The following is a 57,035-nucleotide window of genomic DNA, read 5'->3' as shown; positions in this document are numbered from 1 at the left end:
CAACGACCATACCAGAAATTGTTTTCGGCACGCCGAATTGATCGGCAATGAGGAATAACCAATGATGCAATTGAAATTCACCAAGATGCACGGCGCAGGCAACGACTTCGTCGTGATCGACGGCGTGCGCCAGAAGGTCGCGCTGTCGCCGGAACAACTGCGCTTCCTCGCCGACCGCCATTTCGGCGTGGGCTGCGACCAGATCCTGCTGGTGGAAAAATCGCAGCATGCCGATGCGGACTTCCGCTACCGCATCTTCAACGCCGACGGCGGCGAGGTCGAGCAGTGCGGCAACGGCGCGCGCTGCTTCGTGCGCTTCGTGCACGACCACAAGCTCACGCCGAAGCGCGAGATCGTGGTGGAGACCAAGAGCGGGCTGATCAAGCCGCGCCTCGAAGACGACGGTCGCGTGACGGTGAACATGGGCGCGCCGATGTTCGCCCCCGAGTACATCCCGTTCGTGGGTCAGGGCGCGGTGAGCGAGCCGCTGGAAGTGGCGGGCGAGACGCTGGAGATCAGTGCGGTGTCGATGGGCAACCCGCACGCGGTGCAGATCGTCGCCGATGTCGAGCATGCGCCGGTGGAAAAGCTGGGGCCGCTGATCGAGCACCACCCGCGCTTCCCCAATCGCGTCAACGCCGGCTTCATGCAGGTGAAGGACCGCAGCCACATCCGCCTGCGCGTGTACGAGCGCGGCGCCGGCGAGACGCTGTCATGCGGCACCGGCGCCTGCGCGGCGGTGGTCGCCGGCATCCGCCGCGGCCTGCTGGACAGCCCGGTGAACGTCGTCACGCGCGGCGGCCAGTTGACCATCGCCTGGAACGGCGAAGGTGAGCCGGTGCTGATGACCGGCCCGGCGATCTCCGTTTTCGAGGGTGAGATAAGTTTATAGGGAGCAATGATGAGAGCAGAAGACGTCGCACAATACCTGCAGGACAATCCGCAATTCTTCGAAGGCCACACCGACCTGCTGACGCAGATCATGCTGCCGCACCCGCACGGCGGACGCACCATCTCGCTCTCCGAGCGGCAGATGGTCGCGCTGCGCGAGAAGAACCAGGGGCTGGAGAAGAAGCTGCAGGAACTGATCACATTCGCGCACGAGAACGACGCGCTGCAGCACAAGGTGCACGAATTCGTGGTCGCCCTGTTCGCCGCGCGCGACCTCGCCACGCTGCAGGAGATGGTCCCTCACCTGCTGCGCGAGATATTCTCCGTGCCGCATGCCACTCTGCGGGTATGGAAGACCAACCCGCCGAGCGCCGAGGTGATTGCCTTCACCGATGAGCAGCAACATCCGGTGTGCTTGCACCAGGCAGCGCACGACACCGCCGACTGGTTCGGCGAGATCGGCAAGCAGCTGCACTCCTTCGCCTACCTGCCGCTGCACGCGGGCAGCGAAAGCATCGGCCTGCTGGTGATGGCCAGCGAGGACAAGCAGCGCTTCTATCCGGGCATGGGCACGATGTTCCTGCAGCGTATCGCCGACGCGGTGAGCGCGGCCATGCACCCGCACGTCACGCAATGACCGATGCCGCCACGCCAAATCAACGCTACCTCGATGGCTACCTGGCGTGGCTGCGCAATGAGAAGCGCTACTCCGAACTGACCGCCGAGAACTACGCGCGCGACCTGCGCCACCTGTTCGAACTGTCCGCGGGCACGCCGCTCGCCAACCTCAAGATCCACCACATCCGCCGCTTCATCGCGCAGCTGCACGGCAAGGGACTGGGCGGCCGCTCGCTGGCGCGCATGCTCTCGGCGTGGCGCGGCTTCTTCACCTACCTGATGCGCGATCACAGTTTCGCCGACAATCCCTGCGCGGGCCTGCGCGCGCCCAAGTCGCCCAAGACCCTGCCTCAGGCGCTGTCTCCCGATGAGGCTGCGCGGCTGGTCGACCTGCCCGCCGACACGCCGGAAGCGATACGCGACAAGGCGATGTTCGAACTGTTCTACTCGTCCGGCCTGCGTCTGGCCGAACTGGTAAGCCTCGATCCGGAACAGCTCGACATGAGCGACGGCGAAGTGCGTGTCACCGGCAAGGGCAGCAAGACGCGCATCGTGCCGCTGGGCAGCCATGCCATCGCCGCGCTGAAGTCCTGGCTTGCGGTACGCGACCAGCTCGCAAAAGCGGACGAGACCGCCCTGTTCGTCGGCACACGCGGCAGCCGCATCACGCCGCGCATGGTGCAGTTGCGCATGAAGCAGTGGGGCATCAAACAGGGGCTCAACAGCAACGTGCATCCGCACCTGCTGCGCCATTCGTTCGCCACCCATGTGCTGCAATCCTCCGGCGACCTGCGCGCAGTGCAGGAGATGCTAGGCCACGCCAGCATCTCCACCACGCAGGTCTATACCCATCTCGATTTCCAGTACCTCAGCAAGATCTACGACGCGGCCCATCCGCGCGCCAGGAAGAAAACATGACCAGCAAGAAACCCGACTCCAGCCGTTCGCGCCGCCCCGCGGGCGGAAACCGCGACTTCCGCAACAAATCCAGACACGGCAAAAACCCGGCCGAACGGCGCAACGCGCCCACTCAAAATGCAGTGCCGCGCACCCGACCGGCCCGCGGACAGCCCGCCATCATCCTCAGGGAAGGCCGCGAGAAGTCGCTGCTGCGCCGCCACCCCTGGGTGTTCTCCGGCGCGGTCGAGTTCGTCGAGGGCACACCCGCGAACGGCGACACCGTCGCGATATGCGACGTACAGGGCGGCTTCCTCGCCTGGGGAGCCTACAGCGCCGGTTCGCAGATCACCGCGCGCGTCTGGTCGTGGGACAAGGATGAGGCCATCGATGCAGCATTCTTCCGCCGCAAGATCGCTGGCGCGCTGAACGCGCGCGAATCTCTCGGCTTGCGCCGCGACAGCAGCGGCCTGCGCCTGATCCACGCCGAATCCGACGGCTTGCCGGGCCTGATCGTGGACCAGTACGGCGACGTGGTGGTGATGCAACTCGGCAGCGCAGGCCCCGAACGCTGGCGCGACGCCATCGCCGACGCCCTGCAGGAGCTATGCAATCCTGTATGCATCTACGAACGTTCGGATTCCGACGGGCGCGAACTGGAAGGGTTGGAGAAACGTACCGGCGTGCTGCGCGGCACGCTGCCGGAGCACGTCGAAGTCGTCGAACACGGCCTGCGTTTCGCGGTCGATGTCGCCGAAGGACAGAAGACCGGCTTCTTCCTCGACCAGCGCGACAACCGCGCGCTGACCGAGACGCTCGCAAAAGACCGCGACGTGCTGAACTGCTTCTGCTACACCGGCGGCTTCTCGCTGTATGCCCTCAGGGGCGGCGCGAAATCGGTGCTGTCCATCGACGTCTCCGGCGACGCGCTGCGCATTGCCGACGAGAACCTAAAGAACAACGGCCTCGATGCGGCCAAGGCGAAGTGGCAGGAAGCCGACGTGTTCGCCGCGCTACGCAAACTGCGCGATCAGGGCAAACAGTTCGACTTCATCATCCTCGACCCGCCCAAATTCGCCCCCACCGCCGCCTTCGCCGAAAAAGCCGCGCGCGGCTACAAGGACATCAACCTGCTCGGCTTCAAGTTGCTCAGACCGGGCGGCCTGCTCGCCACCTACTCCTGCTCGGGCGGCATCAGCGAAGACCTGTTCCAGAAGATCATCGCCGGTGCGGCACTGGATGCGGGCGTGGATGCGCAGATCGTGCATCGATTGCACGCCAGCGCGGATCACCCGACGCTGCTGAGTTTCCCGGAGGGGGCATATTTGAAGGGATTGGTGTTGAGGGTGGCCGGATAACCCGCCAATTGTCCAGTTACGTGCTGCGGCCCTAACTCGATTTACGCACTGAAAGCGTAGCGAGGATGGTCAGATGCAAGGCGCACGGAGCGCAGGAACCGGAATGTACATTCAGTTTGCCGCTACGCGGCCCCGGATTCCGACAACAAAGTTGCGGTGAAGGCTAATGCGCGAAGCGCGTTATGCCGAAACCAACACCGCGCAACGCCGCAGGTGACCACCGCATAACCAGCGACTTGGCCGTTGTTTTTGGACGGCCTAGTCGAATGGCTAGTGGTTTCATCAGTAGCTTTACTACCACTCCCTGAACGACACCCCCATCCCGAACGTCGTCTGCCGGTGGTTGTAATCGATCAGGCTCTCGCCAAAACCGGATGTCACCTGGGTGTAAAACTTCGCCGACTTGCCGACGAACAGCGGCGTGGTCCAGTCGAATTGCATGAAGCCGCGGTTCTTTCCAAAGTTCAGGTTGTTGCGCAGCAGCAGCGAGACCGACTGGGTCTTGTCCGGCTCCCAGCGGATCACGGCATCGGCGCGCCCCACATAGCTCTGGATGTCGGGGTTGTCGTCGTTCGCGGCATTCTCCGGAATGCGCCACCAGCCGCGCGCCAGTACGCTCAGGCCGTTGTCCCATTCCCATCCGCCTTGCAGGTAGGCGCGGTTCCAGCTGCGCGAATCGGTGGCGCTTTTGCCGTTCGACTGATGCACCAGGCCGACGTTGAGCATCCTGAATCCGCTCTGGTTGCCCGTGCCGAAGGTGGCGATCAGCTCCGGCTCGTAATTGGTCTCGCGGAAAGGCGCGGAGTTGCGCGCATTGAATGCCTGCCAGTTGGATTGCTGGGTGTAGGCGCCCCAGAGCCGGAAGTCGTCGAAGCCCAGCAGGCTGATATGCCGGTAGTTCATGATCTCAGCCTTGAAGCTGAACTGGAACTTCGCTTCCATTGAGTCGAGGTCGAGCGGCACCGGGGTCGCATGACCCGGAGCGGGAGATGAGGGTTGTGTGTTCACCCGGGTCGACTTGCGCGCGATGAGGTAACTCGTCCGGTAGGGCCTGAGCGGTGTCAGCTGCGTACCGCCTTCCCTGGCCCTGCCGTCCAGGTTCCATGCACGGGTGAGGTAGGTGCGTTCCTGGTGGTTACTCTCAGTTTCAGCGGGGGCTGAAGGGATTTCAGTCGATTGCGCCGTGGCCGGATTCACGTGTGCCTGTGCAGCCTCGGAAACTGCGGCCGGCGGCACGCTTGCCGGGCGACGTGCGGATGCGGCGAGCGCGTCATAGCACTTCAGCCGTGCGGCGTCGTCGGCCTTGGCCGCACATTGCAGCAAGTCGGCTTCCGCAGCGAGAGCATTGTGGGAAAAGGCCGCACAAAAGGCGGCCGGTATCAGGAACGAGCGCAGATTCATTGTCGTCAGCAGCGCCTCCTCGCGCCTCGCTGGTATAAAGGAACTGGCTCAGAGCGTAAAAATCAGTGCAAGTTCACCATCGGCTTGAAACCCAGCTTGCCCTGCAATCCCTCCGCGCTGCTGCGCGCTTCGTTCGGGCTGGCATAGGGACCGAGATGCACGCGGGTCAGGCCGTCCTTGACGAACAGGGTGATCTGTTTGCCGGCCTCGCCCAGTTCGGCGCGCATCTTCGCTACGAAGCTCTCGGCGGCTTCTTGCGACTTGAAAGCGCCCAGCTGCAGGTAGACATTGCCGGCAGCCACCGGCGCGGACGAAGCGGACTTGGCCGGCTCGGCCTTCTCCAGCGGCCTGCTCTGCACGGGTTCGACCTTGGCGACGCTGTTGACGACCGCGTTGGGGGAGAGGCTTTCGATCTCGACTTCCGCGCTGCCGTTGCCGATGATGCCGATCTTGTGCGCGGCGGTGTAGGACAGATCCATCACGCGATCATGCAGGAACGGTCCGCGGTCGTTGACGCGCACCACTACCGACTTGCCGCTCGCCACGCTGGTGACGCGCGCGTAGCTGGGGATCGGCAGGGTGGGATGGGCGGCACTCATGCCGTACATGTCGTACACCTCGCCACTGGAGGTGCGCTGGCCGTGGAATTTCTTGCCGTACCAGGAGGCGATGCCGCGTTCCTTGAAATTGCCGGAGACGGTCAGCGGCGTGTAGGTCTTGCCCAGCGCGACATAGGGACGGTTGGCGTAGCGGTGCAGCGGTTCGCTGCGCGGCACGGCATCGGGGATCACATCGAGGTTGGCCGGCACGTCCGCGCCGGGACCGTCGCCGGCGAGGTAGCCGCCGCTGCCGGGGACGGGTGCGGCGCCCGGCGTGCCGACCACGCGGCTCTCGACGGGCGCAGGAGTGCTGCGCGTTTCCACCTGGCGTTGCGGCGTGCTGCCGCAGGCGGCGAGTGTCATGGCCAGTGCCAGAATTGCGATTTGCCTGCTCATGCGGTTCCTCCTAGGATTTGACCAGCTTTTTATGCGTCTCGATGCTCATCAGCATACCAAAACCCAGCAGCAGGGTCAGCATCGAGGTACCGCCATAACTCACCAGCGGTAGCGGTACGCCGACCACCGGCAGGATGCCGCTGACCATGCCCATGTTGACGAACGCGTAGGTGGCGAAGGTCAGCGTGATGGAGCCCGCCATCAGGCGCGTGAAATAGGTCGAGGCGTTCGCGGTGATGATGAAGCCGCGCCCGATGACGAACAGGAAGATGGCCAGCAGGATCAGGTTGCCGAGCAGGCCGAACTCTTCCGAATACACCGCGAAGATGAAGTCGGTGGTGCGCTCCGGCAGGAAGTCGAGGTGGGTTTGCGTGCCTTCCAGATAGCCCTTGCCGAGGATGCCGCCCGAACCGACCGCGATCATGCCCTGGATGGTGTGGTAGCCCTTGCCCAGCGCGTCCTGCGAAGGGTCGAGCAGCATCAGGATGCGGTGGCGCTGGTAGTCGTGCAGCATCGACCACAGCACCGGCGCGCTGGCCAGCGCAGTAACGAACATGCCGCCGATCACCTTCCAGGAAAGACCTGCGAGGAACAGCACGTAAAAGCCGCTCGCGGAGATCAGGATCGCCGTGCCGAGGTCGGGCTGGCGCGCGATCAGCGCCACGGGCACCAGCAGCAGCAGCGCCGCAACGACGTAGTTCTTCATCGTCAGCGTGGCCTCGTTCTTCTCGAAGTACCACGCCATCATCAGCGGCACGCCGATCTTCATCAGCTCGGAAGGCTGGATGGTGGCGACGCCGAGGTTCAGCCAGCGCCGGGCGCCGTGGCTGATCTCGCCGAACAGCGCCACGCCGATCAGCAACACCATGCCCAGCACGTAGATCGGCACGGCGGTGCGCATCAGGTAATGCAGCGGCAGGTTCGCGATCAGCCACATGCAGGTGAAGGCCACCACGATGTTGAGCACCTGGCTCATCGGACGCCCCCAGCCGGCGTTGTCCGCGCTGTGGAGCACCAGCAGGCTGACCAGCATCAGCAGGCCGATGCCGATCAGCAGCGGCACGTCGAGATGCTCGATGAAACGCTGCCACAGTTGCCGCTTAGTCATTTCCGTCCCCCTCCTTCGCCGCATCGTCCGGCAGCGGCTGCGGCACCTTGCCGAGCAGGTAATAATCCAGCACCTTGCGCGCGATCGGAGCAGCAGTCGCCGCGCCGAAGCCGCCGTTCTCCACGAGCACCGCCAGCGCGATCTTCGGCTGGTCCGCGGGAGCGAACGCGATGAACAGCGCATGGTCGCGCAGTTCCTGTTTGACGTGTCCTTCGCTGTATTTCTCGCCCTTCAGCGAGTACACCTGCGCGGTACCGGTCTTGCCTGCCGAGACGTATCCCGCGCCGGCGAAGGCGGCGGCGCCGGTGCCTTCCTTGTTGACGCCGATCATGGCCCGCTTGATCACGTCGATGTCCTCCTGCCTGAGCGGGATGGTGCGCAGCGACTTCGGCTCGATCAGCGTCTTCTCGCCGGTGCGCGTGTCGGTGATGTGCCTCACCAGGTGCGGCCGGTACATCACGCCGTTGTTGGCCAGCGTCGCCACCGCCTGGGCGAGCTGGATCGGCGTATAGGCGTTGTAGCCCTGGCCGATGCCGATGGAGATGGTTTCGCCCGCATACCATTTCTGCAGCTCGGGTTTCTTGAAACGCTTGCGCTTCCATTCCTGCGACGGCAGCACGCCTTCCGACTCGCCCTCGATATCGATGCCCGTACGCTGGCCGAAACCGAACTGGCGCATGAAATTGGAGATATTGTCGATGCCCATGTCGTTGGCGAGCGTGTAGTAGTAGGTGTCGCATGACTCGACGATGGACTTGTACATGTCGACTGAGCCGTGGCCGCCCTTTTTGTCGTCGCGGAAGGTATGGTTGCCGAAAGTGAAATAGCCGGGATCGAAGATGGTCTGCTCGGGACGCCGCTTGCCGAGCGTCAGCGCACCCAGCGCCATGTAGGGCTTGAACGTCGAACCCGGGGGATAAGCGCCGTTTACGGCGCGGTTGACCATCGGCTTGTCGGGCGAATTGTTCAACTCGTCCCAGGTCTGCAAGTCGATGCCGTCGATGAACAGGCTGGGGTCGTAGCCGGGCTTGCTGACGAAGGCCAGTACCTCCCCGTTGCTGGGGTCGATCGCAATCAGCGCACCGCGGTAGTTGCCGAACGCCTGGAAGGCGATCTCCTGCAGCTTCGCATCGACGCTCAGCACCAGCGTATTGCCGGACACCGGCGAGGAACGCGACAGCATGCGCACCGCCCGGCCGCCCGAATCCACCTCGACCTGCTCCACCCCGGTGGTGCCGTGCAGCTCGTCCTCGTAGCTCTGCTCCAGGCCGGTCTTGCCGATGTAATCCGAACCGCGGTAATTGGCCGCCTGTTCGTTCTCTTCGAGCTGCTCGACATCGGTCTGGTTGATGCGCCCGATGTAGCCGATGAGGTGGGCGGTCTTGTCGCCGTAGGGATAGTCGCGGAACAGGCGCGCCTTGATCTCGACGCCGGGAAAGCGGTATTGCTGCGCAGCAAAGCGCGCGACTTCCTCGTCGGTGAGCTTGTTGCGGATCATCAGTGTCTCGAAGTTGCGTCTTTCCGCGAGCAGCTTCTTGAATCGCTTGCGGTCCCTCGGGGTGATCTCCACCAGCGTGGACAGCTCGTCGATCGTGGCCTCCAGGCCCTTGGTCTTGTTCGGGGTGACCTCCAGCGTATAGCCGGAGTAGTTGTGCGCCATCACAACGCCGTTGCGGTCGAGGATCAGGCCGCGGTTGGGAACGATGGGCACAACGGAGATGCGGTTGCTCTCGGCCAGCGTCTGGTAGTAGTCGTGACGCACCACCTGCAGGTAGATGAAACGCACCAGCAGGATGCCGAACAGCGTCAGCACGAAACCGATACTGATGGCCAGCCGCAACCGGAAATAGAAGATCTCGCGCTGGTGGTTTTTTAGCTCGACATGCTTGCTCATGGATGCTCACGGTCCACGCGCAACTGCCGCATCGCCTGGAACATGATGCTGAGTGGCGCCCACAACAAGGTCGACGTCAGGCAACCGAGGAAATACGGCCACACCACATAGCCGTTCACCTGCCAGTGCACCAGCGCATACACCGCATAGGTCAGAACGAGGATGATGAACACCTGCGTGGTCTGCTGGCGCAGATCGAACATCTGCAGGCGGCGGTGCAACACCACACCGCCGAAGGCCAGCAACGTATAGGCCAGCGCATGCTGGCCGAACAGGCTGGCATCGGCCACGTCGGCGAGTATGCCCACCGCCCACGACAGGCCTACACCGAGGCGCAACGGGTTATGCGTGCACCAGTACAGCAGCACCACGGCGACGAAATCCGGACGCATCATCAGCCATATCCCCTCCAACGGCAGCCCGTTCAGGAACAGCGCGACCAGCACGGTCAGCAGGATGAAGAGATTGCTGACGGGACGCTGGATCTCCGGATTGGATGGATGAAGGTAGGTCACTGTTTTTTCTCCACCGCGGTTTCCTTGCCGCCTTCCGCAGACTGCTCCGCCGGACGCTCCGGCAATCCGGGTACGCCGGACAGGATAAGCAGATGCCGTTGTCGGTCCACCCCACCCACCGGCAGGCATGACACCCGCGCGAACGGATAGGCAGCATCGCGTTCTATCTTGATCACCTTGGCCACCGGTATGCCCGGCGGGTAAACGCCGTCGATCCCGGAGGTGACCAGCAGGTCACCGTTCTGGATATCGGAACTGACCGGCATGTAGCGCAAAGACAGCTGGCTGGTGTCGCCCGCGCCGAACACGATGGTGCGCAGGCCGTTGCGCAAGATCTGCACCGGCACGGCGTAGTCCTTCTCGGTGATCAGCGTCACCTCGGACAACCACGGATAGACGCGCGTGACCTGCCCCACGATGCCCAGGTCGTCCATCACCACCTGTCCTGCCTGGATCTTGGCGTTTTCGCCCTTGTTGATGAGCACCTTGCGCTTGAACACATCGCGCTCGGCGTACAGGATCTCGGCGGCCATCGCGGAGAATTCGCTGCGCTGCGGCAGTTCGAGCAGATTGCGCAATTGCCGGTTCTCCTGCTGCATGGACTGCAGCTGCGACAGCTGCGCGGCATCGCGTTCGTGCTGCTGCTGCAATGCCTGGTTCTGATCCACCAGGCTGCGTTGCGTCACGAAGAACTCTCCGGCCTGCCTCCACAGCTCGGCGGGCATGGTCGCCAGGCGCTGCACCGGCGAGACCAGCACCGACAGGGCGCTGCGCGTGGATTCCAGGTAGCGGTAGCGCGCGTCGACGAACAGCAGCAGCAGCGACAATACGGAGAAGAACACCAGCCGCACCGCGGGGCTGGGCCCGCGATTGAAGAACTGGAGGGATTGCGAGTTATCCATGCAATCGCGGCTTTTAGTGGCGGGTATGCGTGAGGATTATTCAGTAGTGAAGATGTTGGTGGACTTGTCCATGCTTTCCAGCGCACGGCCGGAACCGCGCACCACGCAGGTCAGCGGATCGTCGGCGATCAGCACCGGCAGGCCGGTCTCTTCCATCAGCAGGCGGTCGAGGTCGCGCAGCAGCGCGCCGCCGCCGGTCAGCACCATGCCCTTGTTGGCGATGTCGGCGCCGAGTTCCGGCGGGGTCTGTTCCAGTGCGGTCTTCACCGCGCTGACGATGCTGTTGAGCGGGTCGGTCAGCGCTTCGAGGATCTCGTTGCTGGAGATGGTGAAGCTGCGTGGCACGCCCTCGGCGAGGTTGCGGCCCTTCACTTCCATCTCGCGCACTTCGGAGCCCGGGAATGCGGAACCGATGGTCTTCTTGATCTCTTCGGCGGTGGTCTCGCCAATCAGCATGCCGTAGTTGCGGCGGATGTAATTGATGATCGCCTCGTCGAACTTGTCGCCGCCGACGCGCACGGAACCGGAATACACCGCGCCGCCCAGCGAGATCACGCCCACTTCGGTAGTGCCGCCGCCGATATCCACCACCATCGAACCGGTCGCCTCTTCCACCGGCAGGCCTGCGCCGATCGCGGCCGCCATCGGCTCTTCGATCAGCTCGACGCGGCGCGCGCCGGCGCCCACTGCGGATTCGCGGATCGCGCGGCGCTCGACCTGTGTCGAACCGCAAGGCACGCAGATCACGATGCGCGGGCTCGGGCTGAAGATGCTGGCCTTGTAGACCTTGCGGATGAACTGCTTGAGCATCTGCTCGGTGACGGTGAAGTCGGCGATCACGCCGTCCTTCATCGGGCGGATCGCGGTGATGTTGCCCGGGGTGCGGCCCAGCATCTGCTTGGCGGCGAGACCGACCTGCTGGATCACCTTCTTGCCGTTCGGACCGCCTTCCTGGCGGATCGCGACGACCGAGGGCTCGTTCAGCACGATGCCCTGCCCGCGCACCCAGATCAGCGTGTTCGCGGTACCGAGGTCGATCGCGAGGTCATTGGAAAAGTAGCCGTTCAAAAATCCAAACATGTTGTGTCCCGAAAGTCAAAGAGGTGTGCCGTAGAAGCCGCGTATGATACCCTATAAGCCTTATTTCAATAAAATTTTTGCTATGTCTTTAAGCACCCAGGATGTTGAAAAAGTCGCCCGTCTGGCCCGCTTGGCGATGACCGGACCGGAAATCGAAACCGCCCGCGCTCAACTCTCCGGCATCTTCGACCTGATCGCCGAAATGCAGGCCGTCGACACCACCGGCATCGAACCGATGTCCCACGCCCAGGATCTGTCGCAGCGCCTGCGCGAGGACAAGGTCACGGAAACCAACCAGCGCGAGGCTTTCCAGGCCATCGCCCCGCAGGTCGAGGCGGGTCTGTACCTCGTTCCCAAAGTCATCGAATAACGCACCATGTTTGAATCCAGCCTGAAGCAACTCGGCGACGCACTGCGCGCCAAAAAGATCTCCAGCGTCGAACTGACGCAGCTCTATCTCGACCGCATCGCCAGGCTCAATCCCGAGCTCAACGCCTACGTCACGCTGAACCCCGAAGCCTCGCTGGCGCAGGCGCGTGCCGCCGACCAGTGCATTACGAAGAACGAGGCCCCCCCCCTGACAGGCATTCCAATAGCCCAGAAGGACATCTTCTGCGCCAAGGGTTGGCGCACCACCTGCGGCTCGAAGATGCTCGAGAATTTCGTCGCGCCCTATGACGCGCACGTCATCGAGCAATTCAACCGCGCGGGCGCAGTGAACCTCGGCAAGACCAACATGGACGAGTTCGCCATGGGCTCGTCGAACGAGACCTCGTACTTCGGTACGGTTAAGAATCCGTGGGGTACGGCGCGCGTGCCCGGCGGCTCGTCCGGCGGCACAGCCGCAGCCGTCGCCGCGCGCCTGTGCGCGGCCGCGACCGGCACCGACACCGGCGGCTCGATCCGCCAGCCGGCTGCGCTGTGCGGCATCTCCGGCCTGAAGCCCACCTACGGGGTGTGCTCGCGCTACGGCATGATCGCATTCGCCTCCAGCCTGGACCAGGCCGGCCCGATGGGACGCAGCGCGGAAGACCTGGCGCTGATGATGAACGCGATGGCAGGATTCGACGAACGCGATTCGACATCGCTGCAACGCGAGAAAGAGGATTACGCCCGTGATTTGAACAAGCCGCTGAGCGGCCTGCGCATCGGACTGCCGAAGGAATTCTTCGCCGAAGGACTGGGCAGCGATGTGGCGCAAGCCGTCGAGGCTGCCATCGCCGAATACAGGAAGCTCGGCGCGACCGTCGTCGACATCAGCCTGCCGAACACCAGGCTGTCCATCCCGGTGTACTACGTGCTGGCGCCCGCCGAAGCATCGAGCAACCTGTCGCGCTTCGACGGCGTGCGCTACGGCTATCGCGCGCCGGACTACACCGACCTCACCGACATGTACGAGAAGACCCGGGCACAGGGCTTCGGCACCGAAGTGAAGCGCCGCATCATGATCGGCACCTACGTGCTCTCCCACGGCTACTACGACGCCTACTACATCCAGGCGCAGAGGATCCGCCGCCTGATCGCGCAGGACTTCACCGAGGCATTCAAGCAGTGCGACGTCATCATGGGACCGACCTCGCCGTCCACCGCGTTCAAGCTGGGCGAGAAGGGCGACGACCCGGTTCAGATGTACCTGTCCGACATCTACACCATCGCCGTGAACCTGGCGGGCCTGCCCGGCATGTCGATCCCCTGCGGCTTCGGCAGCAACGATATGCCGGTGGGTCTGCAGATCATCGGCAACTATTTCGACGAGGCGCGCATGCTCAACGCGGCGCATCAATATCAACTGGCGACCGACTGGCACAGCCGCGCGCCGCAAGGGCTGTAAGGAAACATCATGACTTGGGAAATCGTCATCGGGCTGGAAGTACACGCGCAGCTCTCGACCAACAGCAAGATATTCTGCGGCGCATCGACCGCCTTCGGCGCTGAGCCGAACACACAGGCGGACGCGGTGAGCCTCGCGCTGCCCGGCGTGCTGCCGGTATTGAATCGCGGCGCGGTGGAACGCGCCATCAGGTTCGGCCTCGCCACCGGCGCCCACATCGCACCGCGCTCGGTGTTCGCGCGCAAGAATTACTTCTATCCCGATCTGCCCAAGGGCTACCAGATCAGCCAGTTCGATCTGCCGGTGGTGGGACAGGGCGCGCTGACCATCCAGGTCGAGCCGCTTTCAGGCAACGCGAAACCCTATGAGAAAGTGGTGCGCATCACCCGCGCCCATCTGGAAGAGGATGCCGGCAAGTCGCTGCACGAAGACTTCCACGGAATGACCGGCATCGACCTCAATCGCGCCGGTACGCCGTTGCTGGAGATCGTGTCCGAGCCGGACATGCGTTCCGCCGCCGAGGCCGTGGCCTATGCCAAGACGCTGCACGCGCTGGTGCAATGGATCGGCATCTGCGACGGCAACATGCAGGAAGGCTCGTTCCGCTGCGACGTCAACGTATCGGTACGCCGAGCCGGCGAGCCGCTCGGCACGCGCCGCGAGATCAAGAACCTCAACTCGTTCAAGTTCATGCAGCAGGCCATCGACTACGAAGTGCAATGGCAGATCGACACCATCGAGAACGGCGGCAAGGTGCATCAAGCCACGGTACTGTTCAATCCGGACACCGGCGAGACGCGCTCCATGCGAAGCAAGGAAGAAGCGCACGACTACCGCTACTTCCCCGATCCCGACCTGCTGCCGCTGGACATCAGCAATGATTGGATCGAGCAGGTGCGCGCCACGCTGCCGGAGCTCCCGCACGTCAAGCAGGTGCGCTACGTGAACGATCTCGGCCTCTCTGCGTACGACGCAAACATCCTTACCGCCTCGCGCGAGATGGCGGACTTCTTCGAAACCGTGCTGGCTGCCGTGCCCAAGGATGCGAAGCTCGTCGCCAACTGGATCATGGGCGAAGTAAGCGCCCAGCTGAACCGCGATGGCCTGGACATGAAGCAATGCCCGATCAGCGCACAACAACTCGGCGGCATGCTGCAGCGCATCACCGACAACACCATCTCCAACTCCGGTGCGAAGGAAGTGTTCCGCACCATGTGGGCGGAAGGCGGCGACGCGGATGCGATCATCGATGCGAAGGGCTTGAAGCAGGTCTCCGACAGCGGCGCGATCGAAGCGCTGGTGGACGAGATCATCGCCGCCAATGCCGACAAGGTCGCGGAGTACCGCAGCGGCAAGGACAAGCTGTTCGGCTTCTTCGTCGGCCTGGCCATGAAGGCCAGCAAGGGCAAGGCCAACCCGGCTCAGCTCAACGACATCCTGAAGCAGAAGCTGGCTGGTTAAAGCAGGTCGAAGCGCATCACGCGATAGAACCGGGCAAAGCAATGCTCGACCTGCGGCTCGCCCGCCAGGGCCTTGCCCCGCTTCTGTAATGCCTCACTCAATTTCGCATTGACGTCTTCCTGCCAGAATCCCGGCAGGAACGGCTCCAGCCGACCGAGCAACCAACGGAACGGCGCAAACCGATACAGCCAGTGGCGATGCGGCGTGCTGCCGTATTCGGTAACCAGCACTGAGCCGCCCCGCTTCACCACGCGCGCGATTTCGTCATAGACATGCTGCCTCGCCTGCGTAGGCAGTTCGTGAAAGAGGAAGAACACGATCGCCTGATCGAATGCATCGTCCGCATAGCCCAGTGTCTCGGCATTCATGCGCGCCAGGTGGCATTGACCGGACGCTTCCAGCGTCTTGCTGCGCGCCAGATTCAACTGCCCCACCGCCACGTCACACAGATGCACTTCGTTGCCGGTATGTTTCAGTAGCGAGGGCGTGAGCTTGCCGTACACACAGGTCAGTTGCAGCAGCTGCGCCCCCGGCCTGGCTTCGACCTGTGCCAGGGTCTTCTTGAGCAGCGTATCGTATTGACCGAACAGAATGGCGTTGATGATGGGCTGATGATCGAAGAACCAGATGCTCTTCTCCCACAGATAGGCCCACCAGTAATACCGCGCCAGATATTCCGGCACGCCACCCTTGAGGAATCTCTCATACAGGCGCATCGGCCGACCTATAACGAACCGCGCGGCTTGTGCGGGGCGTTGGCGAACAGCCGGTCATACAGCCAGTTCGGCAACAGCTTCAACGCGCGCCCGACCAAACCCATCTGCCACGGCACCACGGCGAACGAACTGCCGCAATCGATCACGCGCGCGATGCGCCGCGCGGCCTCGTCGGCTTCCAGCATGAACGGCATGGGATAGGGATTGATATCGGTCATCGGCGTGCGGATGTAGCCGGGGCAGATAGTCACCACGCGCACGCCGCTGCCGTGCAGATCCACCCGCAGCGATTCCAGATACGAGATGGCGGCAGCCTTGGAAGCGGAGTAGGCACCCGCCCCCGGCAGTCCGCGAAAACCGGCGACGCTGGCGATACCCACCAGCGAGCCGCACTTCGCCTCGCGCATCGCTTCGACGAACGGCTGGAAGGTCTGCACCATGCCCATCACGTTGATATCCATCACATGCCTGAACACATCGTTATCCTCGGCATAGCGGGTCAGCGTGCCGATGCTTACGCCTGCATTGGCGATGACGATGTCCGGCACGCCGGCGTGCGACATGAAATCGGCGGCGGCATTGCGAATGGCCGCCGCATCGCGCACGTCCAGCGTGTAGCAAAAGACTTTGCCGGGAAATTCCGTGGATAGGGCTTGCAGCAACTCGCCGCGGCGGGCGAAGGCGGCGACGGTCGCGCCGCGCTCAAGATAATGGCGCGCGAGGGCCAGACCCAGGCCGCTCGACGCGCCACTTATGACCAGAGACTTGGCCGGCGTATTTTGACGGCCTAGTCGATTGGCCATGCAGAGCCGACAACTTTCACTATTTCTTCTTGGAATGCTCTTTGCGCGCCAGCGCGATCACTTCATCCAGCACGCGGATGGCGTCCGCCGGCAGCAGGCCGGTGATCACGTACTTGCCGTCCACCACCAGGGTGGGCGTGCCGCTGATGCCGTAGCTGCGGATCATCTGTTTGGCGCGCACCACCTTGCTCTGCATGGCGAACGAGTTGTAGGCCGCCGTGAATTTGGCGCGGTCCACCCCCTGCTTCGCAACGAAAGAGGCGATCGAATCGAGGTCATACAGTTCCGCGTTCTGAACATGGATCCCCTGGTAGATCGCATCGTCCAGCTGCTTGATCTTGCCCATGCTCTCCAGCGCGTAATAGGTGAGCGCCAGCGGCGTGGTCGAGTCGCGGAAGATGGTCGGCACGTAGGTGATCTCGACGTCCTTCGGCATGGTCTTTTCCCATGCTGCCAGCAGCGGATGCAGGTGATAGCAGTGAGAGCACTCGTAGAAGAAGAACTCCAAGACCTCGATCTTCTTGGTGCTGGTCGGCTGCGCCGGGTTCAGCAGCTTGTAATCCTTGCCGACTTCCGCGGAACATGCCGCGTTTCCGAACAACAATGCTGTGATGACAATCAGGGTCTTGATCAGGTTTCTCACTTATCGCTCCTTTTTGGATGGTGACTACGCTTATTGCGCGCGGATTGGAGTGGCGTCGATGCCGTTTTGTTTCAGCGTCGCGAGCACCTTGTTCATCTCATCCGCGCTCTTGTATGGTCCCAGGCGCACCCGGTGCCACACGCCCTTGTCGGGAATGGTCGCGGTCTGGATGCTGGCTTCGACGCCCATCATCGCAAGCCTGGCCTTCACCTTCTCGGCATCGGCGACATTGGAGAATGATCCGGCCTGCAGGAACTGCGGCCCGCTGACAGCGACCGGCTTGCTCTCCGGCTGCGGCTTGCCGGCGGGTTTCGCGGCAGGTGCTGCGGGCGCGACGGTCGTTTCCTGCTTGTCGGTCAGCACCTTGTAGAACTCGAAGCGGGGCTTGTCGCCGTTCACCCCGGAAGCGGGCGCCGCCGCGGGCTGCGCGCCGGGCGTGGCACCGGGCACGACGACGGTAGGCTGTGCTTGCGGTTTTGCCGCGGCAGCCGGCTTCGCCGTCACCTGCTCGTTCTGCACGAACGGGCTGGGCGACTTCATGATGAACCAAGCCAGCCCCGCCGCCATCGCCACGCCGATCACCATGCCGACGAGGATGCCGGTCAGCAACGGACTGCCGCTGCCGCCCTTGCGTGCCCCGCCCGATTTGTTGCCTGTGTTTCTGCTCATGCCATCGTCCCTTACATTTGTTCCGGCGCGCTCACCCCGAGCAGCGCCAGGCCGTTCTTCAGCACCTGTGCCAGCGCCATGATCAGTGCCAGCCGTGCCAGCTTGACCTTCTCGTCCTCGACCAGGAAGCGCGAGGCATTATAGTAGCTGTGAAAATCGGCGGCCAATTCCTTCAGGTAGAAGGCGATCTGGTGCGGCGCGAGGTCTTCGGCAGCCGTCTCGATCACCTGCGGGAAATCGATCATGCGTTGCAGCAGCTGCGTCTCGTATTCGCTCTCCAATGCGCTCACGTCGGCCTGCAGCAGGCTCTGGCGGTCGCCGCCCCACTGCGCCAGCACCGCATGCACGCGCGCATGGGCGTACTGGATGTAGTACACCGGGTTGTCGTTGCTTTGCGATTTTGCCAGATCGATGTCGAACACCAGCTGCGAATCGGGAGAACGTGCGGCGAGGAAATAGCGCGTCGCATCGCAGCCCACCTCGTCGATCAGGTCGCGCAACGTGACGTAGCTGCCCGCGCGCTTGGAGATCTTCACCTCTTCGCCGTTCTTCAGCACCGTCACCATCTGGTGCAGCACGTAGTCCGGCCAACCCTTGGGGATGCCTTCATTCAACGCCTGCAGACCGGCGCGCACGCGGGTGATGGTGGAGTGGTGATCGGAACCCTGCTCGTTGATGACGCGCTCGAAACCGCGACGCCACTTGTCCAGATGGTAGGCCACGTCCGGCACGAAGTAGGTGTAGCCGCCGTCGCTCTTGCGCATCACGCGATCCTTGTCGTCGCCGAAATCCGTGGTGCGCAACCACAGCGCATCGTCCTGCTCGTAGGTATGGCCGCTGGCGATGAGCTTCTTCACCGTCTCTTCCACCTTGCCGTCGGTGTAGAGCGCGGACTCGAGCGAGAACACGTCGAACTCGACCTCGAAGGCGCGCAAGTCCAGATCCTGCTCGCGGCGCAGATAGGCCACGGCGAAATGGCGGATGGCTTCGGCATCGTCCGCATCGCCCTTGCCGGTGATGTGCTGGTCGTCCGCCTCGACGGTCTCCTTCGCCATGTAGGCGTTCGCCACGTCGACGATGTAATCGCCGCGATAGCCGGACTCGGGCCAGGACGGATCGTCCGGCGTGATGCCCTTGCAGCGCAACTGCACCGACAACATCAGGTTGTCGATCTGCACACCCGCATCGTTGTAATAGAACTCGCGCGTCACGTTCCAGCCCGCCGCATGCAGCACGTTGCACAGGCAATCGCCCACCGCCGCGCCGCGCCCGTGGCCCACGTGCAACGGCCCAGTCGGGTTGGCGGAGACGAATTCCACCTGAACCTTGCGGCCCGCGCCGACGTGAACGTGGCCGTAGCCCGCGCCTGCCTCCAGCACGCCGTTCACCACCGACCGCTTGGCCGCAGTGGCAATGAACACGTTGATGAAGCCCGCGCCGGCGATCTCCACCTTCGAGATGAAATCGGTCTTGGGCAGCGCCGCGATCAGTGCATTCGCGATGTCGCGCGGCGACTTGCGCAGCGGCCGCGCCAGCTGCATCGCCAGGTTGCAGGCATAGTCGCCGTGCGAGGCCTGCTTGGGACGCTCGATGACGATGGCCGTATCGGCATGATCCGGCGCGACCTCGCGCAAGGCCTGCGCGAACAATTCGGAAAGATGAGATTTGAAATTCAGGACTGCGGACATTGCTTTACGCCTTCAAAAGAGGCGCGAATTATAGCATTTGGGGGCCGGCAGCATAAAATCGCATGGCGGGTGCAGCCAGCCATGTTTTCAATTCGAGAATGCGCGAAAAAAATGCGAAGCTGCCCACTCGTTTGTTAAAAATTAGTCAAAACAATTCAATTTCGGTACATTTTGCATTTCAGTGCGCAGTAGTTCATTTATTTTTGGCTAGATTTCTATTTCGTTCTTAGAAAGGGGAGACCATGACCACAAAGAAAGTCGGCGTGGAAAAGACAGCTAGATCTGGTACTAGAAGAACACGGAAACAAGATTCAGTCCCGCACCCATCATCTGATCTAGCCTCCCCTCTCACGCCCAACGACCACCCTGAACTTGTATTTGGATTGGTTGGCCCAGTTGGTGTAAATCTTGATCCCGTAATTTCAGTGCTTACAAAAGAGCTTAAGGCATTAAATTACAAAGCAGAAACCATCCGATTAAGCAAACAGATTGAGGCTTTTTTCAGTTCTGATCACCGCAAGGAAGCAGAAGACAAACGAATTTCAAATTTGATGACGGAGGGCACTCGACTTCGCACAGAAAGTAAACGCGGCGACGCCGTTGCACTTCTCGGAATCGCCGAAATAATGCGAATTCGAGAAGAAAAATTTGGCGAGCATGCAGAAGAGAATAATGCTTATATTTTGCAGTCATTAAAACACCCACATGAAATCGAAACCTTGCGCAATGTTTATGGCAAGGGCTTTTTCCTCATTTCAGTATATTCGCCCAGAGAAATGAGAGTAACTGCACTGGCCGACCGGATTAGCAAATCACAATTTGGCAGTAGTAAAAATGCCCGGGCTAAAGCTGAAGAGTTGGTAGAGCGAGATGAACTGGAAGAGAGTTTATCCCTTGGGCAGGACGTAAAAGATGCATTTCCATTAGCAGACCTTTTCGTAGATGGGCGAAACAAACCTTCTTTGGAAGCACAAATTAGTCGGTTTCTTCAATTACTTTTTGGCAACGTTTTTCACACACCATCTCGTAATGAGCATGGCATGTATCACGCCCGATCAGCCGCGCTTCGATCTGCTGATTTGAATAGACAAGTCGGGGCCGCCATTCTTACCAATGAAGGTGATTTAGTTGCCGTTGGTTGCAACGAGGTTCCCAAAGCTGGTGGCGACCTATATTGGCCGGGAGACAAAGGTGATGCTCGAGATTTCCAGAAAGGAATCGACGCTATGGCCGAGGAACGAACCCAAGTTCTTGGCGAACTTCTAGAACGATTCAGTAACCACGGATTGCTTTCCAATGTCGGAAAATCCAAGTTGGATAATCTGGTCCAAGACCTTGTATCAGGAAACAAAAAAGATGTACTGAAGGGAACCAGGGTAATGAACTTACTCGAGTTCGGTCGCAGCGTTCACGCAGAAATGGCAGCACTAATGTCTGCAGCAAGACTCGGCATCTCCGTTCGTGGTGCAACGTTGTTTTGCACCACCTTCCCCTGTCACATGTGTGCTAGGCACATAGTCGCCAGCGGGATTACGCGCGTCGTTTATGTTGAGCCGTATCCCAAAAGTAAGGCCAAGCAACTACACCAAGACTCCATTAGTGTAGATCCTCTAGTCCCATCCACGGACCATGTAAACTTTGAACCCTTTGAAGGAATAGCTCCCAGACGTTATCAGGACATTTTCGATGCTCGCGATTCAAGGAAAGATGCGGAAGGTAGAGCAATAGATTGGAGACAAGACCCCAAACCCCGATTCCTGCGTTTCATGAACACTTACAGAGACCTTGAGACCGCGATTGTCGCAAACGAGATTCCACTCCTTGCTGAAAAGCTACAAGTTAGCCTATCCTTAGACCTCAATGAACCGAACCCATAAAGGAGGCTCGCCATGAAAAAAGTAAATAGCCTTGCGCATCAAGTTCAAATGGCACAAAGAACCTTCAATAGTTGGTCTGATTCACGCAAATCTACATTGCGCCTTGAGGGATGTGATGTTTTTCTTGGCCGTGCTACTGCCGACCAAAAAAGTTCTCAACGAGACATCCCCCATAAGGATAAGAAGCACACTCTCGCTTAGCATTTGGCACGTCCCCGACTCGCAAAGAGTTGGGGCAGGGTGAGTGAGTAAGCACAATGTCTACTCACAGTCTAAGCAATAAACAAACGTAATTGTTCTACGCAGCGAAAAAACTCAAGGTGTCGGAGTCGAATTTTTGTACCGCCTTCCGTCCCAGCCCCTCTGCCACAAATGCCAGCACCAAGGTGTTCAAGCTGACGCCTTCCGCCTTGGCGCACTCTGCCAATTTAATATGAACGGTGCCAGAGACGAATTGTTTTTGCCCCTTTAATTGGCCACAAGCAGCCGAATCGTGTACTGCCCCGATTTCTCGTCGCGCACCAGAGCGACCAGCTTGTGCTTCTGCGCGTCTTCCATCAGTTCCCGGAACGAGCGATAGCCGTAGAAGGACTCGTTGAAACCGGGCCTGCGCCGCTGCATGGTGGTCTTGACCATCGAGCCCCATAGTTTTTCGTCGGAGCCGCGTTCGGAGATCAGGCCCTCCACCGTTTCTACCAGGAAATCCATGGCCTCCTGGCGCTTGTCTTCCTCGTTCTTCGCCCCGGCCGGTTTCGCGGCCTCGGCCTTCGCCTTGGCGGGTGCCTTCTTCGCGGCCTGTTTCTTCTTCGCTTCCTGCACGCGCACCAGGTCGTCGTAGAAGATGAACTCGTCGCAGTTGGCGGAGAGCAGGTCCGAGGTCGAGTCCTTCACGCCGATACCGATGACGTACTTGTTGTTCTCGCGCAGCTTGGAGACTAGTGGCGAAAAATCCGAGTCACCGCTGATGATGACGAAGGTGTCGACATGGGACTTGGTATAGCAGAGGTCGAGCGCATCGACGACCATGCGGATGTCGGCGGAGTTCTTGCCGCTTTGCCTCACATGCGGGATCTCGATCAGCTCGAAAGCCGCCTCGTGCATGGTCGCCTTGAATTCCTTGTAGCGGTCCCAGTCGCAGTACGCTTTCTTGACCACGATGCTGCCCTTGAGCAGCAGGCGTTCGAGAACCTTCTTGATGTCGAACTGAGCATATTTGGCATCGCGCACGCCCAGCGCCACGTTCTCGAAGTCGCAGAACAAGGCCATGTTGGTGATCTCGGGTTGATTTGCCATGTGCACTCCTCCTTGATGGAACCTGCTCTGGATGAAACTCTATGTATTCCTGTAGGAGCGGGCCTTGCCCGCGATTGCATTTTGTTCGCGGGCAGAGCCCGCTCCTACAAGACCTTGCCCGGATTCATCAGCCCGTGCGGATCGATGGCATGCTTGATGCTGCGCATCAGTTCCAGTTCCAGCGGACTCTTGTAGCGGGTGATCTCGTCGCGCTTGAGCTGGCCCAGCCCGTGCTCGGCGCTGATGCTGCCGTCCAGCCGCGCCACGACCTTATACACGATGCTGTTGACGTCCTGCTCGTACTGTTCGATGAACGCCATATTCTGTGCGGCATCCGGCATGGAGGCGTTGTAGTGGATGTTGCCGTCGCCGATATGACCGAAGGCGACGATGCGAATGCCGGGCCAGGCGTTGCGCAACGCGGCACTGGCCTGTGCTATGAATTCCGCCACGCGACCGATGGGCACGGAGACATCGTGTTTGATGCTGATACCCTCGATCTTCTGAGCGTCGCTGATGTTCTTGCGCAGCTTCCACCAGCGCTCGGCGCGATCCTTGTCGAGCGTAACGGTATATTCGACGACGCCCTCGTCGAACATCTCCAGCGCGGCGATCAGTGCCGCATCCAGCGGCGCATCCAGCACGTCGGCCAGCTGGGTGATGACGATCCACTCGTGCTTGCTCGCGAACGGTTCGTAGGTGTCCGGAATATTCTTGAACACCAGGTCGAGACAGGAGCGCGAGATGATCTCGAATCCGCTGATATTGTCGCCGCAGGTGGCGCGCAGATGCGCCAGCAACGCGACGGCAGCCGCAGGGTCGCGCACCGCGACGCAGGCGGTCGCCACCGACTGGGGACGCGGAAAGAGCTTCAGCACGGCGGCGGTGATGATGCCCAGCGTGCCCTCCGCACCGATGAACAGATGCTTGAGGTCGTAGCCGGTATTGTCCTTGCGCAGGCTGCGCAGGCCGTCCCAGATGCGCCCGTCCGGCAACACCACTTCCAGCCCCAGCACGAGGTCGCGCGCGTTGCCGTAGCGCAGCACGCCGATGCCGCCTGCATTGGTGGAGAGGTTGCCGCCGATCTCGCAGTGCGGCGCGATGGCGGTGAGTCCGAGCGGGAACAGGCGATCGACCTGCTCCGCCGCTTCGTACAGCGAGGCGAGCTTGCAACCCGCTTCAACGGTCATCGTGTAGTTGACGGCATCCAGTGCGCGGAGGCGGTTCATGCGAGACAGGTTGACGACGACTTGCTTGCTGCCGTCCGCCAACGGCACGGAAGCGCCGCACAAGCTGGTGTTGCCGCCCTGCGGCACGATGGCGATATTGTTTTCGGCACACAGCTTCACCACTGCGGAGACCTGCTGCGTGTCGGAGGGGAACACCACCGCGAGCGCATCGCCGCGGTAACGCCCGCGCCAGTCGGCGAAATACGGCGCGGCTGCCTCGCCGGTCAGTACGGCATCGGCGCCGACGATGGTGGCGAGGTGTTGGCTCAGTTCAATGGACTGCATTTTCATAACTCCATTCATTTCGCCGCAATCCCCTTTGCTCTGGGTGAATGGTGGAGGGTTCGCGGCATCGGGGGAACGTCAGCGGAAGTCGCCGCCGCCGTTCAACGGTTTCTTGAGGAACCAGATCTGGTAGAGCGAGATCAGGATCTGCGCGGCCATCGAGAAGCCCAGTACCGCGCCCGCCCCAACTACCACGATGGCGTAATGCGAGTCCCACTTGGTGAGGAACCACGACGCGACATCGACGAACACCGCGACCATCGGCGACACCACCAGGAAGCGCTTGAACCAGACATTGACCTCGCTCTGCACGAAGATGAGGCCCAAGGCGAACAGCAGCAGGCTGATGCCGAACATGTGGATATGCGACACACGCAGCAAAGTGGTCAGCGACATGCCGGTATCCACCTGCGCCACTTCGTGCAATCCGGCATAAGTGCTGTAATCGATCAGGGGCATGCCGGAGGCCTTGCTGTGACAGACCAGGCAATTCTTCTGCATGATCGGCTTGATGTCCTTGTCGAAATGCTCTTCCTGGGCGCCGTCCTTCAGCCAGGCCACCAGTACGTTGCGTTCCTGGTCGTTGAGATAGCCCGCCATCGGGCCGCGGATCGCAGCTTCCAGCCGTGTGCCGCTGCGGTTGCCGTAGTAGCTGTAGGCTACGTCCTCGATCGACAGACCTGGCTTCTTGTCGTTGTTTTCATGGGTCACGTAGAGATAGGTGATCGCCATCAGGTAGCCCAGCCCGATCAGCAACAGGAACGAGGTGTAGAGCAGTTTCTCGCTGACCGTCAGGTTGTAGAAACGGTGTGCTGACATGGTGTACCCCTTTCGTATTGGCCGGATTTTCGCCAATTCTCCCCTTTACCGCCATTCCGCGCCACCCCAACGGGTGCGTCAGAACTCCTGCGGATCGACATCCAGCGACCAGCGCAGTTTTTGCGCGGGCAGCGCATCCAGCGACGGCTGCCAGGCGCGCAGGAACTGCTGCAGCGCCTTGCGCGTGTCCGCCTGGACCAGCAGCTGCGCGCGCACATGGTTGGCGCGGCGCGGCAGCGCGGCGGGCACCACGCCGAGTATCTCGACCTTTTGTTGCAGCTCGACTGCGGCGGCGCGCGCATGACCGAGAAAGGCGAACACCTCGCTCTCCTGCCTGCCTTCCGCGCGCAGCATGGCCTGATACATGAAAGGCGGAAAGCCCGCCATCTGCCGCTCGGCGAGCTGCGAAGCGGCGAAGCCGTCGAAATCGTGCTGCTGCAGCGCGCGGTACAGCGGATGGTCGGGGAATTCGGTCTGGATCAGCACCTCGCCGGGTTTGTCGGCACGTCCGGCGCGCCCGGCCACCTGCGCCAGTTGCGCGAAGAGTCTCTCGGCCGCACGGAAGTCGCTGCTGTACAACGCACCGTCCGGGTTGAGCACGCCCACCAGCGTCAGCGCGGGGAAGTCGTGCCCCTTCGCCAGCATCTGCGTGCCGACGAGTATATCCACTTCGTTGGCGTGTATCTGGTCGCGCATCGTCTGCCACGCGCGCTTGTTGCGCGTGCTGTCGCGGTCCACGCGCAGGATGCGCGCGTCGGGGAAGCGCTCCTGCAACACCTCTTCGACGCGTTGCGTGCCGCTGCCGACCGGGTGCAAGTCAGGGTTGCCGCAATCCGGACAGGCATGAGGCACGCGTATCTGGTAGCCGCAGTGGTGGCAGCGCAGGCGCCGGTCGTTGAGGTGCAGCACCATCTTGCCCGCGCAGTGCTTGCACGAAGACAGCCAGCCGCACCCTGTGCACATCAGCACCGGCGAATAGCCGCGGCGGTTGATGAACACCAGGCTCTGTTCCTGACGTGCGATGCGCTGCTCGATGTCGCGCAGCAGGTTCTCGCTGATGCCGTGGTGCATCACGGTGTGGTTGGTGTTGACGCAGCGCACCGAGGGCAAGGTGGCGGACGCCAATGCACGCCCGCTCAGCTTCAGCATATGGTAACGACCGGTCTGCGCGTTGTGGTAACTCTCCAGCGAAGGCGTGGCCGAACCCAGCACGACAGGAACCTTGCTCTGATTGGCGCGGAAGATCGCCACGTCGCGCGCCGAGTAGCGCAGGCCATCCTGCTGCTTGAACGAGCCGTCGTGCTCTTCGTCCACGATGATCAGCGCCAGCTTGGGCAGCTCGGCGAACACCGCGAGCCGCGTGCCGAGCACGATCTGCGCAGCGCCCGATTGCGCCTGTTGCCAGTTGTGCAGGCGCTCGCCCTCGGAGAGACCGCTGTGCAGGCTGGCGAATGACGCATCTGGAAAACGGCTGCGGAAATAATGCTCCAGCTGCGGCGTGAGATTGATCTCGGGCACAAGCAGCAGCACCTGCCCGCCCCGCTGCAGCACGTGGTGCATCAGGTGCACGTACACTTCGGTCTTGCCGCTGCCGGTGATGCCGTGCAGCAGGAAGCAGGCGTAGCCCTGCGCCGCTGCAACAGCGTCAACCGCATCCTGCTGTTCGCCGGTGAGCGTATGCGCGCCGACCAGTTGATGTTCGGCGACCGTCACCTCCGCCTCGCAATGTTCGACGTAGCCGTCCTGCAACAGCGCCTTGAGCTGCGGCCCGACCGTCGCCGACAGGCTCTTCAGCTGCGCGAGGTTGCACGGCCCATCGGCAAGCCTGGCGAGGATGCGCCGCTGCACCACCTTGCGCTTCGGGAAGCTGTCGAGATCGAGCTCCGAACCAGCAGCGCTGAGGCGGTAACTTTCGGGAGGCTTCGCGACCAGCGGCTTGTCGGAACGCAAACGCGTCGGCAATGCGGCCAGCACGGTCGGGCCGATGGGATAGCGGTAATAGTCGCTGCAGAAGCGCAGCAGTTCGAGCAATTGTGCCGACAATGGCGCGCTGTCGTGCAGCACCTGCGTCACGGGCTTGATGCGTTCCGGCGCCATGTCGGTTGCGTCGGTGATCTCCATCGCCACGCCGACCATCTGCCTGCGGCCGAACGGAACGATCACGCGCTGGCCGATCTCGACCGGATCATCGCTTACGGAGTAATCGAAAAGTCCGGACAACGGCACGTCCAGGGCGACACGAACGATGGGCATTTTCAGAAAAAGAGTCTGGGGTGAATTGTGTAGAGTTTAGCCAATCCGCTTGAGCGAAATAGGGAATTTTGCTTATTCACATATCCTGTGGATAACTGTGTGGGCAACTCTCGGCCAAGTGAGCTAACTCCCAATCGCATATACGATTTTTCTGCTCCGCCCAAATTCTGCACAGCCATTTCACCCCTTAATAAACAATGAGTTACAAACATAACAAAAAGGCCACGGTGAAAACACTCCGTGGCCCTCTGCAAATAACCTGACTGTTTATAAGACTAGTAATTCAGTCTGATTTTTAGTGGTATTTCCGGCTCAATTCATGTACTGCCGCCACCAGCGCCGCCGCATGCTCGGGGTTGGTGTGCTGCGAGATGCCGTGGCCCAGGTTGAACACGTGGCCGCTGCCGTAGCCGTAGCTGGCGAGGATGCGTTCGACTTCGCTGTGAATCGCATCCGGCGAGGCGAACAGCACCGCGGGATCCATATTGCCCTGCAGCGCGACCTTGTGGCCGACCTTCTGGCGGGCGATGCCGATATCCATGGTCCAGTCCAGGCCCACCGCGTCACAACCGCTGTTGGCGATGCTCTCGATCCACAGGCCGCCGCCCTTGGTGAACACGATGGACGGGATGCGCACGCCGTCTTTTTCCTTGATCAGGCCGTCGATGATGCGCTGGGTGTAGGCCAGCGAGAACTCGTGGAACGCCGCATGGGACAGCACGCCGCCCCAGGAATCGAAGATCATCACGGCTTGGGCGCCCGCTTCGATCTGGGCGTTCAGGTAGGCGATCACCGCCTGCGTGGTGACATCGAGGATGTGGTGCATCAGCTTCGGCTCGTTGTACATCAAGGTCTTCACCTTGGCGTAGTCGTCGCTGCTGCCGCCCTCGACCATGTAGCAGGAGAGGGTGAACGGGCTGCCGGAGAAACCGATCAGCGGTACGCGGCCGTCCAGCGCCTTGCGGATCTGGGTCACGGCATCCGTCACGTATTTCAGGTCCTTGCCGATGTCAGGCACGCGCAACGCCTTGATGTCGGCCTCGGTCTTCAGCGGACGCTCGAACTTCGGGCCTTCGCCTTCGGAGAAATACAGGCCCAGTCCCATCGCATCCGGCACGGTGAGGATGTCGGAAAACAGAATCGCAGCATCCAGCGGGAAGCGATCCAGCGGCTGCAGCGTCACTTCCGTGGCGAAGTCCGGGCTCTTGCACAGACCCATGAAGCTGCCGGCCGTCTTGCGCGTCTCGCGGTATTCCGGCAGGTAACGGCCAGCCTGGCGCATCATCCACAGCGGGGTGTATTCGGTCGGCTGGCGCAGCAGCGCGCGCAGGAAGGTGTCGTTCTTCAACTTGAAATTCATGCTGTCTCCCCTGAATCGTTTTGTCGGGCGGGGTGTTATCCCCGCCCTTTTGTTTTAACGCGGCAGCACCGACGAGCCCATCAGGAACTCATCGACTGCGCGCGCGCACTGGCGGCCTTCGCGGATCGCCCACACCACCAGCGACTGGCCGCGACGCATATCGCCCGCGGCGAACACCTTGTCCACGCTGGTACGGTAGTGGTTGGTGTCGGCCTTGACGTTGCCGCGCGCATCCTTCTCCACGCCGAACGCGTCCAGCACCTGCTGCAGCGGATTGGTGAAGCCCATCGCCAGGAACACGAGATCGGCCTTCAGTTCGAACTCGCTGCCCGCGATCTCGTGCATCTTGCCGTCCTTCCATTCGACGCGCACCGCCTTGATGGCCTTGAGCACGCCCTTCTCGCCGACGAACTCCTTGGTGGCGATCGCCCAGTCGCGGTTGCAGCCTTCGTCGTGAGAGCTGGAGGTGCGCAGCTTGATCGGCCAGTTCGGCCACACCAGCGACTTGTTCTCCTGCTCGGGCGGACGCGGCATCACTTCGATCTGGGTGATCGAGGCGGCACCGTGGCGGTTCGAGGTACCGACACAGTCGGAACCCGTGTCACCGCCGCCGATCACTACCACATGCTTGCCCTTGGCGTTGATCGGGTTCTTGCCGTCACCGGCCACTTCCTTGTTCTGCGGAATCAGGAATTCGAGCGCGTAATGCACGCCCTTCAGTTCGCGCCCCGGCGCAGGCAGGTCGCGCGGATGCTCGGAGCCGCCCGCGAGGACCACCGCGTCGAACTTCTTCATCAGCTCGTCCGGAGAAACCGTCTTCTTCGCGTCATTTGCAACGCCCGCACCCGGCGCTTCCTTGCCGACGAAGGTGTTGGTCTGGAACTTGACGCCCTCGGCTTCGAGTTGCGCCACGCGCCAGTCGATCAGGCGCTTGTCGAGCTTGAAGTCGGGGATGCCGTAACGCAGCAGGCCGCCGACGCGGCTGTTCTTCTCGAACACGGTCACCGCGTGGCCGGCGCGCGCCAGCTGCTGTGCGGCAGCCAAACCTGCAGGGCCGGAGCCGACCACGGCGACCTTCTTGCCGGTCTTCTTCGCCGCGGGCTGAGGCACGACCCAGCCGTTCTCGCCGGCCTTGTCGATGATGAAGTGCTCAATGGACTTGATGCCCACCGCGTCGCCGTTGATGTTCACCGTGCAGGCCGCCTCGCAGGGAGCGGGGCAGATGCGGCCGGTGAACTCGGGGAAGTTGTTGGTGGAGTGCAGCACATCCAGCGCCTGGCGCCAGTTGCCACGGTACACCAGATCATTCCAGTCCGGAATGATGTTGTTGACCGGGCAACCGTTGTTGCAGAACGGGATGCCGCAATCCATGCAGCGCGCACCCTGCGTCTTCGCCTGCTCGTCGGTCAGGTGAATCACGAACTCCTTGTAGTTCTTCAACCGTTTCGCGACCGGCAGGTATTCCTCTTCCTGACGCTGAAACTCCATGAATCCGGTTGGCTTACCCATTATGCAACCTCCAACTGCTTGTTCTTCTGTGCCGCGATCTCCTGCAATGCGCGGCGGTATTCGGTCGGCATCACCTTGACGAACTTCGGCAGGTATTGCGACCAGTTATCCAGGATGTCTCGTGCGCGCTGGCTACCGGTGTGGTGCCAGTGGTTCTTGATGAAATCGCGCAGCACGTGCTCGTCCGCCTTGTTCAGGTGGTTGAAGTGCACACGGCCATGGCCGTCCGGCTTGATCTCACCCTTCTCCAGCGTAGCGACTTCCTCGGGCACTGGCTCCAGTGCAACCATGGACAGGTTGCAGCGCTTCTCGAAGCCGCCGTCCTCATCCAGCACGTAGGCCACGCCGCCGGACATACCCGCGGCGAAGTTGCGACCGGTCTGGCCGAGCACGATGACCAGACCGCCCGTCATGTATTCGCAACCGTGGTCGCCCACGCCTTCCACTACCGCGACGGCGCCGGAGTTGCGCACCGCGAAGCGTTCGCCGGCCACGCCGTTGAAATAGCATTCGCCGGAGGTCGCGCCGTACATCACGGTGTTGCCCGCGATGATGTTCTCATGCGAGACCAGCTTGGCTTCGGCCGGAGGCATGATGGCGATGCGTCCGCCGCACAGTCCCTTGCCGACGTAGTCATTGCCCTCGCCCTTCAGCTCGAACGAGATGCCGTGCGTAAGGAACGCACCGAAGCTCTGGCCCGCGGTGCCGGTGAACTTCACCTGGATAGTGTCGTTCGGCAAGCCTGCCTGGCCGTAACGCTTGGCGACTTCGTGCGACAGCATCGTGCCCGCGGTGCGGTTCACGTTGGTGATGCGGCTCTCGATCACCACCGGCTTCTTGTCGTTCAGCGCGCCTTGCGCCTTGGCGATAAGCTGCTTGTCCAGTGCCTTCTCCAGTTCGTGATCCTGCTCTTCGGCATGGCGGCGCGCCACGCTGGCGGGCATGTCCGGCTGGTGGAACACCCTGGAGAAGTCCAGCCCCTGCGACTTCCAGTGAGCGATGCCCTGCTTCACGTCGAGCAGATCGCTGCGACCGACCAGGTCGTCGAACTTGCGGATGCCCATCTGCGCCATCAACTCGCGCACCTCTTCGGCGACGAAGAAGAAGTAATTGACCACGTGCTCGGGCTGGCCAGTGAATTTCTTGCGCAGCTCGGGGTCTTGCGTCGCAACGCCGACCGGGCAGGTGTTCAGGTGGCACTTGCGCATCATGATGCAGCCTTCGACCACCAGCGGCGCGGTGGCGAAACCGAACTCGTCCGCGCCCAGCAGCGCGCCGATCAGCACGTCGCGGCCAGTCTTCAGCTGGCCGTCGACCTGCAGGCCGATGCGGCCGCGCAACTGGTTCAGCACCAAGGTCTGCTGCGCCTCGGCGAGGCCCAGCTCCCACGGTGTGCCCGCGTGCTTGATCGAGGAGACCGGCGAAGCGCCGGTGCCGCCGTCGAAGCCGGACACCACGATGTGGTCTGCCTTGGCCTTGGACACGCCTGCGGCAACAGTGCCCACGCCGACTTCGGACACCAGCTTGACCGAGATGGACGCGGAAGGATTCGCGTTCTTCAGGTCATGGATCAGTTGCGCCAGGTCCTCGATGGAATAGATGTCGTGGTGCGGCGGCGGCGAGATCAGGCCGACGCCCGGCACCGAGAAGCGCAGCTTGGCGATGTACTCGGACACCTTGCCGCCCGGCAGCTGGCCGCCCTCGCCGGGCTTCGCGCCCTGCGCCATCTTGATCTGGATCTGGTCGGCATTGCTCAGGTATTCGGCGGTCACGCCGAAACGGCCGGAGGCGACCTGCTTGATCGCGGAGCGCAGCGAATCGCCTTCCTGCATCACGAAGTCGCGCTCGATGCGCTTCTTGCCGATGATGTCGGACAGTTTCTCGCCCGCCTTCAGCTTGCGGAAGCGCGTCGCATCCTCGCCGCCTTCGCCGGTGTTGGACTTGCCGCCGATGCGGTTCATCGCGATAGCCAGCGTGGTGTGCGCCTCGGTCGAGATCGAACCCAGCGACATCGCGCCGGTGACGAAACGCTTGACGATTGCCTTCGCGGGTTCGACTTCTTCCAGCGGCACAGCCTTGCCCGCGGGTTTGATCTCGAACAGTCCGCGCAGGGTCTTCAGCTTGGTCGCCTGCTCGTTGATGAGCTTGGCGTATTCCTTGTAGGTCGCGAAGTTGTTGTTGCGTGTCGCGTGCTGCAGCTTGGAGATGGAATCCGGCGTCCACATGTGTTCTTCGCCGCGCGCGCGCCATGCGTACTCGCCGCCCGCATCGAGCGCATTGGCGAGCACCGGGTCATTGCCGAAGGCGGCACCGTGCGTACGCACCGCTTCCTCGGCCACTTCCTTCAGGCCGATACCTTCGATCTGGGTCGCCGTACCGGTGAAGTACTGGGCAACGAACGACGCATTCAGGCCGATCGCCTCGAAGATCTGCGCGCCGCAATAGGACTGGTAAGTGGAGATGCCCATCTTGGACATCACCTTCATCAGGCCCTTGTTGATCGCCTTGATGAAGCGCTTCTTGGCTTCCTTCGCGTCCACGTTCGCGGGCAGGTTCATCGACTCGATGGTCTCGTACACCAGCCACGGGCATACCGCTTCCGCACCGTAGCCTGCGAGCAGGGCGAAGTGGTGCACTTCGCGCGCCGAGCCGGTGTCGACCACCAGGCCGGTGCTGGTGCGCAGGCCTTCGCGAACCAGATGCAGGTGTACCTTGGAGCAGGCTGCCAAGGCGGGGATCGCCACGCGCTTCGCTGACACCGCGCGATCCGACAGGATCAGCACGTTGTAGCCGTCGGCCACTGCCTGGTCGGCCGCGGCGCACAGCGCCTGGACTGCCGCGCCACAGCCATCCGCGCCCTGTTCGGCGGGATAGGTGATGTCCAGCACCTTGGATTTGTACTGGTTCTTCGTCAGCTTGGCGATGTTGCGCAGCTTGGCGATATCGTCGTTCGACAGCACCGGCTGGTGCACTTCAAGACGCAGCGGGGGATTGGTCTCGTCGATACCGAGCAGGTTGGGCTTGGGACCGATGAACGAGGTCAGCGACATCACGATCTCTTCGCGGATCGGGTCGATCGGCGGGTTGGTCACCTGCGCGAACAGCTGCTGGAAGTAGTCGTAGAACGAACGGTTCTTGTTCGACAGCACCGGCAGTGCGGCATCGATGCCCATCGAGCCGGTGGGCTCTTCGCCCGCATTCACCATCGGGGTCAGGATGAACTTGAGGTCTTCCTGCGAGTAGCCGAATGCTTGCTGAGTATCCAGCAGCGAGGCATTGAGCTTCGTCTCGCTCTTGGACTCGGGCAGGTCGCCAAGGAAGTAGCGCGACTGCTCGACCCACTTACGGTACGGCTTGGCGGTGGCGAGTTGCTGCTTCAGTTCGACGTCGTCGACGATGCGTCCGGCCTGCATGTCGATCAGGAACATCTTGCCCGGCTGCAGGCGCCACTTCTTGACGATCTTGTGTTGCGGAATATCCAGCACGCCCATCTCGGACGCCATCAGCACCATGTCATCGTCGGTAATCAGGTAGCGCGCCGGACGCAGGCCGTTGCGGTCCAGAGTCGCGCCAATCATGCGGCCGTCGGTGAAGGCCACGGCGGCGGGGCCGTCCCACGGCTCCATCAGCGCGGCATGGTATTCGTAGAACGCGCGGCGCTCCTCGTCCATCAGCGGGTTGCCCGCCCAGGCTTCGGGGATCAGCAGCATCATCGCGTGCGGCAGCGAGTAACCGCCGGCCACCAGCAACTCGAGCGCATTGTCGAAACAGGCGGAGTCAGACTGGCCTTCGACGATCAGCGGCCACAGCTTTTCCAGGTCCTCGCCGAGCAGCTTGGACGACATCGCGGCATGGCGCGCAGCCATCCAGTTCACGTTGCCGCGCACGGTGTTGATCTCGCCGTTGTGCGCGATCATGCGGAACGGGTGCGCCAGGTCCCAGGTCGGGAAGGTGTTGGTGGAGAAGCGCTGGTGCACCAGCGCCAGTGCGCTGACCACGCTCGCATCCTGCAGGTCGAGGTAATACTTGCCGACCTGGTCGGCCAGCAGCATGCCCTTGTACACGATGGTGCGCGAGGACATCGACGGGATGTAGAAGCCCTTGCCCTGGTTGTTCTTCAGGCCGCGCACCGCATGGTCGACGATCTTGCGGATCACGAACAGCTTGCGCTCGAATGCATCCTGATCGGCGCAGTTCGCGCCGCGGGCGATGAACACCTGGCGCACGACGGGCTCGACCTTCTTGACGCTCTCGCCCAGACCGGTACTGTCCACCGGCACGTCGCGCCAACCCAGCAGTTGCTGGCCTTCGGCGGCGATCTTGTCGGCGACGATCTGCTCGCAGGCGGCACGCGCAGCGGCGTCGCGCGGCAGGAACAGCATGCCCACGCCGTAGCTGCCAACCGCGGGCAACGCCATGCCCAGAGCCGCGCACTTGGCGCGCAGGAAAGCATCGGGAATCTGCAAGAGGATACCTGCGCCGTCGCCGGCCAGCGGGTCCGCGCCCACCGCGCCGCGGTGCGTCAGGTTTTCCAGGATCTGCAGGCCCTGGCGCACCATGTCATGGCTCTGCTTGCCCTTGATATGGGCGACGAAGCCGACCCCACAGGCATCGCGCTCCTGGCGCGGGTCATATAAACCCTGTTGGGCGGGCAATCCTTGCTGCGTCGTTAAAGAACTGTTGCTCACGGCGTTCCTCGGTCAATTCATTAAGCCAAAACGATGGCGACACATGCCGCCACGTCAAATACAAAAGCGAAAGGGCGGGAATCTTACCTTGTCTGAGGGCTGCGGGCAACCGCACCGGCCGGCGCGGCTCTGAATCTAGCTTCGGCGGGTTTTCGGCCTATGCCAGGATCTCTTCCACCGCAAAGATGCGCCGGTGCTCGCGGATAGCGTAGCGGTCGGTCATCCCGGCGATGTAATCGGCCACCGCACGGGCGCGATCCTGTTCGGCCTGGTGCTGGAACTGCGGCGGCAGCAGGCGGCTGTCGCCCATGAATGCGTCGAACAGATCGCCGATGATGCGCTGCGCCTTGGTGCTCATGCGCATCACGCGGTAATGGCGGTACAAATTGGTGTACAGGAATCTCTTCAGCACGCGCTGCTGTTCGTCGATGTCGGCGCTGAAAGCGATCAGCGTCGGAGCGGAATGCACATCTTCCAGCGAAGACAGTTTCTGCTCTTCGATATTGCGCTCGCTCTGCCGGATCAGGTCGGACACCAGCGTATTGATCATGCGCCGCACGGTCTCGTGCACCACGCGCCGCTCGGACAAACCGGGATAGGCCTGCCTGACCTCATCCAGATGCATGGCCACCAGCGGCACCGCGGTCAACTGCTCCAAGGTGATCAGGCCGGAACGCAGGCCGTCGTCGACATCGTGGTTGTTGTAGGCGATCTCGTCGGCGAGGTTGGCGATCTGCGCCTCCAGCGAGGGACGGCGATCGTTCAGGAAACGCTCGCCCAATTCGCCGAGCTTTGCGGCATTGTCCCGGGAGCAATGCTTGAGGATGCCTTCGCGCGTCTCGAAGGTGAGGTTCAGGCCGTCGAAGCTCGCATAGCGTTCTTCCAGCAACTCAACCACGCGCAGCGACTGCAGGTTGTGCTCGAAACCGCCGTAAGCCTTCATGCAGGTATTCAACGCGTCCTGTCCGGCATGACCGAACGGGGTGTGCCCGAGGTCGTGCGCCAGCGAGATCGCTTCGGCGAGGTCCTCGTTCAGGCGCAGGCGGCGCGCGATGGAACGGGCGATCTGAGCGACTTCGATGCTGTGGGTGAGGCGGGTACGGAACAAATCGCCTTCATGGTTCACGAAGACTTGGGTCTTGTATTCGAGGCGCCGGAAGGCGCCGGAGTGGATGATGCGGTCGCGGTCTCGCTGAAATTCGCCTCGTCCCTGAGGGACACCCTCGGCGATCTTGCGACCACGCGAGTTGGCCTCGCTGACGGCATACGGCGCCAGGTCAGCCATGGACGCACGCCTCCAGTGTCTGCCGCAACAACTCCGGCGGCACGTCGCCGTACACCACGGCACTCCCGATTTGCTTGAGCAGCACGAAGCGGATCTTGCCGCCCTCGACTTTCTTGTCCAGCCCCATCAGCTCGAGATATTTATCCGTGCCGAGATCCGGTGCGATCACCGGCAATCTCGCACGCTCGAACAGATTGCGGACACGTTCCACGTCCCGCGCACTTATCCAACCCAGTCGTTGCGACAGGTCCGCGGCCATGACGGTGCCGGCCGCCACGCCCTCGCCGTGCAACCAGTTGCCGTAGCCCATGCCGGACTCGATGGCATGGCCGAAGGTATGGCCCAGGTTGAGAAGGGCGCGCTCGCCGCTCTCGCGCTCGTCGGCAGCGACGACCTCGGCCTTGTTCCGGCAGCTGCGCGCAATGGCGTATTGCAGCGCGGCCGTGTCGCGCGCCATCAGCTTTTCCATGTTTTGTTCCAGCCACTCGAGGAACGGCAGGTCGCGGATCAGCCCATACTTGATGACCTCGGCCATGCCCGCCGCCAGCTCGTTGTCCGGCAGGGTGTTCAACGTGTCGGTATCGGCCAGCACCAGCTGCGGCTGATAGAACGCGCCTATCATGTTCTTGCCGAGCGGATGGTTGATGCCGGTCTTGCCGCCGACCGAGGAATCTACCTGGGCGAGCAGCGTGGTTGGTATCTGGATGAACGGCACGCCGCGAAGGTAGGTCGCCGCCGCAAAGCCGGTCATGTCGCCGATCACGCCGCCCCCGAGGGCGATCAGCGGCGTGGAACGCTCGCAGCGGTTACGCAGCAGCGCGTCATAGATCAGGTTGAGCGTTTCGTAGGTTTTGTATTCCTCGCCATCCGGCAGCACCACCGGCACGCTGCTCACGCCTATGGCCTGCAGGGTCTGCTGCAGCCGAGCCAGGTAGAGCGGCGCGACCGTGGTGTTGGTGATGATGGCGACGCGCTTGCGCGGCAGATACGCCTGCAACAATTCCCCCTCTCCAAGCAGCTCTTGGCCGATGTGTATCGGGTAACTGCGCTCGCCCAAACCTACTGTCAGTGTCTGCATGATCTTCTGGTCACTTATTGTCTGGTCTCTCTGTATGTCTCGATTTCGCCCACCAACTGGAGCATGAGGGAATGCACGCTCTGCTTGCCGCTCTGGATGACGATATCCGCCACTTCCCGGTACAGGGGGTCGCGCTGCTGGAACAAGTCGGTCAGCTTGGCGTATGGATCGCCGGTCTGCAGCAGCGGACGGTTGCGGTCGTGCCTTGTGCGAAGCCACAGATCATGGACGTTTGCTTTCAAGTATATGACGATGCCGTTCTGCTGCAATACCGCTCGGTTCTGCTCCGCCAGCACCGCACCTCCGCCCGTCGCCAGCACCATATTTTCGCCCCCGACCAGGTCGCTGATGACGGCGGTCTCGCGCTGGCGAAACCCGGCCTCGCCCTCGATATCGAATATATGCGGAATGGTCACCCCGGTACGCTTCTGGATTTCCTCATCGCTGTCCACAAAGGTCTTGCCCAGATGCTTGGCCAAGGTTCGTCCCATTGTGGTTTTCCCCGATCCCATCATCCCCACCAGGATCAGGTTGCCGGAGCGGCACTTGCGATTGCCATCCCGGCGACAGCTCTCCTGGACGCTGTTCTCTTGACTGTTTTGCATGCCGCACATTGTAAACGATATAAAAACGAAAGCCCGGACTCGGCCGGGCTTTCGTCGATCAGCCTGCGAAATTCAACGCAGGTTCAGAGCGTCCTTCATGATCTTGGGCGAGATGAAGATCAGCAACTCGCTCTTGTTGTCGATGCGGTTGGTATTCCTGAACAAGCTGCCCAACACCGGGACATCGCCGAGCATAGGCACCTTGTTGACCGTTGTCGTATCGGTCTGCGCATACACACCGCCGATCACCACCGTTCCGCCGTTTTCCACCAGAACCTGGGTCGTAACCTTGTTAGTGTCTATCGTCGGAACGCCGTTAAACGTGGTTGCGCCTACCGAATCCTTGGTGACATTCACATCCATCATGACGTTGTCATCCGGCGTGATCTGCGGTTTGACCTTGAGGCTCAGGGTCGCCTTCTTGAATGCGGTCGTGGTCGCACCGCTACTGGATGCCTGCTGATACGGCACTTCCGTGCCCTGCTCAATGTTCGCCTCGACTTGATCTGCCGTTACTACACGCGGACTGGAAATGATCTTGCCCATGCTATCCGTTTCCAGCGCCGTCAACTCAAGATTGAGGAATTTGGTCGCCGCGGCATTGAACAGAATCATCGAGAAAGTTCCGGCCGCACCGGCAGCGGGAAGATTGACATTCGAGCCGTTGAGCGTGGCACGCGTAGCAGTCGGCGTGTTACTGCCTACAGCAAAACCGCCGCCCGGAACAGCCCCTGGACCGGTGTAGCCCAGTTTCACGCCAAGATTCCTGCCGAACTTGTCCGACGCCTCGACGATCCGGGCCTCGATCATTACTTGGCGCACCGGCACATCGATCTGCTTGATCAGCTTGCGCGCCTCTTCCAGACGCGAAGGTGTGTCCTGGATGAACAGGGTATTAGTACGCGGATCCACCACCGCGCTGCCGCGTTTGGACAGGATGCGCTGCTTGTCGCTAGCCAGGAGAGCCACCATCGCATCGCCCTTCTGGTAACTCAACTGGAAGCTTTCCGTGCGCAACTCTTCCAGGTCGGAGATTTCCTGGCGCGCGGCCAGATCTATCTTCTCCTTGGCGGCGAGTTCCTCGCGTGGCGCCACCTGGATCACGTTGCCGTTCTTGCGCATATCCAGACCACGGCTCTGCAGAATGATGTCCAGAGCCTGATCCCATGGCACATCCTTCAGGCGCAGCGTGAGATTGCCGCTCACGGTATCGCTGATCACCATGTTCAACTCGGTGAAGTCTGCAATCACGTTCAACGCCTCGCGGACATCGATCTTCTGGAAGTTGAGGGTCAGCTTTTCGCCGGCATAGCCCGCTTGACCGCCCTTCACCAGCTTGTTGGGATCGTCGGCAACCGGCTTCACCTCCACGATGAATTTATTGTCGGTCTGATAAGCGGCATGCTCCCAAAGGCCTTTGGGCTCGATCACCATGCGCACATTGTCGCCCTGTGCAAAGGTGTCCACGCCCTGCACCGGAGTGGCGAAATCGACCACGTCCAGTTTGCGCTGCAGATTGCGCGGCAGGCTGGTTTTGAGGAAGTCAACAATCAGCGTTGTACCCTGTTGGCGTATATCGATCCCGACCCCCGGATCGGAAAGGTCGACCTGGATACGCCCTTCGCCGTTCTTCCCGCGGCGGAAGTCGACGTCCCTCAGACTATGCTGTTGCGCACCCTTCTTCGCCTCGGCAAAACGCGAACTGGTAACCACCGGGGCCGCAGCCACAGCCTTGCCCTGCAAAGTAATCAACAGGGTATTGCCATCGATCTTGGTGTCGTAAGCAAGCATCTGATGGAGATTGATCACCAGCCGGGTGCGATTTCCGGCCTGGACGATATTGGCACTGCGCAAATCTCCCTCGGCGAATTCCTGCACCGATTTTCCCAGTCCATTAGCCGTATTGGGGAAATCAAAAGCGATACGCGGCGGAGTGTTGATCGTGAACCCGGCCGGCGGATTGGCCAACGGCTGCGCCAATTCAACCTTGATGACCGTTGTCCCACTGTCGGCGCTGCTGACGTTCAGCGCGGTAATGCTGTTCTGCGCAGCGGTCTGCGCATGCGCACTCAACGCGCCAAAGGCGACAAGCACACCCAACAAACGAACCATACCCGTGACCACGTAACTAAACCGTTTCATATTTACTCCCCCGCCGAATCATTCCATTAGTTGCAAGCTGCTCATGCGCTCGGACCAATCGCCGGCACTGTCTTGCACCATCTCTTTGATTACCACTTCCGTGTCAGTCACTTCCTGTATCAGGCCAAAATTCAGGCCCACATAATTGCCGGCCTTGACACGATGCAGCTTGCCATCCGGAGCACGAATCACCGCATACCCGACCTTGTTCTGGTACAGATAGCCAACCATCTTCAGCCCTTCCAGCGGGAACTCCTCCAACGCCTCCTTGGGGCGCTCCAGGTCGGGCTGGTTCAGGCCGGCACGCCCACCAGCACGCAACTCAGGCTTACGCGGCTTGAATGGGTCAGGCAGATTCGCTTCATTGTTGTAGACGAAGGGCTCATAAGGCTTCACTTCCGGCGGCGGCGCAATCTTGCCGCGCATATCCGCTCCCGCATTCTTGACGAAATCACGCAGGTCCTGGAACTCCTCTCCGCCGCAACCCGCCAACAGCATCGAAGCTAACATAAGATGAATGAGCCTCATTTCTTCGCTCCCGCAGACTTCTTCTGGGCCGCCACTTCCGCCTCGTCCAGATAACGGAAAGTTTTCGCGATAGCATCCAAGGACAGCACCGAGCCAGTTGGGGTGATCGCAATTTCATTAAGCGTCACGATACGCGGCAACATCGAGATGTCGCTGGCAAACTTGCCGAGATCGTCGTAATTGCCCGTCACTTTGATTGTGATCGGCTGTTCGGCAAACGCACCGTTCACCGTCTCGCCGCCAGGACGGAATAGTTCGAACTGCAATCCCCGCCCCAGCCCCGCCTGGTTGATGTCTGTCAGCAGCGCATCCATCTCGGATTTGCTGGGCAATTGTTTGAGCAGCGCCCCGAAGGACTCCTGCGTTTCCGTAAGCTGCTTCTTGATCAAGTCCAGGTTGATTGCTTCTTTTTTCTTCGCCAGGAAGGTTTCCTTGAGCTGCTCTTCCTCATGCTTGATCGCATGCAAAGTCTCCCACTGCCCCTGCCAATCAAACAGCGCTCCGGCAATCACCACACCTAAAAACAGCGAGACAAACGCAATGATCTTTGCCAGCCAAGGCCATGCGCCGGGATTCTTGGGGTTCAGATTTTTCAGCTCATCCAAATTTATCATCATGGCATCTAACCCTTTGCGCCAGCTGGCTTAACAGGGGTTCCCCCTGTTGCATCCTGAGTCTTGGTCAAATTGAACATCAGGGTGAATTCGCTGACACGCGCACCACCCGCACTGGTCGCATGTATTTCAACCAATGACGGCGAATCCAGCCAGGGCGAGTCCTCAATCGCACGCATCAGGGTGGAAATACGCGCATTGGATTGTGCATAACCAACCAAAGCGATTCTGTTGCCGGTCTGCCTGAGCGTCTTGAGATAAACCCCATCCGGCAAGATACGCAACATCTGGTCAAACAGGTGCACCACATCGGAACGTGTGCTTTGCAGGTTTTCCACGACATTCTTGCGCGCCAGCAGGGACTGTGTCTGCTCGCGGAGTTTTTTGATTTCGGCGATCTGCCTGTCCAGCACCGCTGTTTCCTGCTTTAGATACTCGTTTCGCCTCTCCTGATAGGAGATCTGCGTACCGATTGCAACATGCACAAACCCCACCAGCAAGGCGCCCAGCACCACTGAAATCAGACTGAGGGCAGCAAACTGGATCTGGCGGGCACGACGCTTCTCGGCCCGATGCGGCAATAAATTGATGCGTATCATGATGGGTCAAACCTCCGCATTGCCAATCCGCAGGCAACGATCAGGGACGGCGCATCAGTCTGCAACTGGCGTGGCTTGATGCGACTCGACAATGTCATCAGGGCGAACGGGTTCGCCACCATGGTGCTCACCTGCGTCCTGGTCGCCACAGCATCGTCCAGACCAGGCAACACCGCGCAGCCGCCGGCAAGCACGATGTAGTCCACTTCATTGTATTGCGTCGAGGTAAAGAAGAACTGCAATGCGCGGGCGATTTCCATCACCACGTTCTCGCGGAAGGGCGACAAAACATCGCTCTCGTAGTTATCCGGCAGCCCGCCATTCCGCTTGGCCGATTCGGCCTCCTCGGCAGACAAACCGAACATTGCCTGGATCTGCTGGGTCAGCTGACTTCCCCCGATCTGCTGGTCTCTCGTATATACCGATTGCCCATTGCGCAGCACATTGACATTCATCACCGTTGCCCCGATGTCGATCAGCGCCACGCATTTATCCACCGCACCGTCCGGCAACTGCGCGCTAATCTGGTCGAACGCCATTTCGGCGGCATACGTCTCGACATCCATGACCACGGCTTTCAGCCCGACGACCTGAGCAGCCGCAACGCGGTCCTCGACATTCGCCTTGCGCGAAGCCGCCAGCAACACTTCAACTTCTTCGGGATTGTTCGGAGCGGGGCCGATCACCTGAAAATCGAGATTGACCTCTTCCAGCGCAAAAGGGATGTACTGGTTGGCCTCGGATTCAACCTGATACTCCAGATCCTCTTCGCGCAAACCAGCGGGCAAGAAGATTTTCTTGGTAATCACCGCAGCGGCGGGAAGTGCCAAGCTGACGTTCCTGATGCGGCTACCCAAGCGCTTCCAGGCGCGCTGGAGACTTTCAGCAACAGCATCCAGATTGTTGATGTTGCCATCGGTGACGGCATCTTTCGGCAAGGGCTCGATTGCATAACGCTCTACTACGTACCCACCCTTCTTCGGCACCTCACTCAACTCGACCATCTTGACCGAAGACGAACAGATATCCACGCCTATCAAGGGTGGGGTCGCTGTATGCAAAAAGTCCAATGGGATGTCGAAATTTACTTTAGGCATAGGCCGCTTAGAGCTCTTTCGTATTAAAGTGGTTTAAATCCTAGCAACAACCATAAATCGTGTAAAGACATTTCGAGGGGGTTATTTATCCACAGAGAGCCGATATAATCCCAACGGCTGCACCATACCATCATTACATCTTCTCGGACAACTGCACATGCCCTCCCGTCGTTTGCTTCTCCCGGTCCTCGTCACACTGGCCCTGCTCATGCTTCCCGCCATATTGCTCGGCTTGGCGGTGATGCTGGCCTATCCGACCCTGCCCTCGCTGGAAGTGCTTACCGACTACCGCCCCAAGATCCCCTTGCGCGTTTACAGCGCGGAAGGTGCCCTGCTCGGTGAATTTGGCGAGGAACGGCGCGCCGTGGTCAAGATATCCGAAGTGCCCACGGTCATGAAGCAAGCCATCCTGGCCGCAGAAGATGACCGCTTCTACCAGCATGGCGGCGTGGATTACATGGGCGTCCTGCGCGCGGCGATTTCCAACTTCACCTCCGGCGGCGCGAAACAGGGCGCAAGCACGATCACCATGCAGGTGGCACGCAATTTTTTCCTGTCCAAGGAAAAAACCCTGACTCGCAAATTCAATGAAGTGTTGCTCGCATTCAAGATCGAGCACAACCTGAGCAAAGACGAGATCCTGCAGCTCTACTTCAACCAGATCTATCTTGGCCAACGCGCCTACGGTTTCGCCGCCGCCGCCCAGATCTATTTCGGCAAACCGCTCAGCCAGGTCACCGTCGCCGAGGCTGCCATGCTCGCGGGATTACCCAAGGCCCCCTCCTCCTACAACCCCGTCGTCAACCCGAAACGCGCCAAGCTGCGCCAGCTCTACGTTCTGCGCCGCATGCACGAACTGAATTTCATCAACGACGAGCAATTTCAACTCGCCCAGCAACAACCCATCGTAGCCAAGCGCGGCAGTCAGGAATTCGGCGTCAAATCGGACTACATCGCGGAAATGGTGCGCCAGGCTATCTATGACCGATATCAGGACGACGCCTATACGCAGGGATTCAAGGTGTACACCACCATTCGGCAACAGGACCAGCTCGCTGCCTATCAGGCGGTACGCAAGGGTGTGCTGGATTATGACCGCCGCCACGGCTACCGCGGCCCGGAAGGCTTTGTCGACTTGCGCAACGGCAGCGGCGAAGAGCAGCTGGATGAAGCACTGCAGGAATTCAGCGACAGCGACGATCTGATCCCCGCCGTCGTACTGGCCGCCTCGCCCAAACTGGTTCGTGCCTATGGCAAGGGCGGAGAGATCACCGAAGTCAGCGGCGAAGGCCTGCGCTTTGCACAGCGAGCCTTGAGCGACAAGGTCGCGCTGAACCAGCGCATCAATCCCGGCTCGATCATCCGGCTGCAAAAGGACGAAAAGGGTATCTGGCAAATCAGCCAGCTGCCGCAGGTGGAAGCCGCCTTCGTTTCCGGCGATCCCCGCAGTGGCGCAATCTACTCCCTGGTCGGCGGATTCGATTTCAACCGCACCCAGTTCAACCACATCACCCAGGCGTGGCGCCAACCCGGCTCCAGCTTCAAGCCATTCATCTATTCCGCCGCCTTGGAAAAGGGATTCACGCCCGCGACCATCATCAACGATGCGCCGCTGACCTTCGATGCCGAACAGACCGGCAGCGAACCCTGGCAGCCGAAAAATTACGACGGCACATACGACGGGCCGATGCGCATGCGCAAAGCGCTGACCAAATCCAAGAACCTGGTCTCCATCCGTATCCTGCAGTCCATTACTCCGCAATACGCCCAGGACTACATCACCAAGTTCGGCTTCGAGGCCGACAAACACCCACCCTACCTGACCATGGCGCTGGGTGCGGGCTCCGTGACCCCCATGCAAATGCTGACGGGCTATTCGGTGTTCGCCAACGGCGGTTTCCGCGTCACGCCTTATTTCATCCAGCGCATCGAAGACGCGCGCGGCAACGTACTGAGCACGACCACGCCGGTCATTGCAGGAGAGGGCGCGGAACAGGTCATCGATGTGCGCAACGCCTACACCATGGTGAGCATGATGCAGGACGTGGTGCGGCATGGCACCGCGATACGCGCCATGCAACTCGGCCGCGACGATCTGGCGGGAAAGACCGGCACTACCAGTGAATCGGTTGATGCATGGTTCTGTGGCTTCCAGCCCACTGTGGTCGGTATTTCCTGGATTGGTTTCGACCAGCCGCGCAGCCTCGGCGACAAGGAAACCGGCGGGGGCGCTGCATTGCCGATGTGGATCGACTACATGGGTAAAGTCCTCAAGGATGTACCCCAGGCCACTTATGCCATGCCGGAAAACATGGTCGCCGCGCGCATCAATGAAGCCGGGCACCGCGACGAGAACGGCCCGCTGGTCGAGTACTTCTACCAGGAAAACGTTCCGGCTGAACAACCACTACCCCCGCCGACAGAAGACAGCAAGCCGGCAGAAACCGTCAAGGACCAGTTGCTCTGACTTTACCGATGACCAAAGAACACTTGCACAGACGCGACCTGATGCGCGAACAGCTGGCACACCTGGCAGCCAAGCTGATGGCCGAGGACGGCATCACCGACCACACTTTTGCCAAGCGCAAGGCCGCCCGGCAATTGGGCGCTGCCGACACCCAGCACCTGCCGAGCAACCATGAAGTGGATGAGGCCCTTCACAGCTATCGCGCCCTCTACCAGCGCGACAGCCACCCCGGCATCCTGCGCCAGTTGCGCGAAGAGGCGTTCAGCACCATGCGCCTGCTGGCGGAATTCCACCCTTACCTGACGGGTTCGGTATTGAGCGGCACGGCGGGCGAACAATCGGACATCAACCTGATGCTGTACAGCGACGACGAGAAGGCCGTGCTGCTGTTCCTGCTCAAGCACAAGATCGATTTCGAGGATGGGGTGTGGCGAGTCCAGCTAGGCGGACATGAGGAGACCGTGCCGAGCTACACCCTGACCGGCGAATCCGGGGTGCAGACCCATATCGTCGTGCTCCCCAAGAACGCGCAATTCAGCGGCAGCCGCCACCCGGAGACCCATGCGGATATCGCGGCAGTCGAAGCGTTGCTAGCCGCCTGATTTCAGCCAGCGCGCCGCATCCAGCGCAAAGTAGGTCAGGATGCCGTCCGCGCCGGCACGCTTGAATGCCAGCAACGATTCCAGCACACATGCTTCTTCATTCAGCCAGCCGTTCTGCGCGGCAGCCTTGAGCATGGCGTATTCGCCGCTGACCTGGTACACGAAGGTCGGCGCCCTGAACTCGTCCTTCACGCGGCGCACGATGTCCAGGTAAGGCATGCCCGGCTTGACCATCACCATGTCCGCGCCTTCCTGCAAGTCGAGGCCGACTTCCCACAGCGCTTCGTCGGAATTGGCCGGGTCCATCTGGTAGGTGTATTTGTTGCCCTTGCCGAGATTGCCGCTGGAGCCGACCGCGTCGCGGAACGGACCATAGAAGCTGGAGGCGTATTTGGCGGAGTAAGCCATGATGCGGGTGTGGATGTGGCCGTCGGCATCCAGCGCCGTACGCACCTCGCCGATGCGTCCGTCCATCATGTCGGAAGGCGCGACGATGTCGGCCCCGGCGGCGGCATGGCACTGAGCCTGCCTGGTCAGCACCGCGATCGTCTCGTCGTTCAGCACGTAGCCGCTGTCGTCGATCAGCCCGTCCTGGCCGTGGCTGGTATACGGATCGAGCGCGATGTCGGTCATTACGCCCAACTCCGGGAAATTCTTCTTCAGCTCGGCAACCACGCGCGGCACCAGGCCGTTCGGGTTGTAAGCTTCTTCTGCGCCCAAGCTCTTTAATGGAGTGTCGATCACTGGGAAGATCGCCATCACAGGAATACCCAGCTTCACGCATTGCTCGGCGTCCTTCAACAGCAGGTCCAGCGTCTTGCGCTGCACCCCCGGCATGGACTTCACATCCTCGACCTTGTTGCTGCCTTCGAGCACGAAAACCGGGTAGATGAAATCCGCCGGAGTGAGCACATGCTCACGCATCAAGTCGCGCGAAAACTGGTCTCGACGCATCCGGCGCATGCGTTTGTGAGGGTATTGTCCGAGTGTCTGCATGATTCTTCCTGAAAAATTTTATTTTCTTTGGAACTATTTTAGAAACGGCTTATCTGATTGCGTGAATGATGATGAATCATTCCACGTTTCTCCTCCCTGAGCGTGTGTCTTAACCATGTTAAGACTTTGCCCCTGACCTTCCCCTTTGGTTCAGGGGCATTTTTTTGTCTGTCATTCCTTGAGCCAACCCGCGATCACCGCCTCTGCCTCTTCCGTCCCCTGCTTCTTCAGGCTGGAAAACAGTTGCACGGAACAGTTCGGGAAATGCTCGTTCAGGTAGGATTTTACGCTATTCAGTGTCTTGGTCGCCTGCTGGCGGCTGAGCTTGTCCGACTTGGTCAGCAGCACATGCACCGGTTTGCCGGTGGGAGCGAACCAGTCCAGCATGCCTTCGTCCAGCGCCGTCAGCGGATGGCGCGAGTCCATGATGACCACCAGGCCTGCCAACTCCTCGCGGGTTTGCAAGTAATCACCCAGCAGCTTTTCCCAATGCTTCTGCACATCGGGAGGCACTTTGGCGTAGCCGTAGCCCGGCAAGTCCACCAGATAATTATCATCTCCCAGCGAAAAGTAATTGAGATGCTGGGTGCGCCCCGGCGTCTTGCTGGTATAGGCCAGTCGCACATGGTTCGCCAGCGTGTTGATCGCGCTGGATTTGCCGGCATTGGAACGCCCGACGAACGCGACTTCCCTGCCGCCGTGCAGCGGCAGGTCGCGCAAGTCGTTGACCGTGGTGTAGAAGGCCGCTTTGGAGAAGAGTCCCATTATTTCCAGGCCGCGAAGACTCTGTCGGCGGCAGCGATGGTTGCCGCGATGTCCGCATCGCTATGCGCGGCGGACACGAAACCGGCTTCGAACGCCGATGGTGCGAGGTACACGCCCTCTTCCAGCATCGCGTGGAAGAAGCGGTTAAACGCCTCCTTGTCGCTAGCCATCACTTCGGCGTAGCTGGTCGGCGCCTTCTCGCTGAAATACAGGCCGAACATGCTGCCGATGGACTGCGCGCTGAATGGGATGCCGTGCTTCTTCGCGCTGGCTGCGATGCCTTCGGTCATCTGTTTGGCGATCTGGGTCAGACGCTCATAGAAACCGGGAGCCTGTACCAGCTTCAACGTAGCCAAGCCTGCCGCCACTGCAACCGGGTTGCCGGACAGTGTGCCGGCCTGGTACACCGCACCCAGCGGTGCGAGGCATTGCATGATGTCGCGGCGACCGCCGAAAGCGGCGGCGGGCAGACCGCCGCCCATCACCTTGCCCAGCGTGATCAGGTCCGGCTTGATGCCAAAGTGACCATGAGCGCCCTGCAGACCGACGCGGAAGCCGGACATCACTTCGTCCAGAATCAGCACCGCGCCGTGCTTGGTGCACAGGCTGCGCATCGCGTCGAGGAACTCGCGCTTCGGCAGGATCAGGTTCATGTTGCCGGCGACCGGCTCGACGATCACCGCGGCGATCTCATTGCCGTATTCGGCAAAGGCCTTCTCCAGACCGGCCGCGTCGTTGTAGTCCAGCACCGTGGTCAGTGCGGCGATCTCGGCGGGCACACCGGAAGAACTCGGCTGGCCGAAGGTCAGCGCGCCGGAACCGGCCTTGACCAGCAGACCGTCGGAGTGGCCGTGGTAGCAGCCTTCGAACTTGATGATGCGCGAACGCCCGGTAAAACCGCGTGCCAGACGGATCGCGGTCATCGTCGCCTCGGTGCCGGAGCTGACCAGACGCACCATTTCCAGCGACGGCAGGATCTTGCACAGCAGTTCGGCGATCTCCAGCTCGCTCGCGGTCGGCGCGCCGAAACCCAGACCTTCGGCAGCCGCGTCCTGCACCGCCTTCACCACGTCGGGGTGGCAGTGGCCGACGATCATCGGACCCCAGGAATTCACATAATCAATGTAGCGCTTGTCGTCGGCATCCCACACGTAGGCGCCCTTGCCGCGCTTGAAGAACAACGGCGTACCGCCGACCGATTTGAATGCGCGCACCGGCGAGTTCACGCCGCCGGGGATGATCTTCTGGGATTCGTCGAAAAGCTGCTGGTTGTGCGAAGTCATGATGCGTCTTTCTACTGATGTTGTTCTATGGATATTTCAATTCTGCGAACTGCCTTGCCGCGTCCTGAATGTCCGCCGCCGCGAACACCGCCGAGATCACCGCCAGCGCATCCGCGCCGGCCTCCAGTAATTCCGCGCCGTTCTGCACGGTGATGCCGCCGATGGCGACGATGGGCACGTTCAACTCACGCCGCGCCTGTTGCAACAGTTCGGGCGTCGCCTTCACCGCATCCGGCTTGACGCCCGAAGGGAAGAACGCGCCGAACGCCACGTAATCGGCACCCTGCCGCACCGCCTCGAAAGCCAGAGGCGCGCGATTATAGCAAGACACGCCGATGACCTTCGCCGCGCCGAGCAGCGCGCGCGCTGCAGCCACGCTGCCGTCCGTCCCGCCCAGATGCACGCCGTCCGCATCGACCTGCTTAGCTAAACCAGCATCATCGTTGACGATCAGCGGCACGCCAAATTCGCGCGTCAATACACGCAACGCACCGGCCTGCTCGAAACGCAACTGCGCATCGGCCAGCTTGTTGCGGTACTGGACCACCTGCGCGCCGCCCAGCAGAACCTGGCGCACCTTGCGCAACAGTTCCGCCGTATCCCGCTCGTCCGGCGTGATGGCGTACAGCCCGCTAATTCGGACGTTCAGGCCCATTCTCCTCGCCGCGCGCCCAGAACAGACGATCGGGGATATGCTGCCCCATGCCGGGCCGGAAGCCCGCGCTCAGCGTTTGCCAAGTGTATTCCTGCGCCTCCTTGACTGCCTCCGGCACATCCACGTCCTGCGCCAGCAAGGCCGCGATCGCGGAAGCCAGGGTGCAGCCGGATCCGTGATAGATGCCGGACAGGCGCGCCCAGCTGTCGCTGCGGATCACGCCGCGCTCGCCGTACAGGGTGTTGATGACCTTGGGCGTATGCTCGTGCGTGCCGGTGATCAGCACGTACTCGCAGCCCATGCGCAGCAGACGCTTAGCACACTCGTCCAATCCGGGATCGTCATTCTCGTCGTCGTCGTTCAGGGCCAGCCGGCGCGCTTCCATGCTGTTCGGCGTGATGATGGTGGTCTGCGGGATCAGCAGCTCGCGCATCGCATCCAGCATGTCTTCGTTGGCCAACTCGTCGCCGCGGCCGGAAGCAAGCACTGGGTCGAGCACCAGCGGGATATCCGGGTAGTCCGCCATCACCTCGGCGATCGCCGCGATGTTCTCCACGCTGCCCAGCAGGCCGATCTTGAACGCGGCGACCGGCACGTCCTCCAGCATCGCGCGCGCTTGGTCCACCACCCAGTCCGGGTCGATCGGCATCACATCGTCCACGCCGCTGGTGTCCTGCACGGTGATGGCAGTCACCACTGACAGTGGGTGGCAACCCATACTGGCTATGGTCAGAATGTCGGCCTGCAAGCCCGCGCCCCCGCTGGGGTCGGTTGCGGCAAAACTCATTACCAGAGGAAAAGATTCAGACATGACGGGCGCACTCAGGGAATTTCAGGCGCGCATTCTACCATCCAGATGGTTCGCTATCCTGGCGAACTCCACTACGGACAGATTCTCGGCACGCAGTTGCGCATCGATGCCGAGCTGGGCGAAATCTTCTGCCGCCAGGTGGCCGCGCAGGGTGTTGCGCAGCGTCTTGCGGCGCTGGCCGAAAGCCGCGCCAACGACCTCGGCAAACAACTTCTCGTTGCGCACCGCGATCTCGGCGGCAGGCAGCGGGATCATGCGCACGATGGCGGAATCGACCTTGGGCGCGGGACGGAAGGATTCCGGCGGCACGTCCAGCAGCTTTTCCATGTAGAAACGATACTGCAGCATCACCGACAGCCGCCCGTATGCCGGGGTGGAGGGCTCGGCGACCATGCGCTCGACCACTTCGTTCTGCAGCATGAAGTGCATGTCGGTGACGCGCTCGGCATAGGCGGCGAAGTGGAACAGCAGCGGCGACGAGATGTTGTACGGCAGGTTGCCGACGATGCGCAGCGGCGCGGGCAGCGTGGCGAAATCGAACGCCAGCGCGTCTCCCGCATGGATGGTCAGCTTCCTGCCGGCATCGCCCTGCGGATAGTCGTGTTCCAGCCGCGCGATGATGTCGCGATCTATCTCCACCACATGCAGGTGATTCAGCCGCTTGAGCAACGGCCGCGTAAGCGCGCCGAGTCCGGGACCGATCTCGACCATGTTGTCGTCCGGCTCCGGGCGGATCGCCGCGACGATGTCGGCGATGATCTGCTGGTCGACCAGGAAGTTCTGGCCAAACTGTTTTTTTGCCTTATGACTGCTCATGACTCACCATCTCTGACGCCAGCTTGAGTGCCTCCAGCAGGCTGCCGCTATCGGCCTTGCCGGTTCCCGCCAGATCCAGTGCCGTGCCGTGATCCACCGAAGTGCGGATGATGGGCAGACCCAGCGTGACGTTCACCCCCTGCCCGAAGCTGGCGTGCTTCAGCACAGGCAAGCCCTGGTCGTGATACATCGACAGCACGCAATCGCATTGTGAAAGTTTATGCGGCGTGAACAAGGTATCGGCAGGCAGGGGCGCACTGACATCGAAACCTTCGTCGCGCAAGCGGTCGAGCACGGGGATCATCACGTCGATCTCTTCGCGCCCCAGATAACCGCCCTCACCCGCATGCGGATTGAGCCCCGCCACCAGGATGCGCGGCTGCGCGATGCCGAAGCGTCGTTGCAGGTCCCGCCGGATGATGCGCAGCACATCTTCGAGCAACGGTGCGGTGATCGCGTCAGGCACCTCCCGGAGCGCGAGATGCGTGGTCGCCAGCGCCACGCGCATGCCGCCGCCGACCAGCATCATCACCACCAGCGGCGTGCCGGTCTGCTCGGCGAGGAATTCTGTATGTCCGGTGAAGGGAATCCCGGCATCGTTGATGATGCCTTTGTGCACCGGGGCGGTCACCATGCCGGAAAACTCGCCTCTCTGGCATCCCTGCACCGCGCGGCGCAGCATCTCCAGCACGTAGCCGCTGTTGGCGGCATCCAACGTTCCGGGACGGCAAGGCACGGCGAGCGGCACATGGATCACTGACAAGATGTCCGGTTGAGCCGGTCGCCCAGCCACATAGTCCTGCAATCGCAGCCCCACGCCGAGCTGCGCGGCACGCTGTTGCAACAGGCTCTTATCGGCGATAACGACGAAGGGCTCCGCCGCCGATGTTGCGGCAAGCCGTACACACAGATCCGGGCCGATACCTGCCGGCTCCCCGGATGTGATGACCAGCGGGGCGGAAGGAAGAGTTTTGCTCACCGGCTAGTTGTTCTCTTCGAGGCGGTATTCGATGAAGGCGCGATCGCGCAGCTGGCGCAACCAGTCCTGATACAGCTCTTCGGACTTGAAATTGCCGATCGCCTGACGCGCCTGCTGGCGCTGCTGCTGCACACTGACGTCGGTACTGCGCCGCTCCAGCACCTGGATCAGGTGCCAGCCGAACTGCGTCTGCACCGCTCCTATCATGCCGGGTTGCAGCTTGTTCATCGCATCCTCGAATTCGGGAACGGTCTGTCCCGGGGCAAGCCAATCCAGGTCGCCTCCCTGTTGCGCGCTGCCATCCTGCGAATAGCGCTTGGCCTGCTCGGCGAAATCCGCGCCCGCCTCGATGCGTGCCTTGATCTCCATGATGCGGCTCTTCGCCTCGATTGCCGGCACGATCTCGCTGGTCTTGATCAGGATGTGTCGCGCGTGCGTCTCAACGATCACCACCGGTGCGCTGCCGCTACGCTTCTCGATCAGCTTGAGGACATGAAAACCGCTCGGACTGCGCAGCACCGCAGTGGTCTGTCCGGGCTGCAGGCTCTGCAATTCGTTCATGAATAGCGGAGGAATGCGGTCGCTGGAGCGCCAGCCGAGATCGCCGCCCTTGAGCGCATCCTTGGCATCGGAAGTGCCGGCTGCCACCTGGGCGAAATCGGCACCACCCTTCAATTGCGCCAATGCCTGCTCGGCCTTGTCGCGAGCCGCCTGGATCTTCTCGGCGCTGGCCTGTTCAGGCACCACCACCAGGATGTGCGCAAGATGGAACTCCTCGTTCGCACCGCCCATCCTGGCCTTGTTGGCGAGGTAGTTGTCCACCTCCGTATCGCTGATCACCAGCTTGCTCTCCACTTCGCGCTCGCGCAGCCGCGTGGAAATGATTTCGCCGCGGATCTCCTCGCGGAATTTCTTGAAGTTCACCCCGTCCGCCTCCAGCTTCGCGCGAAATTCCGCAAGCGCCGGAAAACCGTTCTGTTGTGCGATCCGCGTGATCGCCAGATCGAGTTGCGTATCATCCACGCGCACGCCGTTTTCCTTCGCGAATTGCGCCTGCAGCAGGTCGGTGATCATGCGCTCGAGTATCTGCTTCTCTAACACCTCCGGCGCGGGCAGCTGTGTGCCCTGTTTCTCCAACTGGCGAGCCACCGTGCGCAGACGGTCATCCAGTTCGCGGCGGGTGATCACGTCATCGTTGACCACTGCCACCACCGAATCGATCCCTGCCACCTGTTTTTGCGGATCGAGTGCTGGCGGGACGGCTTTCACCGCTTCAACAGGGAGCATCTCCGCTCCGTAAACAGTTTGCATCAGGAGGAATGCACCGTACATCATCAAGGAACTTGTTCGCATCTATGTCTTTCTGTAATCAGCGCAATACTTTTGAGGCTTTATCAACAGGCCTGTCATTCAATTTGGTGTAGCCGGACACGCTGTTCTTGAGCAAGCTCAACGGATCCGAGCCAACCTTGACCAGATCATTCAGTTCAAGCTGTATGAAGAAACCGGTATTGGCTTGCTGCGTCCCCACAGTAAAGCGTTGAGCCACAAGGCGGAGCATCCAACAGCTTTGATTATACTCAAGCCCTGCTATCGCCTCCAAAAGGCGGTTGTCCTGAAAAGAATAGTTCCAGCGGCCCACCGCATGCCAGCGACCGGACAGCGGCCATTGCGCGGAAAGATCGGCATGGCGCAAAGTGTTGCGCAAGAAGCGATACCCCAGATTGACCACCTTGCCGGCTTCGGGCCGGTAGCGGGCAGCGATGTTGTAGCGTTGGGTATGCGATTGGTTCGGGTCGAATTGCGCCTCGCTGTCCAGCGTCCAGGCATCGGTCACGCGGCCGGCGACTGCCAGCAATATGTCCGAACGGTTGGTGCTCGTCGCAGGCGTAATGAAATTCACTCGCGGCGGGCTAAAGCTGAACCGCTCACCCAGTGTCACCTTCAGGCGTTCCATGCCGTTTGCCTGTTCCATCAGGCGCGAGGTCATCGCCAGCGTGACGTGATTGGCATCCCCGACACGGTCGCTGCCGAAAAAACGGTTCTCGGCGAACATCTGGACAAAGCTGAAATCGGCCTGTGCCGAATCGAAGTTCGGCAACTGCGCCTGGTCCCGGTATGGCACATACACATAGAAAACGCGCGGCTCCAAGGTATGCAGATAGTTGCCACCAGCCAGGCTCCAGTCGCGCTCGAATGCCATGCCGCTATCCATGCTGAAGATCGGCAGGGTGCGCGAAGCGTTCGGCAGTGCGGCGGCATTATTGGCCCCCATTACATAGTGAGTGCTGTGTATACCGACCTTGGGCGTGAGATAAAACGCCGGATCGCTCAGCAAGGGATAACTGACGCTGGGATTGATCACCAGCCGCTGGGCATTCAGCGCAGCGGGATGGCTGAAATCGACAAATTCTCCGGCAAAAGCCAGATTCGCGCCGGAAGCATACCGCTGCGCGGCCACCGTCAACTGCGGCAAACGCGCATAGGGCACGCCGATCGGCGCGGCGGGATCCTGTAAGGTCTGGTAACGTTGCACACGTGCAGTGGTATTCCACCAACCACCGTTGTAGGACAGCAAGCCTTCTCGCACCAGGTTGACTTGCGACGTTATATTCACCGAATCGGCCAGATCGCGCAAATAGGCATCATCCGAAACACGGTTCAAATTGACATAGCCGGTCAACCCTGCCGCGATGCTCTGGCTATGGGTCAACGCGATCCGCGTGCGGCTGCGGTTTGCCAGCGCGTCATTGGGCAGCACGTCCATGTGCAATTCGCCTCCATAACCCGACTCCAGATAGCGAAACTCGTTGTTGAGCAGCACGCCACGCTTGGTCATCACTCGCGGCGCAATGGTTGCATCGCGGTTCGGTGCGATGTTCCAGTAATACGGCACCATCAGGTCGCTGCCGCCCTTGGTCGTGCTGCCGAACACCGGCGCGAGGAAGCCGGACTTGCGCTGGTCGTTGAGCGGGAAGTCCATCCATGGCGAATACAGGATAGGCGCGCCCATAAACTCCACCCAGGCATGGTGCGCCGTGCCGATCTGCTGCTCGCGGTCGATTTCCAGTCCCTTCATCTTCAGGAGCCAGTCCTCGTTATCCGCCGGACAGGTGGTGTAGGTCGCGTTGTCGAGGGTGTAATGCTGTTTGTCCTGGAAGAGCATCACGTCTGCGGAACCCCGCCCATCGTTCTCCGCCAGATAGAACACTGGCTGCTCCATCTTGCCGATATTGGTGTCGAGATTGAGGATCAGGTGCGGCCCGCTCATGGTGTTGCCGTCCTGCTCAACCACCACTGAGCCTTGGGCATCGACATCCTGCGTATCCTGGAAGTACAGCAGCCGGTCCGCCTTGATGGACTGCCCGCGCTTGCGCAATATCGCGTTGCCAATCGCCTCGATCTGGTTTTGCTGCTTGCCCACCAGACGGTCCGCTTCCACGAACGCGGGCGTTTCCTGCGTCGGTACGGGCATCGCCATGAACGTCCGGTCCATTTCCAGCGCAAGCATATCCACCTCCGCACCGGCGTTGTGCGCGAATGTGCAAAGCAGAGAGAATGCGACGGGCTTGAGACGGAACCGCATAACAATGGTTAGATGGTAAACTTTCACGAGTTTACCATTAAGACCGCCCGGATACCCCTGATATGCAACGCCAGCAACAACTTACCGAATGGCTGCACAGCCTGTTCCCGAATGAAACCTTCAGCATCGCCCCGGCCTCCGCCGACGCCAGCTTCCGCCGCTACTTCCGCGCCACCTTCGCCGAGGGCCGTACGCTGATCGTGATGGACGCCCCGCCGCAGCACGAGAACTGCCAGCCTTTCCTGCACATCGGCAAGCTGTTCGAGGATGCCGGCACCCATGTGCCCCACGTCCATGCGCAAGACCTGGCACAGGGGTTTCTGCTGCTGTCCGACCTGGGCAACACCACTTACCTGCAGGCGTTGAATGCAGATAGCGCACGCCAACTCTATGGCGCGGCAACCGATGCCCTGATCAAGATCCAGCTTGCTTCGCGCGAGGACGAACTGCCGCCCTATGACGAGGCCCTGCTGCGCCGCGAACTCAACCTGTTCCCGGAGTGGTACATCGCCAAGCACCTGGGCGTGGTGCTCAGCGACAAACAGCAAGCTGCGCTGGAAGAAAGCTTCCGCCGCATCCTCGCCAACAACCTCGCGCAGCCGCGCGTCTACGTTCACCGAGACTACCACTCGCGCAATCTGATGGTGGCCGAGCCCAACCCCGGCATCCTCGATTTCCAGGACGCGGTATACGGCCCCATCACCTATGACCTCGCCTCGCTGTTCAAGGACGCCTACATAAAATGGGAAGAGGAAGAGATCATGGACTGGCTGATCCGTTACTGGGAGAAGGCGCGCAAGGCCGGACTGCCGGTGCGCGCGGACTTCGGCGAGTTCTATCGCGACTATGAGTGGATGGGGGTACAGCGCCACATCAAGGTGCTGGGCATCTTCGCTCGCCTGTATCACCGCGACGGCAAGGACGGCTACCTGAAAGACATGCCGCTGGTAATGGACTACCTGCGCCGCGCCTGCGAGCGCTACATCGACCTCAAGCCGCTGCTCAACCTGCTCGATGCCCTTGAGCCGCGGGAAACGCAGGTCGGCTACACCTTCTGACGACATGAAAGCGATGATCCTTGCCGCCGGTCGCGGCGAGCGCATGAGACCGCTCACCGACCACACCCCCAAGCCCTTGCTGCCTGCAGGCGGCAAACCGCTGGTTGTGTGGCACATCGAACGGCTCGCGCGCGCTGGCATCACCGAGCTGGTCATCAACCATGCCCATCTGGGCATACAGATTGAAGAAGCCCTTGGGAATGGCCGTCAATTCGGCGTGCACATCGCTTACTCCGACGAAGGCAAGGCGCTGGAAACAGCAGGCGGTATCGCCAATGCGCTGCCA

The 57,035-nt window shown here is 61.2% G+C and carries 50 protein-coding genes (2 of these 50 cut by a window edge); 14 read left to right on the top strand and 36 right to left on the bottom strand.

Annotated features, from left to right (window positions below; all coding sequences use genetic code 11):
- The 5 genes in view from FGKAn22_RS00760 to FGKAn22_RS00740 are tightly spaced (at most 6 nt apart) and all read left to right on the top strand, a layout consistent with a single transcriptional unit that may run on beyond the window.
- A protein-coding gene (locus FGKAn22_RS00760) for a DNA-3-methyladenine glycosylase I (protein ID WP_212786099.1) crosses the window boundary here: on the top strand, positions 1–58 show its 3' end. Its footprint begins 524 nt before the window's first position; the window shows 58 of its 582 coding nt (coding positions 525–582); its start codon lies beyond the left edge, outside the window; its stop codon occupies positions 56–58.
- Positions 59–64: 6 nt separating this feature from the next.
- Positions 65–892: a diaminopimelate epimerase gene (gene dapF / locus FGKAn22_RS00755; protein WP_212787106.1), complete on the top strand. Its 828-nt coding sequence runs from the start codon at positions 65–67 to the stop codon at positions 890–892.
- A gap of 6 nt (positions 893–898) precedes the next feature.
- Positions 899–1,528: a DUF484 family protein gene (locus FGKAn22_RS00750; RefSeq protein ID WP_246487418.1), complete on the top strand. Its 630-nt coding sequence runs from the start codon at positions 899–901 to the stop codon at positions 1,526–1,528.
- A complete protein-coding gene (gene xerC, locus FGKAn22_RS00745; protein WP_212786098.1) occupies positions 1,525–2,427 on the top strand; it encodes a tyrosine recombinase XerC in 903 nt (300 codons plus the stop codon). The genes FGKAn22_RS00750 and xerC overlap by 4 nt, the downstream gene beginning before the upstream one ends.
- Entirely contained in the window at positions 2,424–3,764 is a 1,341-nt protein-coding gene (locus FGKAn22_RS00740) for a class I SAM-dependent rRNA methyltransferase (RefSeq protein WP_212786097.1), read from the top strand. Before xerC ends, FGKAn22_RS00740 begins: the two co-directional genes overlap by 4 nt.
- A gap of 294 nt (positions 3,765–4,058) precedes the next feature.
- Here the strand turns inward: FGKAn22_RS00740 and FGKAn22_RS00735 are convergent, their stop codons facing one another.
- From FGKAn22_RS00735 to FGKAn22_RS00705, 7 genes are all read right to left on the bottom strand, one after another.
- A complete protein-coding gene (locus FGKAn22_RS00735) occupies positions 4,059–5,165 on the bottom strand; it encodes a phospholipase A (protein WP_212786096.1) in 1,107 nt (368 codons plus the stop codon).
- Positions 5,166–5,227: 62 nt separating this feature from the next.
- Positions 5,228–6,160, bottom strand: a complete 933-nt coding sequence (locus FGKAn22_RS00730) for a septal ring lytic transglycosylase RlpA family protein (protein WP_212786095.1) — start codon at positions 6,158–6,160, stop codon at positions 5,228–5,230.
- Positions 6,161–6,170: 10 nt separating this feature from the next.
- Complete coding sequence (gene rodA, locus FGKAn22_RS00725) at positions 6,171–7,268, bottom strand: rod shape-determining protein RodA (protein WP_212786094.1); 1,098 nt, start codon at positions 7,266–7,268, stop codon at positions 6,171–6,173.
- The gene (mrdA, locus tag FGKAn22_RS00720; protein ID WP_212786093.1) at positions 7,261–9,162 is read right to left on the bottom strand and encodes a penicillin-binding protein 2; all 1,902 of its coding nucleotides are present in this window, start codon (positions 9,160–9,162) and stop codon (positions 7,261–7,263) included. Before mrdA ends, rodA begins: the two co-directional genes overlap by 8 nt.
- Entirely contained in the window at positions 9,159–9,677 is a 519-nt protein-coding gene (gene mreD, locus FGKAn22_RS00715; RefSeq protein ID WP_212787235.1) for a rod shape-determining protein MreD, read from the bottom strand. Before mreD ends, mrdA begins: the two co-directional genes overlap by 4 nt.
- A complete protein-coding gene (gene mreC, locus FGKAn22_RS00710; RefSeq protein WP_212786092.1) occupies positions 9,674–10,579 on the bottom strand; it encodes a rod shape-determining protein MreC in 906 nt (301 codons plus the stop codon). Before mreC ends, mreD begins: the two co-directional genes overlap by 4 nt.
- Before the next feature lie 36 nt (positions 10,580–10,615).
- Positions 10,616–11,659: a rod shape-determining protein gene (locus FGKAn22_RS00705; protein ID WP_212786091.1), complete on the bottom strand. Its 1,044-nt coding sequence runs from the start codon at positions 11,657–11,659 to the stop codon at positions 10,616–10,618.
- Positions 11,660–11,741: 82 nt separating this feature from the next.
- On the opposite strand from FGKAn22_RS00705, the gene gatC reads away from it, so the two are divergent.
- From gatC to gatB, 3 genes are read left to right on the top strand one after another with little or no spacing between them, the layout of a single operon-like run.
- The gene (gene gatC / locus FGKAn22_RS00700; RefSeq protein WP_212786090.1) at positions 11,742–12,029 is read left to right on the top strand and encodes an Asp-tRNA(Asn)/Glu-tRNA(Gln) amidotransferase subunit GatC; all 288 of its coding nucleotides are present in this window, start codon (positions 11,742–11,744) and stop codon (positions 12,027–12,029) included.
- A gap of 6 nt (positions 12,030–12,035) precedes the next feature.
- Positions 12,036–13,490 (top strand): Asp-tRNA(Asn)/Glu-tRNA(Gln) amidotransferase subunit GatA, encoded by a 1,455-nt coding sequence (gene gatA, locus FGKAn22_RS00695; protein WP_212786089.1) that lies wholly within the window; start codon positions 12,036–12,038, stop codon positions 13,488–13,490.
- A 9-nt stretch (positions 13,491–13,499) separates the two neighbouring features.
- Positions 13,500–14,951 (top strand): Asp-tRNA(Asn)/Glu-tRNA(Gln) amidotransferase subunit GatB, encoded by a 1,452-nt coding sequence (gene gatB / locus FGKAn22_RS00690; RefSeq protein WP_212786088.1) that lies wholly within the window; start codon positions 13,500–13,502, stop codon positions 14,949–14,951.
- On the opposite strand, the gene FGKAn22_RS00685 is transcribed toward gatB, so the two are convergent.
- Genes FGKAn22_RS00685 through argS form a run of 5 tightly spaced genes read right to left on the bottom strand, consistent with a single transcriptional unit; the run spans position 14,948 to position 19,470 of the window.
- The gene (locus FGKAn22_RS00685) at positions 14,948–15,667 is read right to left on the bottom strand and encodes a class I SAM-dependent methyltransferase (RefSeq protein ID WP_212786087.1); all 720 of its coding nucleotides are present in this window, start codon (positions 15,665–15,667) and stop codon (positions 14,948–14,950) included. The genes gatB and FGKAn22_RS00685 overlap by 4 nt on opposite strands.
- Positions 15,668–15,675: 8 nt before the next feature.
- Positions 15,676–16,470 carry an SDR family oxidoreductase gene (locus tag FGKAn22_RS00680; protein ID WP_212786086.1) on the bottom strand — a complete coding sequence of 265 codons (795 nt, stop codon included), beginning with the start codon at positions 16,468–16,470 and terminating at the stop codon, positions 15,676–15,678.
- Between the two features lie 19 nt (positions 16,471–16,489).
- A complete protein-coding gene (locus FGKAn22_RS00675) occupies positions 16,490–17,113 on the bottom strand; it encodes a thiol:disulfide interchange protein DsbA/DsbL (protein ID WP_212786085.1) in 624 nt (207 codons plus the stop codon).
- A gap of 30 nt (positions 17,114–17,143) precedes the next feature.
- Entirely contained in the window at positions 17,144–17,782 is a 639-nt protein-coding gene (locus tag FGKAn22_RS00670; RefSeq protein WP_212786084.1) for an SPOR domain-containing protein, read from the bottom strand.
- A gap of 11 nt (positions 17,783–17,793) precedes the next feature.
- Positions 17,794–19,470: an arginine--tRNA ligase gene (gene argS, locus FGKAn22_RS00665; RefSeq protein ID WP_212786083.1), complete on the bottom strand. Its 1,677-nt coding sequence runs from the start codon at positions 19,468–19,470 to the stop codon at positions 17,794–17,796.
- Positions 19,471–19,712: 242 nt separating this feature from the next.
- On the opposite strand from argS, the gene FGKAn22_RS00660 reads away from it, so the two are divergent.
- The gene (locus tag FGKAn22_RS00660; protein ID WP_212786082.1) at positions 19,713–21,347 is read left to right on the top strand and encodes an anti-phage dCTP deaminase; all 1,635 of its coding nucleotides are present in this window, start codon (positions 19,713–19,715) and stop codon (positions 21,345–21,347) included.
- Between the two features lie 12 nt (positions 21,348–21,359).
- The gene (locus FGKAn22_RS00655) at positions 21,360–21,548 is read left to right on the top strand and encodes a hypothetical protein (RefSeq protein ID WP_212786081.1); all 189 of its coding nucleotides are present in this window, start codon (positions 21,360–21,362) and stop codon (positions 21,546–21,548) included.
- Between the two features lie 267 nt (positions 21,549–21,815).
- Here the strand turns inward: FGKAn22_RS00655 and FGKAn22_RS00650 are convergent, their stop codons facing one another.
- From FGKAn22_RS00650 to FGKAn22_RS00580, 15 genes are all read right to left on the bottom strand, one after another.
- Entirely contained in the window at positions 21,816–22,640 is an 825-nt protein-coding gene (locus tag FGKAn22_RS00650) for an NYN domain-containing protein (RefSeq protein WP_212786080.1), read from the bottom strand.
- Between the two features lie 104 nt (positions 22,641–22,744).
- Positions 22,745–24,154 carry an FAD-binding oxidoreductase gene (locus tag FGKAn22_RS00645; protein WP_212786079.1) on the bottom strand — a complete coding sequence of 470 codons (1,410 nt, stop codon included), beginning with the start codon at positions 24,152–24,154 and terminating at the stop codon, positions 22,745–22,747.
- A gap of 78 nt (positions 24,155–24,232) precedes the next feature.
- Positions 24,233–24,973 carry a hypothetical protein gene (locus FGKAn22_RS00640; RefSeq protein WP_212786078.1) on the bottom strand — a complete coding sequence of 247 codons (741 nt, stop codon included), beginning with the start codon at positions 24,971–24,973 and terminating at the stop codon, positions 24,233–24,235.
- Positions 24,974–25,051: 78 nt separating this feature from the next.
- Positions 25,052–27,226, bottom strand: coding sequence for a primosomal protein N' (locus tag FGKAn22_RS00635; protein ID WP_212786077.1), 2,175 nt, complete (start codon positions 27,224–27,226; stop codon positions 25,052–25,054).
- A gap of 295 nt (positions 27,227–27,521) precedes the next feature.
- Positions 27,522–28,586, bottom strand: a complete 1,065-nt coding sequence (gene hemE / locus FGKAn22_RS00630; RefSeq protein WP_212786076.1) for a uroporphyrinogen decarboxylase — start codon at positions 28,584–28,586, stop codon at positions 27,522–27,524.
- Positions 28,587–28,640: 54 nt separating this feature from the next.
- On the bottom strand, positions 28,641–30,095 hold the full coding sequence (locus FGKAn22_RS00625; protein WP_212786075.1) for a glutamate synthase subunit beta: 1,455 nt from the start codon (positions 30,093–30,095) through the stop codon (positions 28,641–28,643).
- Complete coding sequence (locus FGKAn22_RS00620) at positions 30,095–34,783, bottom strand: glutamate synthase-related protein (RefSeq protein ID WP_212786074.1); 4,689 nt, start codon at positions 34,781–34,783, stop codon at positions 30,095–30,097. The genes FGKAn22_RS00625 and FGKAn22_RS00620 overlap by 1 nt, the downstream gene beginning before the upstream one ends.
- 157 nt (positions 34,784–34,940) lie before the next feature.
- A complete protein-coding gene (locus tag FGKAn22_RS00615) occupies positions 34,941–36,068 on the bottom strand; it encodes a deoxyguanosinetriphosphate triphosphohydrolase (protein ID WP_212786073.1) in 1,128 nt (375 codons plus the stop codon).
- Entirely contained in the window at positions 36,061–37,146 is a 1,086-nt protein-coding gene (gene aroB, locus FGKAn22_RS00610) for a 3-dehydroquinate synthase (RefSeq protein WP_212786072.1), read from the bottom strand. The genes FGKAn22_RS00615 and aroB overlap by 8 nt, the downstream gene beginning before the upstream one ends.
- Positions 37,147–37,160: 14 nt before the next feature.
- The gene (locus tag FGKAn22_RS00605) at positions 37,161–37,751 is read right to left on the bottom strand and encodes a shikimate kinase (protein ID WP_212786071.1); all 591 of its coding nucleotides are present in this window, start codon (positions 37,749–37,751) and stop codon (positions 37,161–37,163) included.
- A gap of 72 nt (positions 37,752–37,823) precedes the next feature.
- Complete coding sequence (locus FGKAn22_RS00600; RefSeq protein WP_212786070.1) at positions 37,824–39,893, bottom strand: type IV pilus secretin PilQ; 2,070 nt, start codon at positions 39,891–39,893, stop codon at positions 37,824–37,826.
- Between the two features lie 18 nt (positions 39,894–39,911).
- Entirely contained in the window at positions 39,912–40,403 is a 492-nt protein-coding gene (locus tag FGKAn22_RS00595) for a pilus assembly protein PilP (RefSeq protein WP_246487417.1), read from the bottom strand.
- Between the two features lie 14 nt (positions 40,404–40,417).
- Positions 40,418–41,035 (bottom strand): type IV pilus inner membrane component PilO, encoded by a 618-nt coding sequence (locus FGKAn22_RS00590; protein ID WP_212787104.1) that lies wholly within the window; start codon positions 41,033–41,035, stop codon positions 40,418–40,420.
- Positions 41,036–41,043: 8 nt separating this feature from the next.
- Positions 41,044–41,634, bottom strand: a complete 591-nt coding sequence (locus tag FGKAn22_RS00585; protein WP_212786068.1) for a PilN domain-containing protein — start codon at positions 41,632–41,634, stop codon at positions 41,044–41,046.
- Positions 41,631–42,731 (bottom strand): pilus assembly protein PilM, encoded by a 1,101-nt coding sequence (locus tag FGKAn22_RS00580; RefSeq protein WP_212786067.1) that lies wholly within the window; start codon positions 42,729–42,731, stop codon positions 41,631–41,633. Before FGKAn22_RS00580 ends, FGKAn22_RS00585 begins: the two co-directional genes overlap by 4 nt.
- 157 nt (positions 42,732–42,888) lie before the next feature.
- On the opposite strand from FGKAn22_RS00580, the gene FGKAn22_RS00575 reads away from it, so the two are divergent.
- Both FGKAn22_RS00575 and FGKAn22_RS00570 read left to right on the top strand, forming a co-directional pair.
- On the top strand, positions 42,889–45,198 hold the full coding sequence (locus FGKAn22_RS00575; protein WP_212786066.1) for a penicillin-binding protein 1A: 2,310 nt from the start codon (positions 42,889–42,891) through the stop codon (positions 45,196–45,198).
- 8 nt (positions 45,199–45,206) lie between these two features.
- Entirely contained in the window at positions 45,207–45,800 is a 594-nt protein-coding gene (locus FGKAn22_RS00570; RefSeq protein WP_212786065.1) for a nucleotidyltransferase domain-containing protein, read from the top strand.
- Here the strand turns inward: FGKAn22_RS00570 and hemB are convergent.
- The 9 genes from hemB to FGKAn22_RS00525 form a co-directional block, all read right to left on the bottom strand.
- On the bottom strand, positions 45,789–46,796 hold the full coding sequence (gene hemB, locus FGKAn22_RS00565; RefSeq protein ID WP_212786064.1) for a porphobilinogen synthase: 1,008 nt from the start codon (positions 46,794–46,796) through the stop codon (positions 45,789–45,791). The two genes, FGKAn22_RS00570 and hemB, sit on opposite strands and share 12 nt — an antisense overlap.
- Before the next feature lie 171 nt (positions 46,797–46,967).
- Positions 46,968–47,561 carry a ribosome biogenesis GTP-binding protein YihA/YsxC gene (gene yihA / locus FGKAn22_RS00560; RefSeq protein ID WP_212786063.1) on the bottom strand — a complete coding sequence of 198 codons (594 nt, stop codon included), beginning with the start codon at positions 47,559–47,561 and terminating at the stop codon, positions 46,968–46,970.
- Positions 47,561–48,844: a glutamate-1-semialdehyde 2,1-aminomutase gene (gene hemL / locus FGKAn22_RS00555; RefSeq protein ID WP_212786062.1), complete on the bottom strand. Its 1,284-nt coding sequence runs from the start codon at positions 48,842–48,844 to the stop codon at positions 47,561–47,563. The genes yihA and hemL overlap by 1 nt, the downstream gene beginning before the upstream one ends.
- A gap of 25 nt (positions 48,845–48,869) precedes the next feature.
- A complete protein-coding gene (thiE, locus tag FGKAn22_RS00550; RefSeq protein ID WP_212786061.1) occupies positions 48,870–49,499 on the bottom strand; it encodes a thiamine phosphate synthase in 630 nt (209 codons plus the stop codon).
- Positions 49,477–50,310, bottom strand: coding sequence for a bifunctional hydroxymethylpyrimidine kinase/phosphomethylpyrimidine kinase (thiD, locus tag FGKAn22_RS00545; RefSeq protein ID WP_212786060.1), 834 nt, complete (start codon positions 50,308–50,310; stop codon positions 49,477–49,479). Before thiD ends, thiE begins: the two co-directional genes overlap by 23 nt.
- Before the next feature lie 21 nt (positions 50,311–50,331).
- Positions 50,332–51,126 carry a 16S rRNA (adenine(1518)-N(6)/adenine(1519)-N(6))-dimethyltransferase RsmA gene (gene rsmA, locus FGKAn22_RS00540; RefSeq protein ID WP_212786059.1) on the bottom strand — a complete coding sequence of 265 codons (795 nt, stop codon included), beginning with the start codon at positions 51,124–51,126 and terminating at the stop codon, positions 50,332–50,334.
- Positions 51,113–52,105 (bottom strand): 4-hydroxythreonine-4-phosphate dehydrogenase PdxA, encoded by a 993-nt coding sequence (gene pdxA, locus FGKAn22_RS00535; RefSeq protein ID WP_212786058.1) that lies wholly within the window; start codon positions 52,103–52,105, stop codon positions 51,113–51,115. The genes rsmA and pdxA overlap by 14 nt, the downstream gene beginning before the upstream one ends.
- Before the next feature lie 3 nt (positions 52,106–52,108).
- On the bottom strand, positions 52,109–53,416 hold the full coding sequence (locus tag FGKAn22_RS00530) for a peptidylprolyl isomerase (RefSeq protein ID WP_212786057.1): 1,308 nt from the start codon (positions 53,414–53,416) through the stop codon (positions 52,109–52,111).
- 58 nt (positions 53,417–53,474) lie between these two features.
- Positions 53,475–55,616 (bottom strand): LPS-assembly protein LptD, encoded by a 2,142-nt coding sequence (locus FGKAn22_RS00525; protein WP_246487415.1) that lies wholly within the window; start codon positions 55,614–55,616, stop codon positions 53,475–53,477.
- 137 nt (positions 55,617–55,753) lie between these two features.
- Between FGKAn22_RS00525 and FGKAn22_RS00520 the strand changes: the two genes are divergently transcribed.
- Together FGKAn22_RS00520 and murU are read left to right on the top strand one after the other, a co-directional pair.
- Positions 55,754–56,749, top strand: coding sequence for an aminoglycoside phosphotransferase family protein (locus FGKAn22_RS00520; protein WP_212786055.1), 996 nt, complete (start codon positions 55,754–55,756; stop codon positions 56,747–56,749).
- Positions 56,750–56,753: 4 nt separating this feature from the next.
- Positions 56,754–57,035 carry the beginning of an N-acetylmuramate alpha-1-phosphate uridylyltransferase MurU gene (gene murU, locus FGKAn22_RS00515; protein ID WP_212786054.1) on the top strand. 432 nt of this gene lie beyond the right edge of the window, so the window shows 282 of its 714 coding nt (coding positions 1–282); its start codon is at positions 56,754–56,756; the stop codon falls past the right edge of the window.

It is taken from the genome of Ferrigenium kumadai, from assembly GCF_018324385.1.
GTDB classification, from domain to species: Bacteria; Pseudomonadota; Gammaproteobacteria; order Burkholderiales; family Gallionellaceae; genus Gallionella; species Gallionella kumadai.
The sequence above is the reverse complement of the archived record's forward strand: the minus strand, read 5'-3'. Positions and strand labels throughout refer to the sequence as shown.

What these genes read in the sequence shown, in the direction of transcription:
- FGKAn22_RS00740 (WP_212786097.1), top strand. Translation starts at nt 2,424, where the DNA reads ATGACCAGCAAGAAACCCGACTCCAGCCGTTCGCGCCGCCCCGCGGGC.
- rodA (WP_212786094.1), bottom strand. Translation starts at nt 7,268, where the DNA reads ATGACTAAGCGGCAACTGTGGCAGCGTTTCATCGAGCATCTCGACGTG.
- dapF (WP_212787106.1), top strand. Translation starts at nt 65, where the DNA reads ATGCAATTGAAATTCACCAAGATGCACGGCGCAGGCAACGACTTCGTC.
- FGKAn22_RS00525 (WP_246487415.1), bottom strand. Translation starts at nt 55,616, where the DNA reads ATGCTTGCGCTGGAAATGGACCGGACGTTCATGGCGATGCCCGTACCG.
- gatB (WP_212786088.1), top strand. Translation starts at nt 13,500, where the DNA reads ATGACTTGGGAAATCGTCATCGGGCTGGAAGTACACGCGCAGCTCTCG.
- mreC (WP_212786092.1), bottom strand. Translation starts at nt 10,579, where the DNA reads ATGGATAACTCGCAATCCCTCCAGTTCTTCAATCGCGGGCCCAGCCCC.
- mrdA (WP_212786093.1), bottom strand. Translation starts at nt 9,162, where the DNA reads ATGAGCAAGCATGTCGAGCTAAAAAACCACCAGCGCGAGATCTTCTAT.
- yihA (WP_212786063.1), bottom strand. Translation starts at nt 47,561, where the DNA reads ATGGGACTCTTCTCCAAAGCGGCCTTCTACACCACGGTCAACGACTTG.
- hemB (WP_212786064.1), bottom strand. Translation starts at nt 46,796, where the DNA reads ATGCAGACACTCGGACAATACCCTCACAAACGCATGCGCCGGATGCGT.
- gatC (WP_212786090.1), top strand. Translation starts at nt 11,742, where the DNA reads ATGTCTTTAAGCACCCAGGATGTTGAAAAAGTCGCCCGTCTGGCCCGC.
- FGKAn22_RS00635 (WP_212786077.1), bottom strand. Translation starts at nt 27,226, where the DNA reads ATGCCCATCGTTCGTGTCGCCCTGGACGTGCCGTTGTCCGGACTTTTC.
- FGKAn22_RS00705 (WP_212786091.1), bottom strand. Translation starts at nt 11,659, where the DNA reads ATGTTTGGATTTTTGAACGGCTACTTTTCCAATGACCTCGCGATCGAC.
- FGKAn22_RS00655 (WP_212786081.1), top strand. Translation starts at nt 21,360, where the DNA reads ATGAAAAAAGTAAATAGCCTTGCGCATCAAGTTCAAATGGCACAAAGA.
- thiE (WP_212786061.1), bottom strand. Translation starts at nt 49,499, where the DNA reads ATGGGCCTGAACGTCCGAATTAGCGGGCTGTACGCCATCACGCCGGAC.
- hemE (WP_212786076.1), bottom strand. Translation starts at nt 28,586, where the DNA reads ATGAATTTCAAGTTGAAGAACGACACCTTCCTGCGCGCGCTGCTGCGC.
- FGKAn22_RS00650 (WP_212786080.1), bottom strand. Translation starts at nt 22,640, where the DNA reads ATGGCAAATCAACCCGAGATCACCAACATGGCCTTGTTCTGCGACTTC.
- FGKAn22_RS00615 (WP_212786073.1), bottom strand. Translation starts at nt 36,068, where the DNA reads ATGGCTGACCTGGCGCCGTATGCCGTCAGCGAGGCCAACTCGCGTGGT.
- FGKAn22_RS00520 (WP_212786055.1), top strand. Translation starts at nt 55,754, where the DNA reads ATGCAACGCCAGCAACAACTTACCGAATGGCTGCACAGCCTGTTCCCG.
- FGKAn22_RS00585 (WP_212786068.1), bottom strand. Translation starts at nt 41,634, where the DNA reads ATGATACGCATCAATTTATTGCCGCATCGGGCCGAGAAGCGTCGTGCC.
- argS (WP_212786083.1), bottom strand. Translation starts at nt 19,470, where the DNA reads ATGTCCGCAGTCCTGAATTTCAAATCTCATCTTTCCGAATTGTTCGCG.
- FGKAn22_RS00590 (WP_212787104.1), bottom strand. Translation starts at nt 41,035, where the DNA reads ATGATAAATTTGGATGAGCTGAAAAATCTGAACCCCAAGAATCCCGGC.
- rsmA (WP_212786059.1), bottom strand. Translation starts at nt 51,126, where the DNA reads ATGAGCAGTCATAAGGCAAAAAAACAGTTTGGCCAGAACTTCCTGGTC.
- FGKAn22_RS00730 (WP_212786095.1), bottom strand. Translation starts at nt 6,160, where the DNA reads ATGAGCAGGCAAATCGCAATTCTGGCACTGGCCATGACACTCGCCGCC.
- FGKAn22_RS00735 (WP_212786096.1), bottom strand. Translation starts at nt 5,165, where the DNA reads ATGAATCTGCGCTCGTTCCTGATACCGGCCGCCTTTTGTGCGGCCTTT.
- FGKAn22_RS00575 (WP_212786066.1), top strand. Translation starts at nt 42,889, where the DNA reads ATGCCCTCCCGTCGTTTGCTTCTCCCGGTCCTCGTCACACTGGCCCTG.
- FGKAn22_RS00570 (WP_212786065.1), top strand. Translation starts at nt 45,207, where the DNA reads ATGACCAAAGAACACTTGCACAGACGCGACCTGATGCGCGAACAGCTG.
- FGKAn22_RS00660 (WP_212786082.1), top strand. Translation starts at nt 19,713, where the DNA reads ATGACCACAAAGAAAGTCGGCGTGGAAAAGACAGCTAGATCTGGTACT.
- FGKAn22_RS00670 (WP_212786084.1), bottom strand. Translation starts at nt 17,782, where the DNA reads ATGAGCAGAAACACAGGCAACAAATCGGGCGGGGCACGCAAGGGCGGC.
- aroB (WP_212786072.1), bottom strand. Translation starts at nt 37,146, where the DNA reads ATGCAGACACTGACAGTAGGTTTGGGCGAGCGCAGTTACCCGATACAC.
- FGKAn22_RS00680 (WP_212786086.1), bottom strand. Translation starts at nt 16,470, where the DNA reads ATGGCCAATCGACTAGGCCGTCAAAATACGCCGGCCAAGTCTCTGGTC.
- FGKAn22_RS00645 (WP_212786079.1), bottom strand. Translation starts at nt 24,154, where the DNA reads ATGCAGTCCATTGAACTGAGCCAACACCTCGCCACCATCGTCGGCGCC.
- FGKAn22_RS00600 (WP_212786070.1), bottom strand. Translation starts at nt 39,893, where the DNA reads ATGAAACGGTTTAGTTACGTGGTCACGGGTATGGTTCGTTTGTTGGGT.
- FGKAn22_RS00580 (WP_212786067.1), bottom strand. Translation starts at nt 42,731, where the DNA reads ATGCCTAAAGTAAATTTCGACATCCCATTGGACTTTTTGCATACAGCG.
- FGKAn22_RS00530 (WP_212786057.1), bottom strand. Translation starts at nt 53,416, where the DNA reads ATGCAAACTGTTTACGGAGCGGAGATGCTCCCTGTTGAAGCGGTGAAA.
- FGKAn22_RS00750 (WP_246487418.1), top strand. Translation starts at nt 899, where the DNA reads ATGATGAGAGCAGAAGACGTCGCACAATACCTGCAGGACAATCCGCAA.
- thiD (WP_212786060.1), bottom strand. Translation starts at nt 50,310, where the DNA reads ATGTCTGAATCTTTTCCTCTGGTAATGAGTTTTGCCGCAACCGACCCC.
- FGKAn22_RS00595 (WP_246487417.1), bottom strand. Translation starts at nt 40,403, where the DNA reads ATGTTAGCTTCGATGCTGTTGGCGGGTTGCGGCGGAGAGGAGTTCCAG.
- xerC (WP_212786098.1), top strand. Translation starts at nt 1,525, where the DNA reads ATGACCGATGCCGCCACGCCAAATCAACGCTACCTCGATGGCTACCTG.
- gatA (WP_212786089.1), top strand. Translation starts at nt 12,036, where the DNA reads ATGTTTGAATCCAGCCTGAAGCAACTCGGCGACGCACTGCGCGCCAAA.
- FGKAn22_RS00625 (WP_212786075.1), bottom strand. Translation starts at nt 30,095, where the DNA reads ATGGGTAAGCCAACCGGATTCATGGAGTTTCAGCGTCAGGAAGAGGAA.
- hemL (WP_212786062.1), bottom strand. Translation starts at nt 48,844, where the DNA reads ATGACTTCGCACAACCAGCAGCTTTTCGACGAATCCCAGAAGATCATC.
- FGKAn22_RS00640 (WP_212786078.1), bottom strand. Translation starts at nt 24,973, where the DNA reads ATGTCAGCACACCGTTTCTACAACCTGACGGTCAGCGAGAAACTGCTC.
- FGKAn22_RS00605 (WP_212786071.1), bottom strand. Translation starts at nt 37,751, where the DNA reads ATGCAAAACAGTCAAGAGAACAGCGTCCAGGAGAGCTGTCGCCGGGAT.
- FGKAn22_RS00685 (WP_212786087.1), bottom strand. Translation starts at nt 15,667, where the DNA reads ATGCGCCTGTATGAGAGATTCCTCAAGGGTGGCGTGCCGGAATATCTG.